Consider the following 56,500-nt stretch of genomic DNA (forward strand, 5'->3'; position numbering starts at 1 on the left):
TTGAAACCCGTGAAAATACCGCTAATTCTAATCAAGTTCACGGGTTTCAAGAGCGGCTGGAGGGATATACCCCACCGACGTATGCAGAGAATTTCTACGCGAAGCGGGTTTCTCGACAAACTCAGGGCTCCCGCCCCTCTTCAATCCAAAATGACCGGTTTGTCCGGATCCCGCAGAAACTCGAACATCGTCCGCAGCTGCGCCTCGGTGTTGCGCTCTACCGATAAGACGGGCAGCTCGTCTTCGCCGAAAAAACCGACGGCCGACGTTTCCACCCCGGTCGTGGCGCTCCCTCCGGTAATGTCGCATCGGATAAACAGCTTATAAATATGATACGGCTCCGGCGGATGCCCGTGAAATTTCTTGTCCAGCACGGCAAGCAGCCGCACAGGCTTTGCGTCGAAGCCCGATTCCTCCTTGATTTCCTTGACCGCAACCTCCGACGGCGACAAGCCGATATCCGCCCATCCCCCCGGGAGCGCCCAGACGCCGTCGTGCTTTTCGCGAACCAGCAGAAGCTTCCCGTCCCGGAACACGACGCCGCGAATGTCCACCTTCGGCGTGGCATAGCCGGTATCGCTGGCGAACGTCAGCTTGATTTTTCCGGGGTCCGTCTCCGTATAATGAGCCAGAATGTCGACGCTCATTTGCCGTAAGTCCTCGAACCGCTCCCGATCGTAGACATCCTTCGTGTACGCCAATCCGGTCTGCGCGATTGCTTGAATCTGCTTGGCCCATTCCAACCATCGGTGATTCATAGGACAGCCTCCTTCGTAGCTGTGAAAGGATCGTTCCCTCTCATTATACCTTCCCGACGCCACTGCCTACAATTATTTCCAGACATTCGCCGACCGCCCGTTTGTCCGCTATCGAATTCGGTTGACAAGATTTCCGATTGCGAAGATACTAAAGATACAGAAAACTTTTTTGGTGCTCAAACTATTTTTTTGAAACTCACCGGGTTTGCACACTGAAGGAAAGAAGTGAGACGGATTGGAATCGGTTAAAGAGGAGATCAGCTTCCTCCTTCCCCTGCTTCGCTGCATTGCTGCGCAGTTCGGGGATAAATGCGAGGTCGTGCTGCACGATTTGACACAGGGGTATGAAAGCACGATCGTCGCCATCGAAAACGGCCACATTACCGGAAGGAAGGTCGGCGACTGCGGCAGCAACCTCGGACTCGAAGTGCTGCGCGGCACGGTTACCGACGGAGACCGGTACAACTATATCACGCAGACGAAGGACGGCAAAATTTTGCGCTCGTCGACTACGTATATCAAGAGCGGCAAGGGCGAGACGATCGGAGCTTTGTGCATCAACTTCGATATTTCGGATTTGCTCGTGGCGGAAAATACGATCCGGTCGCTCACCATGCACAGCCTCGATCAGGAGGTCAAGGAAGTGTTCGTGAACGACGTGAACGATCTTGTCGATTATTTGCTGCAGGAATGCCAGAAGTCGATCGGCAAGCCCGTGTCCCATATGGCCAAAGAGGATAAGATCAAGGCGGTGCAGTTTTTGGACGCCCGGGGCGCGTTTCTCGTGAAAAAAGCCGGCGACAAGGTATGTCAATTCCTAGACATTTCCAAGTTTACGCTCTACAACTACCTCGATGAAATCCGGGTAAATCAGGAGCGCAGCGCGGCCCAAAAGTTTTTGTAAGTCCGTAGTCATGGAAACGTACTGCGCCTGCGGGTGCAGCCCTTAGCGATCGAGCGAAGCTCTTGCGGATGATTGGATCACCGCGGGCTTCGCTTGTTGCCGTTTTCTGAAATGGTTTTCATACGACGAATTTCGACAATTTTGTCGATTTTTCAAACTATATGTCTGATTGTGAGGAATTTTACAAAAAAAACAATTGCCGGACTAGGAAAAATGGTGTATATTTCCTACAAGGCCATAGGCTGAATTTTCCATACGATCCTTTTAACATGAAAAAGGCAAACTATTCGAAAGAATAGGACGCAAAACTAGAGGGGCTAAGGTTGCTATCCTATAGCGGCTATGCCAGCCAGCTACCTGTCATCAAGGATAAGAACAAAGGTGACGACATAGCTCTGTCTCCTTTTTTGCTTTTCCGCTCTCTTTTGACAGGCGAACAAAATCTGCTAGACAACGAAGAGGAGGAAAACGAATGCGAGCAAGCAAGAAGAAAATGGCTATTTTGGGAACCGTCGCGGCATTATGCCTCTCTACGGTTTCGAGCGCCGGAGCTGCAAACCGTCCGACGACCATGGCGCCTAGCGGAATGGTCACGACTCAACATTATCTGGCCTCGGCAGCGGCCTTGAAGGTGCTGGAGGACGGCGGCAACGCCGTAGATGCAGCCATCACCGCAGCGGCTACGCTGGCCGTTATTTATCCGCATTACACGAGCATCGGCGGAGACAGCTTCTGGCTGATCTACAACGCCAAAAAGAAAGAGTTAAAAGCGTTGAATGCCAGCGGTCCTTCGAGCGAGAAAGCGACCATCGATTACTATAAAAGCCAGGGCTACAGCAAAATCCCTTCCAGAGGCTACTTGTCGGCTAACACGGTACCGGGCACGGTTTCCGGCTGGTGGGAAGCGTACAATTACGCCGACGAAGAGATCGGCAACAGCAAGCCTTGGCGTTCTTTGCTCAAACCGGCGATCAAATATGCGGAAGACGGGTTCCCCGTTACGCCGAATCAGGTATATTGGACCAACGTCAATCTGGATACGAAGGATGACGAACTGAAGCATTTGCAGCGTTTCGAAGGCTGGGCCAAAACCTACTTGAAGCCTGACGGACAGGCGTACAAAGCAGGCGAGCTGATGAAGCAGCCGGATTTGGCCAAAACGTTAAAGGTCATTGCCAAAAAAGGCGCGGACGGCTTCTATAAAGGCGATGTCGCCGAGAAAATCGTCAAGGACGTGCAAGCGAACGGCGGGCTGCTGACCTTGAACGACTTTGCGAACTACAAAGCCGAGTGGCAAAAGCCGATTTCGACGGACTACCGCGGGTATAAGGCATACAACGTTCCGCCGAACTCGCAAGGCATTGCTTCCCTTTCGATCCTGAATATTTTGAACAACTTCGATGTGAAAAGCTTGGGCGAAGGGACGCCGGAGTACTACCACCTGATCGTAGAAGCGACGAAGCAAGCGTTCGCGGACCGCAACAAGTGGCTGACCGATCCGAAATTTGCCGACATTCCGGTGGATTACCTGCTCTCCTCTGAGCACGGCAAAGAAATGGCGAAACGTATCGATATGAACAAGGCCGCAGCCGACGTCGTGCCGATGGATCCGAAGGGCGATACGACCTGGATGGGCTTCATCGACAAAGAAGGCAATGCCGTATCGTTGATTCAAAGCCATTACTTCGATTACGGTTCGGGGATCGTGGCGAAGGACACCGGCGTTCTGCTTCAGAACCGGGGCAGCTACTTCTCCTTGGATCCTAAGGAAGTCAACCACCTGGAGCCGAAAAAACGCTCGTTCCATACGATCAACCCGGCGATGCTGTTCAAAAACGACAAGCCGTACATGATTTACGGTACCCAAGGCGGCGAAGGACAGCCGCAGACGCAAGCTGCACTTGTTACCCGCATCGTCGATTTCGGCATGCCCGTTCAAGATGCGATCGAAGCGCCTCGTTGGCTGCACGGACGCAACTGGGGATCTTCTTCCAACGATTTGAAGCTGGAAGGGCGCATTTCGAAAAGCGTTCAGGATGAGCTGATCCGTCGCGGTCATCCTGTCAAAATGATAGACGATTATACTGATGCGGTCGGGCAATCGGGAGTCATTCTGATTGATCCGGAAACGAACGTGAAATTTGGCGGAGCCGACCCGCGCGGTGAAGGGGCGGCACTCGGATACTAACCGTCTTACGGACTGCCGACTCTATGCTCAGCAGTCCGTTTTTTCTTTGCAGCAAGCCTGCGCAAAATTACCGAAGTAAGCGAGGATGAGATGATGGAGGAACATGGTAAGCCGCAGACGCAAGCCGGACAATTCGGCAAGCTGACCGGGTGGTTCAGCAAAAAGCTGAAAAATAAAATGATCGCCTGGTTTTTGATCGTATCGCTTGTGCCGGTCCTGTCGATTTCCTATTATATTTCCAAGACGAGCTCGGCGGAATTGATCAAGAAGCAGTCCGAATCGTACGAAAAGCTGGTGGTCAGCACCGCGACGCTGATCGATCAATACATATCCGAACGTATGTCCGAAGTGAAAATATTGGCTTCCACGACCGATATCCGGTCGAACGATGCGGCGGCGAAGACCAAGTTTATCAAAAACTTTACGGAAAGCACCAAAGTGTTCGACGGCAACACCTTTATTTCTCCTAACGGCATCGTAACGGCCGACACCATCGAAGCCAGCATCGGGGTTAATTTGGGGGAAAGACCGTTTTTCAAAAACGGTTTGCAAGGAAAATCGACGTACACCGAGGTATTGCTGGCCAAAACGACCGGCAAACGCTCCATTATTGTAGCCACACCCGTTAAAGACGCTAACGACGCGGTGATTGGCGTGCTTACCGGACTTGTCAATTTCGAGGGCTTTATGGATAAATACGTGAAGCCGCTAATGATCAATGACGGAGAAGGTTATCCGATTGTCGTGGATTCCAACGGAATTATTCAGCTGCATCCCGTGAAGGAGCTCGTCGGCAAAAGCGTGGCCGATTCCGGCGTCTCGCCGCTGCTGGCGGATATTCTGAAAGTCGGAAACAAGCAAGCGGGCTCGACCACCTACACCGACGGCGGCAAAACCTACATGGTCGCCTATTCCCCAATTGCGCAGACGGGGTACGGCCTGTATCTTCATTTGCCGGTAAAAACGATCACGGCGGAAGCCTCGAAGATCGAGCAGAACGTCCTGATCATCCTGCTGATCGTGGTTGCTCTGGTTGTTGTGGTGGCTTATTTGCTGGGCAGACAAATTTCGAGACCGATTGCGGAGATGGCCGCCGTTACCAAGCGGGTTGCCGACGGGAACTTAAAGGTCGAGCCTTTGCCAATCCGCACGCAGGATGAAGTGGGACAATTGGCCCAGTCGGTCAATACCATGGTGGAGAGTCTGCACACCTTCGTTTCCCAGGTTACGCTGACCGCAGAGGAGGTTGCCGCTTCGGCGGAGCAATTGTCGGTGAATGCCGGGGAAACAAGCAAGGCGACGCAGCTTATTGCTCTGACCATCGAGCAGATGGCCGACGGAACGGACCGGCAGATGCAAGGCGTCGAGGCCAGCGTCAATGCCATCACGGAAGTGGCGAACGGCGTTCAGCAGGTGGCGGCCAATGCCCAGCAGGTGACGGATTCTTCCCAGCACACGCTGCAGGCAGCCACGGAAGGAAATCAGGCCATTCAAACCGTCACCAGGCAGATGCAATCGATCAATACGACGGTCAACGCAATTGCCGCCAATATTTCAAGCTTGGGCGCGAGATCGACCGAAATCGAAAATATCGCCAAGGTCATCTCCGGCATCGCTACGCAGACCAATCTGCTGTCGTTGAACGCCGCTATTGAGGCGGCGCGCGCCGGAGAGCATGGACGAGGCTTCGCCGTAGTGGCGAATGAAATCCGGCAGCTGGCCGAGCAGTCGTCCCAATCCGCAGCACAGATCGGGGAGCTTATCTCTACGATCCAGAACGAGACGCAGAACGCCGTCGCTTCCATGGAGCAGGGAACCAAGGAAGTGAGCCTCGGCATCGAAGTCGTCAACGAAGCCGGGAAATCGTTCGATCTGATCCGGGAGTCCATCAACCAAGTGACCATCCAGATTCAAAACGTTACGGAATATGCACGGCAAATGCAGTCCAGCACCGGAGAAGCTGTTGAATTGGTTAGCGAAATTTCGGAGGTGGCTCGACAGTCTGCGGACGGAACCCAGAATATTTCGGCTTCCACGCAGGAGCAATTGGCTTCCATTGAAGAAGTAACTTCCTCTTCGGAATCCCTGGCCAAAATGGCCGAGGATCTGCAAAGTATTGTGAAAGAATTTAAGCTGTAGAACAAAGGCGGCCCTCGTTTCTCTTATAGAGACGAGGGCCGTCCTATGTTCATTCGTCCGTCATGCGCGGTACGGGTCCTCCTCTCCCTTGCCGGAAGCCGCAGGCTGGCCCGGAGCTTGTCGCTTCGTGCCGAAACGGTTCGCCCCGATCACCCCAGCAATGATCATCACCGAGCCGACGAGATGATAGACCGTTACGGTTTCGCCGAGCACCAGCGCTCCCGCCGCAATCGAGACGACCGTCCCGAGATTGGAGAAAACGCTCATTTTGGACGCTTCCATCTTGGACAACACGTAATTGGACAAGAGCGAGGTCACCAGCGAGGACAGCACGCCCAAATATACAATTGCGACGAGAAAACGGCCGCTGCCGAGCGGCTCGAACAGCTTGCCGAGCGTTCCGTCCATCCCGTGCTTGCCGAGCGAAATCAGCAAGAACGCGCCGAAGCCGAGCCATGTCGTAACGAAGCTCAGCTCCCAGGGGCTGAACCGCTTCGAGAGCGAACGGGCCATAACGCTGTATCCGGCGAAGGCGACGCAGGACAGGAACAGCAGAAGCAAGCCGTTCATGTTGCTCACATCGATCGCTCTGCCGTTCATGACGAAGACGAAGACTACCCCGAATACGGACAGAAAAATCGACAGCTTCTGCTTCGCATTGGTCCGCTCCTTCAAAAAACAAGAGGCCAGCAGCATCGTGATGACCGGCGTGAAGGCGTATAGAATACCGCCTTCGGCGGAACCGGCGTGCACCAGCCCGAACGCTTGAAAGGCGAAGAACGCGACAGGGTAAAATACCGCCAGCAGCAAAACGTCCTTGATCCGTTTGTTGCTGTAGTCGAGCTTGATCCAACCGATGGCCGCCGGAACGGACATGACGACCGCCGACAGCAGAAAGCGGAACATGAGCGTATCCAGCGGATCGGCCGATTCCAGCGCCTGCTTCGTGAACAGAAACGAAAATCCGATAATCACGGCATTCAGCACGGCGCACATGTAAGCAAGCCGCAAGCCTGTGGTTTTCATGGCTTTCTCCTCCTCTTCGTATCAAGCCTTCGGGTGTTCCGCAAGCGGAAGCCGTACCTGGACGACCGTCCCCTCGCCCACCCGGGATGTTACTTCAATCCGGCCTTGATGGGCCGTCGCAATCGCCTTGGCGATGCTCATCCCGAGCCCTGCGCCGTCCGTCTTCTCCTCCGTATTCGTCCCGCGGTAGTATCTGTCGAACAGATTGCGCATCGTCTCTTCGTCCATGCCTGCGCCGTTATCTTCCACTTCGATCCAAGCGTCGGCTCCTTCGCTTCCGGTACGAACGGTAATGAGCGTCCCGGGCGGGTTATGCTTCACCGCGTTGGAGATCAGGTTATCCAGCATACGCTGAAACCACTTCGGGTTCGCACGCACCGTGAATGCCTGTTCCTCCTCGCATTCGAAGGAGAAGGATACGTCCCCGATCGTCACGTCGTTCACATACCGGAGAACGATGCGGCGCACGAACTCGTTCAGCTCGACATCCTCAAGCAGAAAAGGGACCGCTTTGTTTTTCAACTGAAAGGTCAGGGAAAAATCCTGGAGCAGGCCGACCATGTAATCGCCCTTTTCCCGAATCGTCTTGCCCATCTCGCGAAGCTCCGGCTCGCTCCACTCAAACGTCCCGCTTTCCAGCAGATGTCCGTACCCTTGAATCGTAGAGAGCGGCGTCCGCAGATCGTGAGAAATGCCGGTCATCCATTCTTCCCGCGTCTTCTCCAGGCGGCTGCGTTCCCGCTCCGAAGCTTCCAGTCGCGACGCCATCTCGTAGAAGCCTGCAATCACTTCTTTGTACAGCCGGTAGCGCAGACGGATACGGCCGTTCTTGCGGAACACCTTCTTCCGGTCTTTCTCCGTAAGCGCTTCCTGATAGCGCCCCTGTCCCATCCGCTCGAACCAATCGACGAACAGCAGCAGCGGCTGGCCGTACCGGTAGCCGTGCCACACCGAGAAAACGAAGGTCAGCAGCAGCACTACGCCTCCCGTGATGACGAGCGTCAGAATGACTTCATGCAGAATCGGCTGACTGGCAAAAGGCGGCCCTGCCTTGGCCTTATGCAAAATCCACGTATACCCGGAGGAAGAGTCATAATAAAACGACATCTCGGACGGGTAAAGGCCCGGTTCCGCCCGCATCGCGATCAGTTCAAGCGGCCGGTAAGGCTCCTTGCGCGCTGAATCGCCGACCGATTGCACGATGGCGCCGGAAGCGTCGATAATCTGCACATAAGCGTTTTCGGACGCCAGCTGCCGCGTCAGCTCCTGGAGCGCATCCTGCCGGACCCGTCCCGCTTCTCCATAGGCGCGAATCCACGCTTCCAGCTTCGCGGGCCCTAGGTCCTCCGTCCCGAGCATATAGAAGCGGCTTGCTTCCCGCGCCGCTAAACTTCGTTCCGACACGGAACGAATCGAAGCGCCCGTTCTCTTCGATTTGCAGCAGCTCGGCGGTCTCGTACAACGCCGGGAGCCGATTCGGGGCATTGATGGAGCCGATGACCTTTCCTTCCGCGTCTACGACCTGCAGCCAGTAGCCCCGCTCCGTAAGCTGATCGGTCCAGTGTGAAGGAATCGTCACGCTTTCCTCGTTCTCGACCGTTTCCGTAATGATGGTGTCCAGAGCCCCGACGGGAAACGTCTTTTTCAAATCCTGGTTGGTTAAGAATCGGATGACCAGCAGCAGAACGACAATCAGGGTGACCAGCACGAACATCCACAGGAAAAAAAACTGCACGGTAAAGTGCGCGGCGAGCCTTCCCCTCACCTTGCTCATCGGTCCTGCTCCTTGAGCAGCTTGTAGCCGAGCCCGCGAACGGTAACCAGATGCTTGGGGTCGCCCGGGTCGGACTCGATGCGCTCGCGGATTTTACGAATGTGGACTATCACCGTATTGTCGTCGCCCATGCCGTCGATGCCCCACACCGCTTCGTACAGCTGCGCTTTGGAGAACACGATATTCGGATGCTTGCACAGATACAGTAGCAGCTGATAGGCCTGCGCAGGACAGGAAACCGTCTCTCCGTTCACCGTCAGCTCCCCTGCCTGCTCGTCAAGCACGAACCGCCCGAAGTCGTAGCGGCTCCGGGAGTCTTCCGTCCCCCGCAGCGAAGACGCAGCGTTGTTCCGGCGCAGCCTGGCTTTTATCCGGGCCGCAATTTCGAGCGGATTAAACGGCTTGGTCACATAATCGTCTCCGCCGGTCGCGAAGCCGGTCAATACGTCCAGATCCGACGTCCGGGCGGTCAAAAAAATAATATGCGCATCGGACATCTGCCGGATTTTCGGACATAACTCGAACCCGGTCTGATCGGGCAACATGACGTCCAGCACAATAATGTCCGCTCCGTGCCGCTCCAGCAGCCGCAGCCCTTCCTGCGCCGTTCCCGCCGTGTAAATATGGCGGAAGCCTTCTTTTTGCAACACCATCCGGATCAAATGAATGATGGATGTTTCGTCGTCTATAATTAAAATCTTTGGATTCAGCATCGTATCCCTCCATCCTTATTGTACCAGAGGCACCTTAATTCCGGCTAAACTTCCGCGCAGGCGTTAAGCAAACGTTAAGGATAGCTTTCGCCGGACTTTAACCGGCGGTGCTATACTCGATTCGAGGTGATATCGTTGCTAGAAGGGAATAACAGACTGCACGTCATTGACGGGCTGCGGGGGTTCAGCTTGCTTGGTATTTTACTGGCCAATATGCTTATCTTCCAATACGGCATCTGGGGGAAGGACGAACTGCAGTTTTTCGCGTTGTCCCCGGCGGATACCGTCGTGCATAAGCTCGTCAAAATTTTCGTCGAGGGCAGCTTCATGCCGATCTTTACGTTTCTGTTCGGGTTCGGCATGATCAAGATGAAGGAGAGCATGGAAGCGAAGGAACTGAAAGCCGGAAGGCATCTGGTCCGCCGGTTTCTGATGCTGCTCGGCTTCGGCATCCTGCATTCCACCTTTTTGTGGGAAGGCGACATTTTGGCTTTTTATGGAATGATGGGCTTTTTTCTGCTGATCTTTATGAACCGGAAAGCGAAGACGCTGCTGATCTGGGGAACGATTCTGCTGTCCCTGTTCGGTCTTCTTGGGCTTGCGCCCGAGGCTCCCGACGACCCGGCCGCGAAGCAGGACAAGGCGCGCATGGAGCAGTACGTGAAGGACACGAACCATATCTACGGAACCGGCACGTATGAGCAAATCAAGCATCACCGGCAGACGTCGGACCCGTTCGGGATGAACGGCTTCATGATCTTTTTCATGCTGTTGCTCGCCCCGTTGTTGACCGGGCCGATGTTTCTGTTCGGGATGTACGCCGCGAAGAAGCGGTGGTTCGCAGACCCGGCCGGCGAGCGGAGCGCTTATTTGAGGGGGATGCTGATCTTCCTGCCGGCGGGACTGCTGCTGAAATCGCTGAAGCCCCTGTTTCCTCAGTTCGGCTGGGCGGGAATTGGCGAGATGCTTGGCGGCAGCATCTTGGCGCTTGGCTACATTTTCGGCTTTGCCCTGCTCTGCTCGGCTGCGAAGAAGTCGCCTTGGCTGCGGCGGTTCGAAGCGGTCGGCAAGCTCTCGATGACGAACTATTTGATGCAGTCGGCGATCTGCACGTCGATTTTTTACGGATACGGTCTCGGCCTGTTCGGCAAGCTCGGCGTCGCAGTCGGCTGCGGACTGGCGGTCGCCATTTATTTGATGCAGCTCTTCGCCAGCGCCTGGTACGTGAAACGGTTTTCCTTCGGACCGATGGAGCGGCTGCTGCGCATGTGGACGTATTTCTCCTTCGCCGGGAAGCCGAAGCCGCGCATACAGCAGCCGACCGTATCTTCCCAGATCTGAACATGAGAAAAGATGGGTTCCCCCTCCGCATTGGGGCAAGCCCATCTTTTTACTTTCTGGCCACACCGCAGGCGTCTCTTCCACGTTAACCCATGTTACAAGCATCCTCTGGACAAACTAAAAAAAAGGCTTGCTCCGTCCGCCCTCCATCTTCCAGCTCGGCCTGACATCCCGCTCCGGGTTCATTGGCACCGTTCTTGCTTGAATCCGGTTGAACAACTATGCGAAAGAAGGGATTCTCATGATTTATGTGCTGATGGCCGTCGTTCAGATTGCTTATGTCGCACTCAACTCTTTCCGCGTCGTCCTGATGATTAAAGGAAAAAAATATCTGGCTTCCGCCATCAGCACGCTCGAAATTTTCATCTATATTTCCGGGTTGTCGCTGGTGCTGAATTACACGGAGTCTTCGCTCGGGCTGATCGTGTACAGCGTCAGCTTCGGCGCGGGCATTCTGCTCGGGATGTATATCGAGCAAAAAATCGCGCTCGGCTACATCGCGCTGCAGGTCGTGTCGGAATATGGCCGCGATTTGGCGCCGCCGCTGCGGGCCAAGGGCTACGGCGTCACCGTCTGGGCGGGCGAAGGCGCGCAGGGCATGCGCAGCCTGTATCTGATCGTCGCCAAGCGTAAAGAATACGGCGCGCTGCGGCGGACGATCCTTGAGCTTGATCCGAAGGCGTTCCTGTTTTCCTATGAGCCGATGCAATTTTCAGGCGGGTATTGGGCCAAAAAACTCGAATAAAGCGGATAGGGAAAAAATTACGCTAAAACTTTCACCCGCAGGTGCTGTATAATAGATCACACATACGAATTATTTACGAAGCGGGTGATCCGAATGTCATTGCGTCCCTCTCTAACCCAAGTGCAGACGTTGAAGGTTCATTTGACACCGCAGCTTAGACAATCCATTCAACTGTTGCAGCTGTCTGCCACGGAATTATCGGAATATTTGCAGGAGCAAGCGGTGGAAAATCCGGTCCTCGACATCGAGTGGCTCCCCCCGTCGCGAAACCGGTCCTCCGGGTCCGATGCGGCGCGGCAGGACCATGCGCTGAACAACATCGGCGGGCAGGCTCCGACACTGGAGCAAATGCTGCTCGGCGAGCTTCGCCTGATCGGGCTGCCCGAGCCGACACACCGGATCGCATGTTATTTGGCAGGCAATTTGAACGAAAACGGTTATGTCACGATCTCGCCGGAAGAAGCGGGCGAAGTATTCGGCGTCTCCGCCGACGAGGTTTTGGAAGCGCTTTACAGGCTGCAAGAGGCCGCCCCGGCAGGCATCGGCGCGCGAAATTTGCAGGAGTGTCTGCTGCTGCAAATTCGCAGAGACCCCGGCGCGCATCCTTGGGCGGAGCCGCTCGTCAGCCGTCATCTGGCCGATCTCGGCGCCGGACGGCACAAGACCATTGCGGATAAGCTCGGCATTCCGCTGGACGACGTCATGCAAGCGCTCGCTTATATCCGCAGCCTGCATCCCCGTCCGGGCCTGCTGTACGGCAGCACGCACGCCGCCTATGTCGAACCGGACGCTTACATCGAATGCGTGCGGGGGCAGCTTGTGATCCGGATGAGCGAGGCCCATTTGCCGCGTCTCTCGCTGAACATGTCCTATCGGCAGATGCTTGCCGACAGCATATGTAAAGATACAAAAAGCTACTTGCGCCAGCACGAACAGGCCGCGCAGTGGCTGATCCGCAGCGTGGAGCAGCGGAAACGGACGCTCTGCCGCGTCATTGAGTGCATCGTCTCGGAGCAGGCGGCGTTCTTCACGGAAGGTATCGATCGGCTGAAGCCGATGAATCTGAAGGCGGTAGCGGAAAAGCTGGAGCTTCACGAATCAACGGTGAGCCGCGCCGTGCAGCACAAGGTCGTGCAGACGCCTCAGGGATTTTTCGAGCTGAGCTATTTTTTCTCAGCGGGGCTGCAGACGGAGGAAGGCGACGCGGCATCGGCCGCAAGCGTTAAGGCGAAGATCAAGCTGCTGATCGAGCAGGAGGATAAACGGAGCCCCTTGTCCGACCAGAAGATTACTGATCTGCTCGTGCAGGAAGGGATTCGGATTTCGCGGCGGACGGTGATGAAATACCGGGAGGAGATGCACCTCTTGTCCTCCCGGCTGCGGACGCAGGCGTGACCGGATCGCAATTAGTACGGCGGCTCGCCTGAGGAGCCGCCGTACTTGCGGATCAGGCGGGCAGCCTTCGTTTGGCTGATCTGCAAATGCTCGGCCACTCTGCGCGTGCTGCCCAGCTTCTGGTACGCGGCCGTGACGAGCTGCTTTTCGACCTCCGCCAGCGCATCGTCCAGCGCCGCTGGCAGCGAAGCGGACGGCGTTCTGGCCTTCGTATGCTGGAGCATGTGCTCCGGCAGGTCCGACGCTTCAATGACGGAATCGGTCGTGACGACCAGCTTCTCGATCAAATTTTCCAGCTGCCTTAGGTTGCCCGGCCAGGAGTATGCGGAGAAAATGTCCAGCGTCGCTTGCGAAATCAGTTGGTTGACGCCGTACTGCTTGTTGAATTTATGCAGAAAATAATACGTCAGCGGAATAATGTCCTTCGTGCGTTCGCGCAGCGGCGGAATTTTGATATCGATCACGTTGAGCCGATAGTACAGATCTTCCCGGAACTGCCGGTTTTGCACCATATCGTACAGGTTGCGGTTGGTGGCCGCAATGATGCGGATGTCCACCTTTTTCGTCTCACGGCCGCCGACCGGAATGAACTCATGGTCCTGGATCACCTGCAGCAGCTTCGCTTGGATTTTCGGCGAGATTTCCCCGACCTCGTCAAGAAACAGCGTGCCGTTGTCCGCTGATTCGATCAGGCCGACCTTGCCTGTTTTACTCGCGCCGGTGAACGCGCCCTGCGCATAGCCGAACAGCTCCGATTCGAGCAGCTCCTCCGGAATCGCCGCGCAGTTGATCGTGAGCAGCGGACCTTTTTTGCGGCGGCTCATTTTATGAATATATTTTGCAAGGACGCTCTTGCCCGTACCGGATTCACCTTGAATCAGCACGGTCGAATCGACGCTTGCGATCTTTTTGCAAAATTTGATGACGCTCTCCATCTTCTCGCTGTTCGTTATTAAGTTCGCTTCGGGCGCGTCCGGATCGGCGGGCTGTCCCGTCTGAGCGTCCTTGATCTCCAGGCTCTTGTAATTTTGCAGCTCCTTGGAATTGATGACGACCAGCTCGATGTCGCCCGCCTGGTTCAGAATCGGCACTGCCGTCGTGATCAGTTCGCCGCCGAGGTACGTCGTTTGCTTCATCGTGACCGTCTTCTTCCGCTCGAATACGGGAGGAATAATGGAAGGCGTCCAATACCCTTCCTCGAACAGCTCCATCGTATTGCGGCCGATCACCTCGGCCGGCTTGAGTCCGTAATGCCGCTCGCAGGCATGATTGACATAGACGATGCGCTGACTGCCGTCGACGACGAAGATTTCATCCGAAGAGTTGTCCAATATTTTTTGCAGCGTGTCATGGCTGATCTGAATCGGTTCGATGGGCTGCGTCGGGTTTGACATTCGGCGTTCTCCTCCATTCGATAGTATTGAGTCAGAAACAACTCAGTTGAGTCAAAAACGACTCAATATTGCAGCAGCTTAACACATGGGACAGCATGAATCCCTCTGTTTCCCGGGCTTTTTGCGGTTGGCACGGAACTTGCTATAACTATAAACGAAAGCGAAACGCCGGCAGAGGCTTGGACGGAAGCCCGGCGATCGCTGGAGGCGGGTACGGGTATATTATATCACCGCCGTTTTGAAAGCGCTATCTTGTAAGCGTATGCAAGTTCCGCCAAGGCCGGATGCCATGGCACAAAATCACGGACATTCGAAAGGGGTATCTGACATGACACTGCAGAAATCGACGGTTTCCCACACAGGCGCTTTGCCTACGCTGCCTTACTACTTATATACGGACCCTCGCATTTTGGAGTTGGAGAAAGAAAAAATATTTTCGAAGGCATGGAATTACGTCGGACATACGAGTCAGGTGGCAAAGCCCGGAGATTACTTCACCTGTGAGGCCGCGGGCGAGCCGATTATCGTCGTCCGCGACCAGGACGGCACGCTGCGCGCCTTCTATAACGTCTGTCCGCACCGGGCCACGAAGCTGGAGAAGGAAGCGGCCGGTCATAAAAAGATTTTGCAGTGCTCGTACCACGGCTGGACGTTCCAATTGAACGGTCAGCTTCATAAGGCCCCGAATTTCAAAGAGTCGGACAATTTCTGCAGCGGGGCCCACTGCTTGAAGTCCGTGCGGGTGGAGACGCATGCTTCGCTCATCTTCGTCAATCTGGACGAGAACGCAGCGCCGCTGGCCGAAACCTACGCCGACTTTTTCGAAGACATCGGGCAGTTCGGATTTCTCGGCAAGCTGAAGAAGCACGAGGTAAAGCAGCGGATCATCAAATGCAACTGGAAGGCGTTCATCGATAATTTTCTGGAGTGCGACCACTGTCCGATTGCCCATCCCGGCTTCGTGGCGACGCTGGACATGAGCAAATACAACATCATCAACGGTCCGTACTGCAACATTCAAGGCTCGTCTGTCAAGCAAAGCCGCAGCGATTACGACGACGCCGAAGTGAAGGAAGGCCGCTTCTACTGGATATGGCCGAACGTGATGTATACGGTCTATCCGGGGCCGGGCAACCTGTCTGCGATCCAGATGTTCCCGGTCGACCACGAGACGACGCTCGGCGTCTACACCGTATTTCTTGAAGGCGACGAGCCGACGGAGAAGCAAAAGGAGCTGCTCGCCTTCACCGATCAAGTGCGCAAGGAAGACGTGGAGATTGTCGAGCTGGAGCAGATCGGCTTCAAGTCCCGCGCGTTCAGTCAAGGCATCTGCTCCCCGACGGAGCATGGCGTGCATCATTTTGCGCAGCTGGTGCGGGAAGCCTTGGACCTGTAAGAGGAGCGTTCGCCAAAAGAAGCCTATGCTTACGAAGTAGTTTTGCTTCGCAAAACGAAGCTTATGCTTACGACGCAGTTTTGCGAATCTTCGATCCGCAAAACTTTGAGGAGGGAGAGACATCGAATGATTGCTTTCAAAAACGTGTCCAAAACGTACAACGGCCACCAGATCATCAAGCAGCTGGACCTTAAAATACACGGCGGCGAATTGTTCGTCATGATCGGTCCAAGCGGCTGCGGCAAGACGACGACCATGAAGATGATTAACCGGCTCATCGAGCCGTCCTCCGGTACGATCGAAATTAACGGCCAGGACATCTCCAAGCAGGACCCGGTCGAGCTCCGGCGCGGCATCGGCTACGTCATCCAGCAGATCGGCCTGTTCCCGCACATGACGATCGGACAAAACGTGGCGCTCGTCCCGAAGCTGAAAAAGATGGACCCCGCCGCCTACGAGAAGAAGGTCGACGAGCTGCTCGACATGGTCGGGCTCGACCCGAAGGTGTACAAGAACCGCTACCCCGCTCAGCTCAGCGGCGGGCAGCAGCAGCGGGTCGGCGTCATCCGGGCCTTGGCGGCCGATCCGCCGATCATCCTGATGGACGAGCCATTCAGCGCGCTCGATCCGATCAGCCGCGAGCAGCTGCAGGACGAATTCGTCCGGCTGCAGAAAGCGATCCACAAGACGATCGTCTTCGTCACTCACGATATGGACGAGGCGCTGAAGATCGCGGACCGCATCTGTCTGATGCAGGGCGGCGTCGTCGTGCAGCTCGGGGAGCCTGCGGACATTTTGCACCGTCCTGCCAGCGATTTTGTAACCGATTTCATCGGTCCGAAGCGGTTAAAAACGCCGATTCAAAGCACCAGTCTTCCACCGCATACAAGCCACGACGTCATCCAGTTTCAGCCGGGCATTTCCTGACAAAAAAAGGGGGACGGCAAGCATGAACGAGTTTCTCGCCTTTGTCGCCGAGCGATACGCCGATATTTTGGCGGTCATCTGGCAGCACCTGTATATCTCCGCAATAGCGGTAGGCGCCGGCTTTCTCGTGGCCGTACCGCTCGGTATCCTGCTAACCCGCAAGGAGAAAGCAAGCCATTACGTCATCGGCGTCGTGAACGTCATTCAGACCATTCCGAGCCTTGCGCTGCTCGGCTTCATGATTCCGCTCATCGGCATCGGCACGTTTCCCGCCATTATGGCGCTGTTCCTGTATTCGATCCTGCCGATGCTCCAGAACACGTATACGGGTATCCGGGAAGTCAATCCGGCTACCAAAGAAGCCGCAAGAGGCATGGGCATGACCGACCTGCAAATTTTGTTCCAAGTCGAGCTTCCGCTCGCCATCTCCGTCATTATGGGAGGATTTCGGACAGCTGCGATTTACACGATCAGCTGGGCGACGCTTGCTTCACTGATCGGCGGAGGCGGGATCGGGTATCTGGTGTTCACCGGGCTTACGAACTCCAATCAGGACATGCTCGTTGCCGGCGCTGTGTCGGCCGCCATTCTCGCCGTGCTTGCGGATTTTATCACCAAGCGTTTCCAACACCTGTGTACGCCCAAAGGGTTGCGCAAGCCTTAAAACTCATATGGGGGGATTCATCATGAAAAAGACGATGGGGCTTTTGTTGGCGCTGACGTTAACGGCCGGGCTGTTTGCAGGCTGTTCTTCCAAAGAAACGATCAAAATCGGCTCGCAATCGACCTCCGAGCAGATGATCATTGCGAATATGATCAAGCTGATGATGGAGGACCGGAAGCTGCAGGCGGAAATCGTGACGGGGCTCGGCTCCACGCCGGTGATCGTCAATGCGATGAAAAGCAACGAAATCCAGATTTCGGCCGTCCGCTACGTCGGCACGGACCTGACGGGCACGCTCGGCGTGAAGGAAATGCCTGCGGATAGCGCCGCAGCCCTCGCTATGGTGCAGAAAGGCATTCAGGAGAAATTCGATCAAACGTGGTTCCCCTCCTACGGTTTTGAGAACACGTACGTACTTACCGTGAGGCAGGATTTGGCCGATCAATGGAAGCTGAATAAAGTATCCGATGTCGCTTCCCATGCCAAAGAAATGCGTTTGGGCACCGACAACGCCTGGCTGGAGCGGACGCTTGACGGTTACCCGGCCTTCAAGAAGGCGTACGGCCTCGAATTCGGCAAAACGTCCCCGATGGAGATCGGACTCGTCTACAAAGCCGTCAGCAACAAAGACGTGGACATCGTGCTCGCGTACTCGACCGATGCGCGGCTTAAGGAATACAATCTGAAAACGCTGGAGGACGACAAAAAGTTTTTCCCGCCGTACCAGGCATCCCCCGTCGTCCGCAACGATACGTTGAAGAAGCATCCTGAAATCAAGGAAATCATGGACAAGCTCGCGGGACAGATCGATACGAAAACGATGACCGAGCTCAACTATCAGGCCGATGTAAAAAAGGTGGAGCCGGAGCAAGTCGCCAAGGATTTCCTGAAGCAAAAAGGATTACTGAAATCGTAAGGAGCGTGAAGCCTCATGCAAACGTTCACCGGCGTGTTCGAGATGATGGCAAGAGACTGGGATAAGCTCCTGAAGCTGACACTGGAGCATCTGTATATGAGCCTGAGCGGCGTGCTGCTGGCTGCCGCCATCGGCGTCCCGCTTGCCGTCTTCATGACGCGCAACCGCACAATCGCCCAAACGATTCAAGTATTCGTCAACATGGTGCAAACCATACCGTCGATCGCGCTGCTGCTTATCGTCATGATCTTTTTCGGTCTGGGCTATACGACCGCCATCATCGCGCTGATCTGCTATTCGTTTCTGCCGATTATTCAGAATACGTACGAAGGACTGCGCAACGTGGACCCGCACCTGATCGAGGCCGGCAAAGGAATGGGCATGACCGACCTGCAGCTGCTCGTCAAAGTGAAGTTCCCGCTGGCGATGCCGGTCATGATGGCCGGATTCCGGGTCGCCACCGTGATCTCTATCGGGGTGGCAACGATCGCCACCTTCGTCGGCGCGGGCGGTCTCGGCGAGATGATCTACCGCGGCATCGCGACGACCGACGACGTCAAAGTACTGGCCGGTTCCATCCCCGCGGCGCTGCTGGCTGTCAGCATCGATTTCCTGCTGCGGTGGATTGAGAAAAAAACGGGCTGCAACCTGCACAAAGCCAAATCACACTAACGAACGGGGGTTTCGCTATGCAAACGGCAACCGCAAAACAAAAGCTGTACATCGGAGGACAATGGGTGGAAACGGAAAACGTTCATCCCATCTACAATAAATATACGGGCGAGCTGTTCTTGCAGGTCTGCAAAGCCGGTGAGCGCGAGGTATCCTTGGCCGTCGAGTCGGCGGAGCGCGCCTTTCGCAAGGTGCCGTTTACGCCGGAATACCGCTATACCGTGCTCTCCAAAGTATCCGCTCTGCTGCGGGAGCAAGCGGACGAGATTGCCCGGATCATCGCGCAGGAAGGCGGCAAGCCAATTACCGACGCCAAGGTGGAGGTCATCCGCTCGGCCAACACGTTCCTGCTCGCCGCAGAGGAAGCGAAGCATCTGAAGGGCGACATTGTCCCGACGCAGGCGACGCCCGGTGTCGGCAACCGCTTCATCTATACGATCAAGAAGCCGGTCGGCGTCGTCTGCGCGATTACGCCGTTCAACTTCCCGCTCAATCTGGTGTCGCACAAGGTCGCCCCGGCGCTGGCCGCGGGTAATCCGATCGTGATCAAGCCCGCTTCCGATACCGCAGCGGTTGCGCTCAAGTTATGTGAGCTGCTGGAGCAGGCGGGCATACCTGCCGGGTACGTCCAGTGCGTCGTCGGCGACGGCTCAACGGTCGGCGAGCAGCTGCTGCACGATCAGCGGATTACGTACTACACGTTCACCGGCTCCCCCGGCGTCGGCAAACATATCAAGCAGACGATCGGCCTGCGAAAAGCGACGCTGGAGCTTGGCTCCAACTCGGCAACCATCGTCCACGAGGACGGCAATGTAGCGAAGGCCGCCGAGCGGCTGGCCAAGATGGCGTTCGCCCATGCCGGGCAAATCTGCATCTCCGTGCAGCGCATTTTTGTCCATAAGGACGTGGCCCAGCCGTTCATGAAGGCGTTTCTCGGCCATGTGGAGAAGCTCAAGGTCGGCGACCCGCTTGATCCCGCTACGGACGTCGGGCCGATGATCAGCGAGAAGGAAGCGCAGCGCATCGAGGCGTGGGTCAACGAAGCGGTACGGGAAGGCGCCAACGTCTTAACCGGGGGAACGCGCCAAGGCAGTTTGTTCCAGCCGACGGTCATCACGAACGCCTCCAAGGGCATGAAGGTCGTCGACGAAGAAGTGTTCGCTCCCGTCGTCACGGTGACGACATTCGATACGATCGAGGAAGCGATCCGTCTGGTCAACGATTCCAAGTACGGGCTGCAAGCAGGCATTTACACAAGCAACCTCTCCTTGTCTTATCAAATTCCGCATCTGCTCGAAGTGGGCGGCGTCATTATCAACGATACCTGCTGCTTCCGCGCGGACCAAATGCCGTACGGCGGCGTCAAGGAAAGCGGCATCGGACGGGAAGGTCCTGCCTACGCTATCGAGGAAATGCTCGAAACCGTAACCGTCGTCGTTAATCTGGACGAATAGCCGCGTGCGGACAAGGAAGGGATGGGATAACCACATGAAAACATATCGCATTGCGGTCATACCCGGCGACGGGATCGGTCCCGAAGTGATCGCCGAAGGCGTCAAGGTGCTGAACCGGGCGGCGGAGCTCGACGCCTCCTTTCGCTTCGAGTTCGTCACCTTTCCTTGGGGCTGCGAATATTACGCGAAGCACGGCAAAATGATGGACGACGACGGCATGGAGAAGCTTCGTTCGTTCGACGCCATTTATTTGGGTGCGGTCGGCTATCCCGGCGTTCCGGATCATATCTCGCTGTGGGGCCTGCTGCTGCGCATCCGCAAGGAATTCGATCAATATGTCAACATCCGTCCGATTCAGCTGCTGGACGGAGCCCCCTGTCCGCTCAAAGACGCCTCCAAAGCGGACATCGATATGCTCGTCATCCGCGAAAACAGCGAGGGCGAATATGCGGGCGCCGGAGACTGGCTGTTCAAAGGCAAGCCGGAGGAAGTCGTGCTGCAAACCGGTGTGTTCTCGCGCAAAGGGACGGAGCGCATTATCCGGTACGCCTACGAAACCGCCCGCCGGTTGAACAAATCGCTGACCAGCATCAGCAAAGGCAACGCCTTGAACTATTCGATGGTGTTCTGGGACCAGGTATTCGAAGAGGTCGGCCGGGACTACCCCGATGTCCAAACGTACTCGTATCTGGTCGACGCCGCGGCGATGTTCATGATCAAGCAGCCGCAGCGGTTCGAGGTCGTCGTCACGTCGAACCTGTTCGGCGATATTCTGACCGACCTCGGCGCGGCCATCGCCGGCGGGCTCGGTCTCGCCGCAGGCGCGAATGTGAACCCCGAGCGCACGTATCCGTCGATGTTCGAGCCGATCCACGGGTCGGCGCCCGACATCGCCGGACGCGGGATCGCGAATCCGCTTGCGGCCGTCTGGTCGGCCAGCCAGCTGCTCGATTTTCTCGGCCAGGAACGCTGGGGCAAAGCCGTGCTGCAAGCCGTGGAGCAGGTGATGGTCGAGCGTGTGGCGCTGACGCCGGATATGGGAGGCACCGCCTCCACCTCGGAGGTTGGCGACCGGGTCGTTACCGCGCTGGCTGCATCGTCGGTAGCCGCGAAATAATCCGAAGATGGGCAGTCCGACCGGACCGAGGCCCGACAAAATCGGCTTCAGCTTGCCGGTCACTGCATTAGAGAACCGCAGGTGCGCTATTGGATGCGGATTTGCCCATCTGCCCGAAATAGATAACCTGTGGTGCGCTAACGCCCTCATTTTGGGGAATATGAACATTTTTCGACACGGTTAAGTGATTGCAGTTCCGCTATACCCCGCAGCCGCTTCGAATGTTCCACTTAACGCATCGTGCTTCCTCTATTTGCAAAAATAGGCCCCGGAAATCGGGCAACCAGAAATATGATCCGTGCTCACCAATGCAAACTCATAAAAAGCTTGGTGACTCAAGCGAGCTTGTTGATCTGGGCGGTCCAAACGGACCGCTTTTTTATGTCCGCGGAAACCGGTCCCGCAGCTCCCTCTCCCGTTATTTCCTCAAGCCTCAGTCCGTTCCGCAGCCGTCCGCCTCTCCCTCCGATTTGGACCACTTGCCTGCGTGCAGTATAATAGTATATACGAATGAACATGACATCACTCCCCCAACTTTATCGAAGAGGTGAATCCGATGAGTCAACAACCGACCGAGCTGGCCACGTTTGCCGGCGGCTGCTTCTGGTGCATGGTCAAGCCGTTCGACGAGCTGCCGGGCATCGTTAAGATCGTATCCGGGTATACGGGCGGTCATAAGGAAAACCCGACGTATCAGGAAGTATGCTCCGAAACGACCGGACATCTGGAAGCCGTGCAAATTACGTTCGAGCCGGCCGTCTTCCCTTACGAAGATTTGCTTCAGCTGTTCTGGCAGCAGATTGACCCGACCGACGCGGGCGGACAGTTCCACGACCGGGGGGAGTCTTACCAGACGGCCATCTTCTACCATACGGAGGAGCAGAAGCAGAAAGCGGAAGCGTCCAAACGGGAGCTCGACGCCAGCGGCCGCTTCGACCGTCCGATTGTAACGCCGATTCTTCCCGCCTCCGTCTTCTACCCTGCGGAGGATTACCATCAGGATTTCTATAAAACCAATCCGCTGCGCTACAACTCGTACCGCAAGGCGTCGGGACGCGACGATTTCATCAAGCGGCATTGGAATACGCCCGCCGACAAAGCGAAGCTGAAAGACAAGCTGACGCCGATGCAGTGGGAAGTGACGCAAATGAACGGCACCGAGCCTCCGTTCCGCAACGAATTCTGGGATCATAAGGAAGAAGGGCTCTACGTCGATATCGTCTCGGGCGAGCCGCTGTTCAGCTCACTGGACAAATTCGACTCCGGCTGCGGCTGGCCGAGCTTCACGAAGCCCGTCGTACCGCCCCTTGTGCAGGAAAAACCCGACTACAGCCATGGCATGATCCGGACGGAGGTCCGCAGCCGCAAAGCCGACTCGCACCTGGGCCATGTTTTTCCCGACGGCCCCAAAGATCAAGGCGGATTGCGCTACTGCATCAACTCCGCGGCGCTCCGCTTTATTCCGAAGGCCGATCTGGAGAAAGAAGGCTACGGAGCGTTCCTGTCTTTGTTCGAGCAGGAAAAATAGCCCCGCCGAAAGCCGCGGAGAGGAGCTGCAACCGTGTTTAAATACCGCATTGATTCGCAATTGGAACTGAAGCTGCTCGAACCGGGGGATGCCGGAGAGCTATTCCGGCTGACGGACGACAACCGCGCCTATCTGCGGGAATGGATGCCTTGGATCGACATGACGCAGACGGAGGAGGACAGCCGCGGATTCATCGAATCCGCCCGGCACAAGTGGGCCAAGGGCGAAGGAATAACCGCAGGCATTCTTGCAGAGGGAAAGCTGTGCGGAGTGATCGACCATCATTCGCTCAACTGGATGAACCGCAAGACGGCCATCGGCTATTGGCTGGCCGCCTCCGCTCAGGGCCGGGGGATCATGACCCGTGCCTGCCGTGCGATGATCGATTACGCGTTCGGTGAGCTGAAGCTGCACCGGGTCGAGATTATGGCGGGCACCGAGAATACCAAAAGCCGCGCCATTCCCGAGCGGCTCGGCTTTACGCAGGAAGGCGTCGCCCGCGGCGCTCAGAAGCTATATGACCGCTACATCGATTTGGCCGTATACAGCCTGCTTGCGGACGAATGGAACGCACAGAGCCCGAACGACAGCTGATGAATTCATTTGAGAAAACGGAGCGCCTCCACGATTCGAACCATGGAAGCGCTCCGTTTTCTAATCGGCTATGATCGTCCTGTTCTTCCCCGCTTCCTTGGCTTGATACAAAGCATGGTCGGCCCGTTGAAACAATAGTTCGGGGGATTCGGCGTGGGATGGATAGTCAGCGATACCCAATGAGACCGTCAGCGGGATTCCAAGGGGGTTCTCCCGTGTTTCAAAGGCTATACGAACCCGTTCCGCCGTGATCCAGGCATCCGGCGCGGTGGTGAACGGAAGAAGCACGACGAATTCTTCTCCGCCGTAGCGGCAGCATACGTCATTGGAGCGCACGGACGAAGTGAGGATGCGAGCCAAGTGCTTCAATACTTCGTCGCCCGCCTGATGACCGTAGGTATCGTTGATCGACTTGAACCGGTCGATATCCATCACGATAAGGGCGAAAGGCTGCTGCTTTTCCGTCCATTGCGACATGATGGATTCGAACGTTCTTCGGTTCGTTAGCCCCGTTAAAGAATCGGTCATGGCGGCATGTGTCAATTGATCGGTCTGTTTCTGCAAATCGCTTAACGCAAGCGTAATCGTCTGAGTCAATAAGTCGGCTTCCCGGTTCCAGTGATGCTTGATGTCCGGAAGAACGATTTTTTCGCCTCTCCCCAATTTACCTGCCAGGTTAGCCAAAGATACGAACGGACGGGCCAAGCGCCGGGCAAGCCATATGGCGGTGATCATCAATACGACAAATGGAGCCAGAGTATAGACGAGGATCGTTCGGATATAATTGTCCAATGCCTCGTATACGACGCTGATGGGAGATTGTACGATGACGCCCCAACCGTTTTCCGGAACGGGGGAATACCCGGCAAGAAAGGTGATGCCTTGGGAGTTGGTCACCTGGTCATACCCGCTTTCGCCCCGAAGCACCTTCTGAACGACCAGATTTGCGCTGTTATCTTCGCCGATCCGGGATTTGTCCGGATGGTACAATAAATGACCGCTTGAGCTCACGATGTAAAAATACGATCCGTCGCCATCGATGTTATGCTTGCCAAACATCGTATTCAATATATTATTTTCCTGCAAATAAAGACTGCCTCCGATAAAGCCGCGATATACTCCGTCTTTATCGTACAGCGGCTCGCTCATAAAAACGATGCGACGTCCGGTTGACGAGGTGTAAGGCTTGGATATATAGGGCTTTCTTGATGCCAGCGCTTCTTTGGAGGCTTCCGCCGAGATATGCTGTCCCACCGCGCCGACGGAAGACGGAGCTATACTGCGGACGAGACCCGTTTCATCCACGACGGCGATGGAGTTGAAAAAACTGCCGCTGAGGCGCAGCATTTCAAGCTGCTTTTGCAGCTCCTGCTCATTCGATAGATGGTTTACCGAAATATAGGTACCGGTGTATTTCAACCCGGCCCGCATCGATTTGAATAAGGAATCGATGGACTGGCTCATTTTGGCCGCGGCCGAATGGTTCAAGGCGAATCTCGTTTCGAATAACGATTGCTTATTGGAATGATAGGACGCCAGAAGCAGAATCGTCAAAGTAAGCGCGACGGAAAGGGAAACCAGCCCTGTTAAAAGCGTAGCAAGACTGATCTTCTTCTTTTTCGTAACATCAATCCCGCACAACCCGGAAATGGCATTCGCCTCCTCGATTTCCAAGTGACTTTCCCCATAATTCGACATTATTCGTCATAATCCTCTTCGTCTTCCGGTCTAAACCCAAAAGAATCCAAGCCGTCAACCTAGGTGTGAGCTCCCCCTCTTCCCTCCCATTTGCCTCACCGCCATTCCTCCCATCCCTTCATCAAGTCGCCATACTTTCTTCAACAGTTCACCATAATTGTGTGAAAAATATCACATGTATTGGGGTAAGATTGAACCAAGAACCACTTTGTTTAATTGTTTCTTGGGAGAGGTGATGATCCGTTGGAGCCTTACAAAAAGTATGAAAAGCGTCTGATGATCCTTATGTTCATCGTCGGGTTCGTCATGCTGCTTGCTTTTTTCAGGAGATTGTTCGCTTAAATACATCCTGCTCGCCTGAAGGAGATGAACCTCTTATGCAATACGATCCGGTATTTTTCAGCCGAATGCTAACCGAACTGACGCTGTCGTTCCACATCATCTTCGCTACGATCGGCGTCGGCGTTCCGGTTATGATCGCGCTCGCCGAATGGCGCGGCATCCGGACGAATGATCCGCACTACTTGCTGCTGGCCCGCCGCTGGACGCGCGGCTTCGTCATCACGGTCGCCGTAGGTGTCGTCACGGGGACCGCCATCGGTCTCCAGCTCAGTCTGCTGTGGCCGAGCTTTATGAAGATCGCCGGGCAGGCAATTGCGCTGCCGCTGTTTCTGGAGACGTTCGCCTTTTTTATCGAGGCGATATTCCTCGGCATTTACCTGTATACGTGGGACCGGTTCAAGAAGAAGACGACCCACCTGCTGCTGATGATCCCGATCGTGATCGGGTCGTCCGCTTCCGCCTTCTTCATCACGACGCTAAACGCGTTTATGAATACGCCGCGCGGATTTACCCTGGAGAATGGCGTCATCAAGAACCTGCAGCCGCTGGTGGCGATGTTCAACCCGGCGACGCCGACGAAAGTATCTCACGTGCTCGCTTCGTCTTACACGACATGCGCCTTGATTCTGGCTGCTATCGCCGCCTGGCAGCTGCTGCGCGGCAAAGATCACGTCTATCATAAAAAAGCGCTGAAGCTGACGATGACCGCCGCGTTCGTGTTTGCGATCAGTACCGCAGCCATCGGCGACTTGTCCGGCAAGTTTCTGGCCAAGTATCAGCCGGAGAAGCTTGCGGCGGCCGAGTGGCATTTCGAGACCGAGACGCACGCGCCGCTCATTCTTGGCGGAGCCTTGGACGAAAACAACGAAGTCATATACGGCATCTCCATTCCGTATATGCTCAGCGTGCTCGCGCATAACGATCCGGCAGGCGAAGTCATCGGCTTAAACGATTTTCCGAAGGACGAATGGCCGCCGCTCGTGATTCACTACCTGTTCAATTTCAAAATCGCCAGCGGCATGTTTCTGGTGCTCGTCGGCCTTCTTTACTTATTCCGGCGCCGACTTAGCCGAACATTGGAAGCACCGCGCTGGCTGCTGCGCATGATTGTCGTCGCAGGCCCGCTTGCGATGCTGACGATCGAAGTCGGCTGGTTTTTCGCAGAGCTCGGCCGGCAGCCCTGGATCCTGCGCGGCTTCATGAAAGTATCCGATGCGGCCACCACATCGGACCATGTCGATATGATGCTCGTCTTATTCTGTTTCCTGTACCTGCTGCTCGGCTTCACGGTCGTACGCGTGCTCGGCAAGCTGTTCCGCAAGCATGACGTCTTCGAGGAAATGATCACGCTCGGCATCGAGAAAGGAGGCCGCCGTCCATGAGCTACGAGCTGCTCGGCATTACCGTCCTGTGGACGTTTCTGTACGGCTATCTCATCGTCGCCTCCATCGATTTCGGCGCCGGATTTTTCAGCTACTACAGCGTCATCACCGGGCAACAAAATAAAATTCATAAGATCATCCAACGCTACCTGTCCCCGGTGTGGGAAGTCACGAACGTTTTCCTGATCTTCTTCGTCGTCGGAATTGTCGGCTTCTTCCCGCACACCGCCTATTACTACGGGACAGCACTGCTGATCCCGGGCAGCGTGGCGGTCATTCTGCTCGCCCTGCGCGGCTCATACTATGCGTTCAGCACCTACGGCAGTAAAGAAAACCGCGGATACATGCTGCTGTACGGAGCGACAGGACTGTTGATCCCCGCTTCGCTCTCGACGGTGCTGACCATCTCGGAAGGCGGCTTCATCGAAGAGCGCGGCGGCGAAGTGCTGTTTCTGTGGCCCAAGCTGCTTGCAAGTCCCTATTCGTGGAGCGTCGTGCTGCTGGCCATCGTAAGCGTGCTATACATCTCCGCGATGTTCCTGACGTACTACGCAGCCAAAGCCAGGGACGGGAATGCGCTGGAGGTCGTCCGCGGTTACGCCCTGCTCTGGAGCGGCCCGACCATCCTCTCGAGCTTTCTGGTGTTTCTGGGCATCCGAACTCAGAATCCGCGGCATTTTGAAAACATGCTCGACCTGTACTGGATGTTTGCCGCTTCCTTCCTGTGCTTCCTGATCGCCGTCTATTTCATCTGGAAGCGCCGAAATTACGGATGGGCGTTCGCTCTGGTTATGCTGCAATTTGCTTTTGCTTTCTACGGGTACGGAGCGGCGCATCTACCTTATGTGTTATACCCGTACATTAATATCTACGGCGGTTTCACGAACGAAACGATGGCTCTTACGCTCGTCGTCGCTTTTATCGCCGGCTTGCTCGTGCTGATCCCGTCGATGTGGCTGCTGCTGCGGCTGTTCCTGTTCGATGCCGGCTACGTTCAAGGCCAGAAGAAAGGATGAAGATTTCATGGAGCATTTCATGATCATGTATCTCCCGCCTCTTATTGTGGCGGCCTCGCTTGCGTTCATGTTCATCTGGAGCGGCAAAGCGCAAGACAAAGGGTTTAAATAGCCCCGGACCAAGTCAAAAATCCCGTCCTGCAGCGGACAACCGCACAGAACGGGATTTTTCACATGGACCGAGCATCTTCTGCGGGCGTCTTACCAGAAAAAGCCTCCGCCAAACGGGCCAAAGCCACCCCAACCGCCGAAGCCCCCACCCCAACCGCCGTAGGCGTATGGGGCAGTTCCGATGGCGAGCAAATCGAACAGAACGAGCGGAAGAATCGCCGACGTTTTCACCTGCTTGCCATTGCTAGTGGAAATCATCAATTGGTTACCGTTAATACGCACCAACTTGCCTTCTACGACCGTTCCGTCTTTCTTGACCGCATAAATCTGTTTGCCTACCAGTTTGGCGACATCCTGCTTGCGGACTGCTTTTGGCATATGCGTACACCTCCGAATAGTAGCGTCGGGCCGTGGCCCTAATAGATTGGGGATAACGCTATATAGTACGGGATGGACACCGGGGCTGCTTGTATAAATGCCCCGCCGGCCAAGCAAGATGTGCCATCGTCCTGTCCTGCATTTGCAGGTGCCGCCGCTCCGTTTAGCCGCGGCGCAAACGGCCAAGCTCCGTTGTAATCGCTTCGATTTCGCTGATGCTGAATTGATTCTTCCCGGCAACCATCTCATAAATGTCGCGCAGTTCTTCGTATTGCTCGTCATTGAGCTGGGAAGCCTTCAGCGCAGCGCCGGAAGCCATCCGCAGCTTTTTCTTAATTTCTTCAATCATAAATTCCGTGTTTTCAAACGTGTTCGTCGTTAAATTCACCAGGGTCACCCTTTCGTGCGCCTTTCGTTCTCCCTTCCATTGTACCATGTTTTGTAGGGGCATGCCCGGTGTAATATAATGGTGACGAACCTGCATCCCCGAACAAAAACCGAAGGAGGTTTTGTCATGATTCACACGCTCCACCTACATACGAAACAGCGCGACGAAATGATCGAAATTACCCGTCTGATTCACGATCTGCTGAAGCAGGAACAACTGGAAGAGGGACTCGCCGTCATTTATTGTCCCCATACGACGGCCGGCATCACCATTCAAGAAAATGCGGATCCCGATGTCCGCCACGACGTGCTGATGCGGCTCGATGAAGTATACCCTTGGACGCATCCGAAGTACCGTCATGCCGAGGGAAACACCGCCTCGCATCTGAAGGCGATAACGACAGGCTCCTCCCAAACCGTGCTTGTATCCGGCTCGCGATTGGTACTGGGCCGCTGGCAGGGCATTTATTTCTGCGAATTTGACGGGCCCCGCGAGCGCTCTTGCTTTGTAAAATTCATTCGGGGATAAAGAATAAAGCGAGGAAGCGACAACGCATTAGTGCAATGAAGCATAAGGGTGAAAAAAATTTACCGATCCGGTAATGGCTTATCCTTGCAGCCCTTCGCATAAATATTTGACGTGCTGCTCTGCCAGCTTTCGAACATCCTGATACGCTTGGTTGTAATGAATGTTATACGAGATGAAGCCGTGTATGGACATAAACAAGCTCCAGGGCAAGCTGTACATTTTCTTCTCGTTCCCCGGTTGACGGGAGACGACCGCCCGTACGACCGCGGCGAACAGATCGAGGCATTGCGATTGCTCTTCCCGGGAATACCGCAGCAGCTCCGGATCTTTGATCATGAACATAATCTCGTAATGATGCGGATTGTCCAGCCCGAAGCGGATGAACTCCAGCATCAGCTTCTCCAACTGTCCGATATCCCCGAGACGGGACCGGTTCAGCATGTCTTTTTGGCGCTCCAGCAGCATTTTGAAATCTTCATTGACCAGCGCATAGAACAGCTCCGCTTTTTCGCTGAAGTGGTAATACAATGCTCCGTGGCTGTAACCCATCGACTTTGCGATGCTTCGCATGGTTAAAGCGTGATAACCGTGTTCGATAAAAAGCTGCCGCGCTTCTTCCAAAATGCGCGTCCGGCTTAGTTCTTGTGCAACTGCTTTTCTTGCCAAGTGCCTCCCTCATTTCTATGCGTGATTTATACTAAAAGCCGCCGGCTTCCGCTTCACGGAAGCTCGGCATGCTCTACGTAACGTTCTTCTCCGTGGATGATCGTTCCTTGACCCTGGGTCAAATCCGTCATCCATGCGGCAAATGTATCCGCTTCCTCAACTAAAGGCAAGCAGCTCAACGTCACCTTATCGGTGAAAACGGTCTCGCCCATCATCATGCCGCGGTTCCGCAGCTCGTTCTCCAGCTTGCCGAGCCACGTATAATCGACCTCCACCAGCACTTCCCGGTGGAGCACCTTATACACCTGCTCCGCCGCAGCAAGTCCGGCGACCGCCCCGTCGGTATAGGCGCGAATCAAGCCGCCCGCCCCTAGCATAATGCCGCCGAAGTAACGGGTTACGACGACGACGACGTTTTTCAGACCTTGATTTTTGATCACTTCGAGGATCGGCTTCCCCGCCGTCCCGCTCGGCTCCCCGTCGTCGGACGCTTTCTGAATCTCGTCGCGTTCCCCGATCATGTAAGCCGAGCAGTTATGCGTAGCGGACCAATGCTCCTTCTTGATGCTTTCGATGAAAGCAACGGCTTCTTCCTCGGTCTCGACCGGCTTCGCAAACCCGATAAACCGGGACTTCTTAATGACGATCTCCGCCGAGCCGAATCGCTTAACCGTTCTGTACCGCGTTAACATGAACGTTTCCTGGCGCCTCCTTCTCAGGCCGTAGCCTCCGGAACATCCGGCGCCGGGATGCCTGCAAAAAAAGCAGCCATCCCGGGGGATGAACCGCTTTTTCCGCGCGCTGCGAGTTACTTCGACAATCTGGCCTCGAGCGCAGCCTTTTCTTTCTCGTAGCCCGGTTTGCCGAGCAGTGCGAACATGTTTTTCTTATATGCCTCCACGCCCGGTTGGTCGAACGGGTTGACGCCCAGCAGGTAACCGCTGATGCCGCAGGCTTTTTCAAAGAAATAAACCATGTAACCGAATGTATAAGGCGACAGATCGGGCAGCGTGACGATCAGGTTCGGCACTCCGCCGTCCGTATGAGCAAGCATCGTACCCTCGAACGCCTTTTTATTGACGAAATCCATCGTTTGTCCGCTCAGGAAGTTCAAGCCATCCAGATCTTGCGGATCGGTGCCGATCGTGATTTGCTCCGACACCTGCTCGACTTGGATGACGGTCTCGAACAAGTTGCGCGAGCCTTCCTGAATGAATTGACCCATGGAATGTAAATCCGTGGAAAAATCGACCGAAGACGGGTAAATGCCTTTGTTGTCCTTGCCTTCGCTCTCGCCATACAGCTGCTTCCACCATTCGGAGACGTAATGCAGCGACGGCTCGTAGTTCACGAGAATTTCCGTCGTTTTGCCCTTGCGGTACAGCGCATTGCGAACCGCAGCGTATTGGTACGCTTCGTTCTCCGTCAGGTTCGGATTGGAGTACACCTCGCGCGCGTCCGCCGCGCCCTGCATCATCGCTTCGATGTCCACGCCCGCGGTAGCAATCGGCAGAAGGCCGACGGCTGTCAGCACGGAATAGCGGCCGCCCACATCGTCCGGGATGACGAACGTTTCGTAGCGTTCCTCGGTCGCGAGCTTTTTCAGCGCGCCCTTCGCTTGGTCCGTCGTCGCATAGATGCGTTCGCGCGCCCCTTCTTTGCCGTACTTGCGCTCAAGCAGCTCGCGGAAAATCCGGAAAGCGATGGCAGGCTCCGTCGTCGTGCCGGATTTGGAGATGACGTTGACGGAAATGTCCTTGCCTTCGAGCAGCTGCAGCAGGTGCGTCACGTAGGTGGAGCTGATGTTCTGACCGACGAAATAAATTTCCGGCGTCTTGCGCTTATCCTTCGGCAGCAGATTGTAGAAGCTGTGGGACAGCATCTCGATCGCCGCTCTGGCCCCCAGGTAGGAGCCCCCGATGCCGATGACGACAAGCGCGTCGGAATTTGATTGAATGCGCTTGGCCGCCTGCTGGATGCGGGCGAATTCTTCTTTATCGTAATTGACCGGGAGATCGATCCAACCGAGATAATCGTTCCCGGCGCCGGTTTTGTCGTGCAATTGATTGTGCGCGGCGGCTACGGCACCCGCCAAATAATCCACCTCGTGCTGTTGAATGAAACCAAGAGCCTTGCTGTAATCAAAACGAAGTTTAGCTCCCATTCCAAATACATCCTCCCGTCCGAATCGTTTTTTTCTCTGTGACATGCGGGCAAGACTTGTCCTTGCTTCGAATCGAAACCTTGGTCGTACGGTAACACATTAAATCCCTATAGTGTATAGAATACTTTACTTTCTAGCCGAAACGCAAGAGAACAATTCACAGCTCACTGGCAAAATGTTAAAATACAGGCAAGAGGTGATGGATGATCATGAAAACTGTCGGATTTATCGGTCTGGGCACTATGGGCAAACCTATGGCTGCCAATTTGATCCAAAAAGGTTTTCGCGTGAACGTTTACAACCGCACGGCGGACAAAGCCCAGGAGCTTGTCGCCCTCGGCGCCGCACAGGCAGCGAGCCCCGCTGAAGTCGCGAAAGAAGCGGACGTCATCGTCACGATGCTGAGCAACGACCAGGTCGTTCTGGACAGCTTGTTCGGCGAGAGCGGACTGGCTCACAGCCTGCGTCCCGGACAAACCGTGATCGATTGCAGCACGGTCTCCCCTGCGACGAGCCGCAAAATTTACGACGAGCTGGCCTTGCATCTGGTCGATTTTCTGGACGCGCCGGTCACCGGCAGCAAGCCTGCGGCCGAAAACGGCACGCTCGTCTTCATGGTCGGCGGGCAGGAAGAGACGCTGGACGCACAGCGCGACGTCTTCGAAGCGATGGGCAGCAAAATCGTCTACATGGGGCCAAGCGGCTCCGGCTCCTATGCGAAGCTTGCGCATAATACGATGGTCGGCATCAATGCGCTCGGGCTGATGGAGGGCTTGTCCATGGTAACCAAAGCCGGTCTCGACCCGGAAAGCTTCTTGAGCATCGTCCTTGCCGGCGGCGCGAACAGCAGACAAGCCGAGCTGAAAGGCTCCAAGATCGTAAGCCGCGACTTCAGCAACCAGTTCTCGACCAAGCTGATGCTGAAAGATTTGCTGCTCGCCGGCGACGTGGCCGACGGGTTCCAGATGCCTTCGCCGATGCTTCGCACCGCTACGGGTCTGTTCCAGATGGGCCTTGCCAAAGGCCTCGGGGAAGACGATCTGTGCTCGGTCATCCAATGCTATGAGGATTGGATGCACATGCAGGTCAGCAGCCGGGACAAGTCTGCCGAAGTCACGACCGAACGCCGCCGCAACGCGCGCATTCAGCTCGACATCAAGCTGCATTTATCCGTCTACCAATGGGAACAGGAAGGCTCCTTCTCCGGGCAACTGATCGAAGGCTCGCTGGTCGACCTGTCGGAGAGCGGCATCCGCATCGTCTCGTCGTTCCCGCTCGCCCGCGATATGTTCATCGTGCTTCATTTTCCGAAGGCAGCGGACTTGCCGCCGATCACGGCGCGCATCATCCGCATCGATCCGGACAACGGGCTGTTCCGCTACGGCTGCATGCTGTCGGGACTGCCGCCGTACGTGCGGCTCAAGCTCGAGGAATACATCCGCGTCCAATCGGAAGAGCAAGAGAAAGCTTCCAAAGCCTGATTCATTTTGCAAAAACCCCGCATCGGCCTATCTGGTTCGTTATACCGGATCGGGTGTGCGGGGTTTGCTTTTCGTTATTCGCTAATGTAAGAGCAGCAGTAGTCCGTCACCGTGCGGACGTCCAGCTTGAACTTGGCGCCTGCGGGCACCGTAAATTCGCCTGTTCCGTTAATTTCCAGCCACTCGCTGGCGCCGGGCAGCAGCACCTTCAGCTCCCCCGCTTGAATCTCCATAATTTCCTTCGTATCCGTACCGAACTCATACTCGCCGGGCAGCATGATGCCGAGCGTTTTTTTCGTTCCGTCCGCAAAAATCACCGTGCGGCTGGTCACTTTGCCGTCGAAATAGATGTTCGCTTTCTTCACTGCGGTTACGTTCTCAAATTGCGACATGGACCGATTTCCCTCTTTCTCGTCTGAACCAGCCGCGGACGGTGCGTTCATCCGCCACCGCCCGCTGCCGTTCGTCGTCTATTGTTCGACGCCCAATTCTTATTTCAACAAAGCTTTCACGCGGGCTACCACATTGTCCACCGTGAAGCCGTACTCGCGGATCACAACCGGACCCGGAGCAGATGCGCCGAACTTGTTGATGCCGAGCACGTCGCCCTGCTCGCCGACGTAGCGCTCCCAGCCGAACGGATGACCCATTTCGACCGCCAGACGCGCTTTCACCTCCGGCAAAATGACGGAATCCTTGTACTCCTGCGGCTGCTTGTCGAACAGCTCCCAGCTCGGCATGCTGATCACGCGAACCGCGATGCCTTCTTCGGCAAGCTGCTTTTGCGCGCCCATCGCAAGCTGCACTTCCGTCCCCGTTGCGATAATTTGCGCCTGCGGCTTGCCATTAGCTGCATCGGACAAGACGTACGCACCGCGGTCGACAGCGCCGTTCGCCGTACCTTCCAGCGTCGGAGCCGCTTGACGGGAGAAGATCAAGGCGACAGGGCCTTTTTTGTTCTCAACAGCATAGCGCCAAGCGGCTGCCGTTTCCGGACCGTCCGCCGGACGAAGAACCGTCACGCCCGGAATGACGCGCAGCGCGGCAAGCTGCTCGATCGGCTCGTGGGTCGGGCCGTCTTCGCCGACGCCGATGCTGTCGTGCGTGAACACGTAGATCGCCGGCACGTTCATGATCGACGCCAGACGGATCGCCGGACGCAAGTAGTCGGAGAAGACGAAGAACGTTCCGCAGAACACTCTCACGCCGCCGTGCAGCAGCATGCCGTTCGTAGCCGCGCCCATGCCGAACTCGCGAACGCCGAAGTAGATATTGCGACCGCTGTAGTCTTTAGATGTCAGCACGTCGAGATCCTTCATGTGCGTCATGGTCGAAGACTCCAGGTCGGCGGAGCCGCCGACGAGCCACGGCACGTTTTTGGCAATTGCATTCAGCACCGTGCCGGAAGCCGTACGGGTACCCTTGTCCGCCGAAACGTCGGACGGAATGTCCTTGTCCCAGCCTTCCGGCAGATCATCGCTTGAGGCCGCCTCGAACTGCTTCGCCAGCTCCGGATGCGCCTTGGCATAGTCGGCAACCAGTTGCTTCCAAGCCTCGTACGATTGAATTCCCTTGCTTTTCACGTCGGCGAAATGCTGGCGCACTTCGTCCGGCACGTGGAAGTGCTGCGCTTCGTCCCAGCCGTACACTTTCTTGGTGAGCGCGACTTCGTCCACGCCGAGCGGGGAACCGTGCGGACCTGCATGGCCGCCTTTGCCCGCTTTGTTCGGGCTGCCGTAGCCGATGACCGTCTTCACTTCGATCAGCGTCGGACGGTAATCCGCCTGCGCCTCCAGCACTGCTTTGTGGATCGCCCCCAGATCGTTGCCGTCCTCGACGCGCAGCACCTGCCAGCCGTAGCCTTCAAAGCGCTGGGCGACATTCTCGGAGAATGACAGATTCAGCTCGCCGTCCAGCGAAATATCGTTCGAATCGTACAGTACAATCAGTTTGCCGAGCTTCAAATGGCCCGCCAGCGAAGCGGACTCCGACGAGATGCCTTCCATCAGGTCTCCGTCGCCGCAAATGGCATATGTATAGTGATCGATGACTCGGTATTGTTCACGATTGTAAACAGCCGCAAGATGCGCTTCCGCCATCGCCATCCCCACCGCCATGCCAAGACCTTGACCGAGCGGGCCCGTCGTCGCGTCAACGCCCGGCGTGTGGCCTACTTCCGGATGGCCCGGCGTCATGCTGCCCCATTGGCGGAACTGCTTCAGCTCTTCCATCGGCAGGTCGTAGCCGGAGAGGTGAAGCAGGCTGTACAGCAGCATCGAACCGTGTCCCGCAGACAGCACGAAACGGTCGCGGTTAATCCACGTCGGCTGATCCGGGTTATGCTTCATCAGCTTCGCGAAGAGCTCATAGCCCATTGGCGCGGCTCCCATCGGCATCCCGGGGTGTCCGGACTTGGCTTTTTCAATCGCATCGATGGAAAGCGTGCGGATCGTGTCCACGGAAAGTTGTTCGATCGTTTTGTTAGATACCGTCATTGTGATCCTCCTATTATCGATCTTCTTTTGATCAGCAGTATGGTAAAGCACTGGTCCGCCTTCGCGCGAAAGCGCCGGGCTTCACGTGAACCCAGTAAACAAGAGACTTGTTCACGTGTGCATTACTACCTGTTCGCTTGGAGTGCTTGCCTTATTGTACCACTCTCCGTTTCAGTTTGCCATATCCAACCGGTGAACATGCTTTGAAATCGCATTTCGCACAAAAAAATTAGTTCTGCCGAAGGATTTACAAAAGTTACGTCGAAACAGTATGGTATCACACATTTTTTGGTGCGTTTCACTCTTGTTGGATGAATCAAGGTATACGTGGATGTATTATGTGACACGGGAGCAGATGTATGAACCATCTTTTGCTGGAACTGGCCAATACCCGACAAACGTACAGAAAAATGCTCAATCTGTACTGGATCACCATCGTGCTGACAGCCATTCTCGAATACGCCATATTCCTTTTGGAAGCGGATACTTCGACCTCCGCCTTCTTTCAAGCCTTGCTGTTTCAAGTGATCTGTTTAACCGCCGTTACCGGAGCCGTAGAAATCCTCTACCGCTACCGCAAATTACAGAGCGATTGGCTGCTCATCTTAACCGGGATTTTCTACGCAACCTCCATTATTCTGATGAACCCGTCAATCGGCATCGTACCCGCTATTTACATTTTTCCGATCCTAACGTCCGTTCTGTCCTTTAACAAAAACCGCATTGTCGCCGCCTTCGCCCTCGTGCTGCTGTCCTTCGCCGCCCTGTACCTCATCAGCCCCGAGCTTCGGCTCACCATGCAGCCCGTGCATACGATCGGCATCCTGTTCCTGTACACCGGGACGACCGTTATCGCGCTCTCCATCACCAGCAGCGGAATCGAGCTGCTCAACAACCTGAAGCATGCAACCGAAGCCAAGCAAGAGCTGCTGGTCAAAAACATTATTATGGACAAGCTGTCAAAGCTGGATGCGCTTACGAGCCTGTATAACCATAAGACGTTCCACGAATATCTCGAAAAGCTGATCGATCAGCACGAGCGCAACGAGCTGCCGCTGCAGCTGGCGATCGTCGATATCGACAATTTCAAAACAATCAACGATACGTTCGGCCACTGGGTCGGCGATATTATATTGATGCGTGTGGCAAGTGCTATTAAAGAAACGGTATCTCCCAACGATTTTGTAGCCCGCTACGGCGGCGAAGAATTTGCCGTCATCTTTACTGACAAAACGCCGGAGGAAGCCTACGCTTTGGCCGAGCAGATCCGCCACAAGCTGTCGGTCACCCTGCACCCCGAATTGGATTCGCAGGCGGCAACCATCAGCATCGGACTGCAGACCTATACGAAAGGCCACGGCAAGGAAGGGCTGTTCAAAGGCGCAGACGCTTCCCTCTATGCCGCCAAACGGACGGGAAAGAACAAAACGGTCGTGCAGTCAGCAGTCGCCGACCCCGTGGTCGTGTGACGAGACGGAATCGGTGCTCTTTAACGTGCGCCGGTTCAAATAACTCGGCTAAACCCGTCGCGGGCGGATCTACGTTCAAAAACCGGAAATGCGCTATGCATTCCGGTGATCTGTCGAGAGAGTGGTGAATTGAGGTAATAGAGGTGTACGAGAGGGTTAGGTATCTACTTCCGGTCGCTATTGCTTCTCCAGTGGATACCCCACCTCTGTTTGCATCTCTATTTTCGTAAAAGCCCTCTTCTCAACCATCTGACCGGAAATGCCCTATCGGCATTCCGGTTTTTTCGCTCTTCCGCAGTCCGCACAATTATCTTGCCGCCTCAATGCGCAATAAGGCCAGTTTCATTAGAGACTTCGATCAAATTGCCGTCGGGGTCCCGAAAATAGACCGACAGGATCGGCCCTTCGGCGCCGGTTCGAGCGACCGGTCCCTCCGTAACCTCGACACCGCATGCTTGCAGATGGCTCAGCACCTCGGCCATCGGCACCTTCGTCAGAAAACAAAGATCCGCAGAGCCCGGCGTCGGCTTGTCCGCCTTCGGCTCCCACTCCCGGCCGTGGGGGTGAAGATTGATCTTCTGACGGCCGAACCTCAGTGCCCTCCGGCCTTCGCCGAAAGTTACGACCTCCATCCCCAGCACGCGGGAATAAAAAGCGCATGTCGCTTCCACGTCCGCTACTGTCAATACCAAGTGATCCAACCGTTCGACGTTCATCCCCATCGCTCCTCTGCACGGTATTATGCTCCCGTTCTCATCCTACTCCTTTTCGACGTGGAAATCGATCCATGTAAAAAAGCGAAGACCTCCGCCCTCCCTATTTCGGAAGGCGCGGCTCTTCGCTTCGCTTACGGATATGCGATTAACTAAACACAACCGTTTTGTTCTGATGCACGATGACCCGGTCCTCGACGTGCCAGTTGACGGCGCGCGCCAGTACGGTACGCTCGATATGGCGGCCGATCCGCTTCAAATCCTCCACATTGTCGCGGTGGCTTACCCGCTGGACGTCCTGCTCGATAATCGGTCCGCCGTCCAACTCCTCCGTGACGTAATGCGCGGTAGCGCCGATAATTTTCACGCCGCGGTTGTACGCCTGCGCATACGGCTTGCCGCCCACAAAGGCCGGAAGGAACGAGTGATGGATATTGATGATTTTGTTCGGGAAGTGCTCGATAAATTTCGGCGAAATAATCTGCATATAGCGGGCCAAAATAACGACGTCCACTTGACCGCTAACCAGTTCAAGCTGCCGTTTCTCCGCCTCCGCCTTCGTATCGGGCGTGACCGGAATATGATGGTATGGAATGCCGAGCGGCTCCACCAGCCCGCGCATATCGTCGTGGTTGCTGATGACCATCGCGATATCGGCATCCAGGTCGCCCGACTGCCAGTGCCACAGCAGCTCCAGCAGACAGTGGTCCTCCTTCGAGACGAAGATCGCGAGTCTCTTCTTGCGGCTTGCCCGGGTAATGCTCCACTTCATGTTGAATTCCGCGGCAACTACGGCAAAATCGGCCTTCAACTGCTCGCGGCGCGTATCCAGGTTGTCCAAATCGAACTCGATTCGAATGAAGAATAACCCGCCCTCCGGGTCCATCGTATATTGATCGGACTGTACGATGTTGGCGCCGTGCTCGTACAGAAAGCGCGATACCGCAGCCACGATACCGGGCCGGTCCGGGCAGGATACGAGCATCCGCGCGCGATTCGTCAAATTCGTGCTTTTCGATTTGGAAGTAACATTCGAAACCATGCGTTGTTGATCTCCTTCGTTGTCAAAACATAGAATGTCTTTTCTTATACCGTGGCGAACAAATGCTCGCCCGCAAACCACGCGGTCAGGCGGTGGTTAATTTGTTCCTCGCTCAGCTCAGGGAACAGGTTGTCTGCGACGATCAGGTCGTACAAGCGCTCCATCGGCTCGCGGCCGTCCGCCTTTTTCGCCTTGGCGTCCGTCTTGAGCACTTCCCAGGTTTGCAGCACGTACGCTCTCGGATCGATATCCTGCTTCGTGAAGAAATGAGCCAGTCGCTCGACATCCGACAGGAAGCCGTCGCCGAAACGCGTTTTGACCGTGCCGCCGAGCAGCGCGATTTCCGCTTCGTACATCGGCCGCTGCGAGCTGTCTTCCTTGCCGATCCACGGCGTCTCCAGAATGAACGGCAGATGCTTCAGCTTCTCATGGTGAACGACGTTATGCATCGCTTGGAAGCCGATCCAACCGGCACCAACGGGGGCGTGGCGGTCTTTGGACGCGCCCTTCGGGTTTTTGCTGTCGTTCAGATGCACGACGGCAATGCGGTCCAACCCGACCGTGCGGTCGAACTGCTCCAGCACGCCGTCCAGATCGTTTACGATATCGTAGCCCGCATCGCTAACGTGGCACGTATCGAAGCAGACGGTCAGCTTGCCGTTGTCTTCCACCTTCTCGATGATGGTGGCCAGCTCCTCGAAGCTGCGGCCCATCTCCGTGCCTTTGCCTGCCATCGTCTCCAGCGCGATGTTGACGTTCGTATCCTTCACGCCGCTCAGCACTTCGTTCAATCCCTGTGCAATGCGTGCGAGCCCATATTCGGCATCCTTGTCCGTATAAGCCCCGGGATGAAGCACGATCTGCTTCACGCCAAGATAATCCGTACGGCGGATTTCGTCCTGCAGGAAGCGCACCGCCAGCTCGTACGTGTCATCCTTGTAAGAGCCCAGATTGATAATATACGGAGCATGGACGATAATCTCTCCGATGCCATGCTGCTCCATCACGGCTTTGCCTTCTTCGATATATTGATTTTCGATCGGTTTGCGGCGCGTATTCTGCGGCGCCCCCGTATAAATCATAAACGTTCCGGAGCCGTAAGAGACGGCTTCATTGGCCGCATTCAGCAGCCCTTTATCCGAAAACGAAACGTGCGATCCGATTCTGACCATGACCGGGAATCACTCCTTTGTTCATCTCACTTTCATCTATTTTACTAGGATCGGGGCAAGAAATCTAGAATAGGAAATATTCTCTTGTTGGTTCCGTTTTCCTCCAGCGGAAAGTGAGGTATAATGGAAGGGAGGTGAACGTTTCATGTGGTATGCGATGAACGATGCCCCGGCCGAGGGGTTTATGTGGTTTATCATTTTTTGGGTATTCGTGCTGCTGTTCATGATGTCGGTGGGCGGCTACTTTATGTTCCGCAAGTTTTTCAAGGTGCTCCCCCGGGAGGACGGCAAATCGAAGCTGGACTGGCAAAATCATTACGTCGAATCGTCCCGCCACCTGTGGACGGAAGAGTCCAAAGCGTTCCTCGACATGCTTGTCGAGCCCGTGCCTACTCCGTTCCGCGACATCGCGAAGCATTCCATCGCCGCCCGGATCGGTCAAGTGGCGCTGGAGGCGAACGCCGACGCGGTCACGCGGGAGCATTGCATCGAGGGGTATATCCTGGCAACGCCCAAGCGCGATTACCGCAGTCTAACCTCGTATTTGGACAAAAAGCAGATCGACTACAGCCCGTTCAAGCATCTGCTTCAATAAATTGCTTTTTCGAGCAAACATAACAAAGCCCGGACCTTCGTCCGGGCTTCGTTGTCGTACATCAGGATCAGGGTTCGTCGAGAACCTTCTCCTCCTCGTTCTGATATTGGCGCGCAGCTTCGAGCACGTCTAGATCCGTCTCGCTCTGCCCTTGGATGGCGGCCGCCGCATCCGCCTGGTTGGCGAGCTGCTCCTCCGCTTGTCCTATGCCGTGCGCCCCTTGATGTCCTCTGCTGGATGCCATGGGAACCCTCCGGTTTTGTCCGTTTTGTCGGGAAGACACCGTTTAGTATGATCCCTGCGGCGATCCTTTATCCCAGCTGAGGAAGCATCCCGCTTAACCTAAGGCTTCGTCGTAGTCGATTTGGTCTTCTCCTTCTTCTTGCTCGGCTCCACGTCCGATAACTGTACCGACAGCGTCGTCAGATCGTCGGTCCGCTTGTTCTTGTCCGGATTGCGCAGCTGCGTGCGGAGGCCGACCGTCGTCACGCCGCTTACATTAAGCGTTAGCGGAAACTCCTCCTGCTTGACGAAGCCGACGCGTCCGTCAACGATCACGTACATATCGACCTTCTCGTCGGACTTCAACGTAATGGTCAAATACCTGGCGCCTTTTGGCTGCACCGCGGCTTCGATTTCGCCCTTCTGCTGCAGATTTTTCACAATAACGCCCTTGTCGTCAAAATAATCGCTGACTCTGACGATTGATTTATCCGACCAATTGATCGAGCCGTCCTGCGAATAGCCGCCGTTCGGAGGCGTGATCGTATTGCTGTTCGGGTTGTTATTGAAGCTGCTGCTGCCAGAAGATCCGTTCGAACCGCCGGTGCTGCCCGAATCCGTCCCGGTTCCGGCTGGATTGAAAGGAAGCGCTAAATCAACCGTCGTGTAATCCCAGAGCCAGCCGTTCTTTTTCAGATACGTGTACGCGCGGTCCAGAATCGTCACCGCTTCGGCGCGGGTCACGTAGTCTTTCGGACGGAAATAGCCCAGATCGTTCGGCGTCATAATGCCGCTTGCTTTGAGGCTGGCCAGCGCTTTGGCCTGCACGTTGGACAGCTCGTCGCCGCCCAGCTTGCAATCCCCGGTGTTGTTGCCGAGAATGAGCGTGACGAACACATCGTTGCTTTCCACGTCCATCAAGCCGTCCTCGACATACCGTCCGTCCGCTTGGGCGACCTGGTACTCCGCTTCCGTCTTGAACATTTTGACCGGAACGTCTTTCAATTCCGAAACGACCGAGCATACGTCATTGTCGCTAAAACGCTTTTCCATCAAACGATTGTCGAAATACGCATACAACAGCTGGGCAAGCTGCAGGCGCGTCAGCTGCATATCGGGGCGAAAAGCTAAATTTCCTTCCCGGCTCAGCCCGTACCCTCCGATTTTGAACGAGGCGTCGTAAATCTCCGATATGGGCTTATGCGCCCAATGCAGTTCAGGTACGTCGGTAAAATAAGTAATTTTTTTCATCCCGGTGGCCAGTGTGTTCGGACGGTACTTATCGAACAACCGATACACCATAGCCGTCCATTCCGCCTTGCTGATCGTCTTGTTCGGACGGAAGTTGCCGTCGGGATACCCCGTCAGCACCTGCTTGCTCGCCATGAGTCGGATCGACTCGACAGCCCAAGCATACTGCTTCGCATCGACATCCGGAAACACATTAACTTCCGCCGCTGCGGGTCTGGGCCACAACGACAACAGCACGGACAACGACAGCAGAACTGCAAGCTTGCGGTACCATGAAGAATACGTCTTGTTCATTGCGAAACCTCCTATCTCTTTTCTTATTATCGGACGAACGGGCGCAGAATGTTACCTTTTGGCAAAATTGCCCACAAAAAAAGCGCACAAGCCGCTACCGAACTCTTACCGTCCGTCGTGTGCCTATGCGCTTCTTATTCAAATCTTCTTTATGCCTTGCCTTCGTTTAACAGATTTCTGAGACGCCCCGGAAAATCCGTAATGATCCCCGAAACGCCCGCATCGACGACCCGGCGAAGGTCTTGCGGTTCGTTGACCGTCCAAGGATAGACCCTCAGGCCATAGCCTGTCGCTTCGCCCACATCTCCGGCATCGATCGTATGATGCTGCGGATGAATCGAATAGACGTCCAGCCCCTCGGCTGCCGCAGCCATCTGACGGTGCGATACGAAATTGGCCACATAGAGCAGCCCCGCCCGCAGATTGGGGATCGCCTCTTGCAGCTGCTTCAACACCTTATGGTTAAACGACGAGACAACTACGCTGTCCAGCCGATTGTATTGTGCAAGCAGCTCCGCCAGTCGTTCCGCCAGCCGTGGAGTGTAGGAGCATTTGACCTCGACGTTGATCATGATTTCCAAAGGAACGAGCTGGAATACTTCTTCCAGCAAGGGCAGCCGCTCTCCGGCGAATCGCTCGTCGAACCAGCGCCCGGCGTCCAGCCCCTTCAGCTCCGCCACCGTCATCTCCGCGATGGCGCCGGTACCGTCCGTCGTACGCCCGACCGTGTGGTCATGGCAGACGATCACTTCCCCGTCGGCCGACAGGTGCACGTCCAGCTCAATCGCGTCCGCACCATGCCGTAGGGCAAGCTCGAACGAGGCCAGCGTATTTTCCGGCGCCTCGCCTGCAGCGCCGCGGTGGCCGATGACAATAGGTTGTTGTTTGGTCATATCCGTTTCCTCCCCTAGTTCAACCGCTTGGGTCTATTATCCAACGGAAGAAACGGGGAGGCAAGCCCTGCTGGGCAAATCCGATGTAAAGAAACTGTAAAAATCGATACAAAGATCCGCGTCCGTTAGGATTGCACAGATTCCTCCTGAAGCTGATGCATGATCGTCTTCCGCTTGACGAGGTAGAGCAGGACAAGCGCACCGACGCCGTATGCCGCCAAAATCAGCGCATCGTTCGCAATCGTTGCGGCGTCGCCGATCGAAATCAGGTTCCTGAAGCCTTCTACCGCATAAGTCATCGGCAGCGCCGGATGGATGAAATTAAAGAATCTCGCTTCCATCTCGACCGGATACGAGCCGCTGCTGGACGTCAGCTGGAGCATGAGAATGACGATGGCGACGAAACGTCCCACATCGCTGCCGAGGATCGAGATCAGCATGAACAGAATCGCCGCGAACGTCAATCCGAGCAGCAGCGCGAACCCGTATAAGTTAATGGCCGGCAGCACCGTCGGAATCCCAAGTCCCGTATGGAGAATGAAGACCGAGAGCACCGACTGAAACACGCTGACGGAAGCCAGCGCAAGATATTTGTTGATGAGATACGAGATCGGCCGCTTCGGCATCGAGACGACCTTGTTCAGATCGATAACGAAAAAGAGCACCAGCGACCCTACCCACAAGGACAGTGCAATAAAATAAGGCGCAAATCCCGTGCCGTTGTTCGGCACCGGATGCAGGTTGTTCTCCGTCACCTTTACCGGGGAGACGATCGTATTGATCCGCTGCTCCGCCTGCCCGTCCATCGCCGCCATGCCCGCCGCCTCGCCAAGCTTCGCGGCAAGCTCCTGCTGGCCGGCGTTAATGTCCTTCAGGCCGGCGGAGAGCTGCGTACTGCCGTCGTACAGCCTCGTCACACCGTCCTGCAGCTGATGGAATCCGCTGCCGAAGGCATTGAGGCCTTCGACCAGCGCCGTGCTGCCCTGCTGCAGCTGATGGACGCCATTGGCGAGTTGGCCGAGCCGCCCGGACAAATCGTCTACCAGCTGCTTATTTCTGTTCAGTTGATCCAAGGTGTTGCGCACGGTGGTCTGCATCGCCTGCAGCCCGGCCTGCAGCTCGTTCCTATGCGCGGAGAGCTGGTCGCGGGCAACATTGATCTGTTCGATCGACTTGGAGGCAGAACTGCGCATCTGATCAAGCGACGCCTTCGTATCGCGCAAGGCCTGCTCTAATTCAAGCCGCTGCGCATTTGCCGTCTTCAGTTTGTCGACCGCCCCCTTGAACCGCTCGCTGCCGGTAATTTCGCCGAACTGCTCGCCAAGCGCCAGCAGATCTGTGATCGCGCCATCAAGCTGATCCTTTTGCTTCTGCAATCGGCCGCCTATACCTGCGTCCCAAACGCGCTGAAGCTCGTCGATTCGCCGATTCGTGTCCTGCAGCGAAGCGCCGACCACATCCAGTGCGTTAAGCCCGAACTTCAGCGACTGACCGGAAGCGTCAATCACCTTGCTGAGCCGATCCGCTTCAGCCGTCAGCTGATTGATCGGCTCCAGTATTTTCGATAGCTGCGCATTCAGCTTGTCGATGCCTCCTGCGCCTAATCCGACGGCCGTATCCAGCCGAATGATGCCGTTCTCCAACTGGTTCGCGCCGTCCAGCAGCTTCGTCAGCCCGTCCGACAGCGGCTTCATGCCGTCCTGGGCTTGCTTCAGGCCATCCTGCAAGGAAGTCGCGCCATCCTGCGCCTTCTTCGTTCCTTCCGCCAGCTTGGCCGCCCCGTCGGCTGCCTTCTTCAGCCCTTCGCCGCCGTTGAGAATTTGGTCGAAGATGGTGCGCACATATTTCTCCGTCATCTGCTGTTCCAGCTCGTGTGCAACCTTATCCATCACGCTGCGCACCACTTTAACGCCGAGCATGTTGGCCCCTTCGTTGACGGCGTACGAAAGCTGACTCGCTCTGGGCTGCGGCGTGCCCGGGCTATAGGCCGTTTCGGTGAAGTCCGACGGGATCGTCAGCACCATAAAATAACGCAGCTTCTCGATCCCTTCCGCTCCTTGCTCCGGGCTGACTTCCGTCCAGGAAGTCTGCTTGTCGGCAAGCAGCTTGTCCGTAAGCTCCCGGCCCAGATTAACCGGGTTACCGCTCTGCGACATGCCGCGATCCAGGTTAACAACCGCCAGCGGCAAATGGGGCAGAAAGTCGGTCGGATTCCAAAACGCCCATAAATAAATGAAACTATACATAAGCGGCAGGACCATCAAGCCGAGCACCGAGCGGCGCGCCATGTTGGAGCTCCACATTTGCCGGATATCGTGCCATGCCATTTGAAAACCGTTCATCGATCGATCCACCCGCTTTTTGTCCATAGTTTCTCCCGCTTGCATACGATTTCCTTATGCTGTGCTTTTAGTATTCTTCGATCCGCTAAACCTATCCTAATCGGAAACGCAAAAAAACCTGCCCAGGCTTCGGATTTACCGAAAGCGCAGGCAGGTTCATGCATACTTCATTTTTTTGAATAGATAAGGCTAGGGGGAGATCAGATGCGAATATCCAAGTTTTTACCCAGGTTGGGATGCTGTGCCGCCGCAAAATCTTGAAGCAGCGTAGCCGCTTGGGCAGTCTGAGAATCCTTCATCTGACTTAGCAGAGCAATACCGACCGCCTGCTTCAATGCGTTTCCGCCGCTAACGGCGCTCAATGCTGCGTTAATTTGCACAAGCTCGCCTCATTTCTTCGGAAGGTGGAGCAAACGTCATTAAGCCCGTTCGCTAAGGCCAGTATAATCCAAATAGATAAGCCCATCAATACAAATAAAGGAAATTGTCGTTTTCTGCCGAACCCTATTCGTATCAACATAATCCTGTAGTAACGCGAGGTGGTTCCCCCTGGCTATCCAGCCTTACGTCATCGTAATCGCCGGTATCCTGCTTTTGATCTGTGTGGCGGTCGTTCTTCCGAAGTTTTTCAGACGAAACCGATTCGGACGGCCCGGCTCCAAGTCCCAATCTACCGGTAAAAATCAAGCCAAACAAAGCTGCTCCTTGTGCCGACGAAAAGTTCCTTCGAAGGAGTTGGCCTTTTACGCCACAGCCGGCAAAGTCGTCGGCGTGTGCCGGGCCTGCCGGCCGAAAGCGGAGCGTCAAGACTTCATGCGCTTGTGACTGCCCATTCCTTATGGCGATTCAAGTGCCCAGCACTTTTTTCCCTCGCGGCTCCGACCCACGGGAATCGGGCTCCAGCGTAATTCCGATGCCGTCGAAGGAAGTGTCCTCAAGCCCCATGTCCCAGGTCAGCACTCCTGCTCCTTGAGAGTCGACCTGGAACGTTCCGCAGTTGGAACGCTTGCCGTCGCGCAGCAGCCACACTTGATACGCCTGAACTCCGTCCGTTGGCCGCAAACCGTGAAATTGCAGGACCAGCTGCGCTTTATTGCCTTGGCGCGTCAACCATCCTTGCCCGGCTGCCGACGGAAGCGCTTGGTCAAAAGCTTTCAGCCTGTATTGTCCGATCATTTCCACAGGAATGGCCAGCCGGGCTTCCGGCCGCTCGACAGAGGATTTGAACGGGAAGCTAAAGTCCCCGAAGATGGCGGTTCCCGCCCCGCATACGAAGAAGAACAGCGCAGCCGCCGTATACCCGAGCCCTTTCGTCCACCGCTTGCGGCGCCGTGCCGCCCCATCGTTAAGACGCCACTCCACAGTCGGCCGCTTATCTGCCGGACGCTCTTCGAGGAGCGTTTCCCCTCTCGCAGGCTCAGGCTGTCCAAGCACCTTTCCTAGCACCTGCTCTTTTAAGTCTTCAGGCAATTCCACCAGCTCAGCTTCAGCCGGCAGTGCTTGCCACGTTTGCCGAAGCTCCGCAAGCTCTTGAGTACAAGTCCGGCACACGGACAAATGACATTCGAACGCCTGCTTCCGTTCCTCCGAAAGCTCATCTAGAAAATAAGAAAAGCATAGCTCGCAGCCCGATTCTTCTCGAACCATGTCGTTCACTCCTCCCTCCAAGACGTCATGTGCTTGCGTAGCAATTTCAAGCTTTGGTGGAGCCGGCTTTTCACTGTTCCGAGCGGCTCTTCCAACATCTCGGCAATTTCGCTTAAGGTGTAGCCCTCCCAATAAAACAGCCGGATTAGCTTGATCTGTTGCTCTGACATATATCGGTATGCCTCCTCCAGCTGCTGCTTGAACAGCTTCCGGGAGACAGGATCTGCAAAAGGATGGACCTCCGTCGCGCCTAATTCCGCTTCGATCCCATGCTCTAGCGGCACCAAGGCGGATTGCTTTCTTAATTTCCGCAGCTGGTCAATCGTCAAATTACGGGTAACGGTTAGCAGCCAATTGACGAATAGCCCCTTCGCCGGATCGTATCCGCTCTCCGTCGTCCAAATGCGGGTATACACTAACTGCACGACGTCCCGGGCAAATTCGGGGTCCTTCTTCGCTTTCATAGCGAACGAATAGACCAGCTTGGCATACCGGTCGTACAGCGCATGAAGCGCTTCGCTTTGTTTGGCTTTGATTAGTTCCATCAATTGCTCGTCCGAATAATGCTGCACGTATCGGAACACCCCCGTCTCTGACGCGCGCTCCTTGTTCCGGTTGTAAACGAGTAACAGGAAGCGAATTGACTCCATATTCCGACATTTCTTTTCGTTTGGCAACATGCAATTTTTAGCCGCTCCACATCAAACAACCCGAGGCCCTCCTTGCGGCGGGTACCCCGGGTTAACGTTCAGTAACATTTACTTGACGATAATCGTCGCTTTCATCTCTGCTTTATGCGGAGCGCAGTAATACGTATACGTGCCCGGCTTGGTCAGCGTGATCGTTTCGGATTCGCCTTCTCCCAGCAGCTTCGTTTCGAATACCGGCTTGCCGTCGTCGCCGAGCGTGTCCGATACGGCATTATGCTTGACTTTATCTTTATTCGTAAACGTTACTTTCGAGCCCGCTTCGACCGTCAATTCTTTGACGGAGAAAGCGAATCCGGCCATCTGCACCTGATATTCCTTGGAAGCAGCCGGCTGCTTGTCTTCCTGCTTCAAAGCAGCGCCTTCCGGTTTTGCTGCGAACCAAACGTTGTTGACGCCTTGTCCGTTTACTTCCCCAGCCTTCGTGTCTTTCAGGAAATAGTAAAGCGGGCTTCCCTTGTATGTCGTTTGCTTCGTGCCGTCCTCCCGCGTAATAACGCCAAAATCTTCTATTTTCAAGGACGCCGGGAGCTGCAGCGATTCCGCTTTGAATACCGGCCAGTTGACGGCGCATTGATCCTTGCAAGCGCTCTGGAACGGCGTGTCCTTCGTAAACGTGTAAAGCGTTTTGCCGGAACCGTCCGTCAAATAAGTGCCGACCTTATCGTTCGTCGCGAGACGAACCGACGACGCGGCTGCAGCCGCCGCAGCTTCGGCGGTAACCACCTTTTGACCGACGAGAGCATCCAGCAGCGTCTTGTCCCCGGCCTTTAGCTTCGCCCCGAGCGCCTCCACCGTTGCCGTAGCGATATGCCCGTTATTCAGATTGCCCGCTTCGGCGATTTGTTTCAACCCCTTGCCTTCCGCGAAGCGAATCGTTTCTGCAAAAGCAAAATCGGTATCCTGCTTATAGCCGAGCGATTCCAAAATCACTTTGTAATACTGCTGCGCCGTGATCGAACCCATCGGTTCGAACCGTCCCGAGCCGGTCCCCGTCCACCCAAGCTGCGGATTCGCCTTCAAGTAGCCCAATACCGCCTGGTTACTTTCATTGACCGTACCGGCATCGTCGAACTTCGCGCTCCCTTTGAAGCCCAAAGCCTCGCTCTCCAAGCCCTGCAGCCGCAGGAACAAAATCGCCGCCTGCAAACGGGTCGTCGATTGGGACAAGTAGCTTGCCGTTACACCGCTGCCATCTCCCTGCAATACTCCCAGCTCCGCAGCGATTTGCGCATCCGTTTTGACGGCGACCGCAGCAGCCTTGGAATTGTCCGCAGCAGCTGCAGCAGTTACAGCTGTTGAAAGCGTCAGGGCGGTTCCCAGCAGCAGGGCTGCATATTTCCAGCGTTTGTTCATCATCAGATTCCTCCTCGAATTTTGAAGGGTTATTAGGTCGTTCAAATAGAGGAAACGCCGCCAAAGCGAAAACGGTTTGACGCTAAACGAAAAAAAATATTTTTTATTTGTCCGGAAAAAGCAAAAAGCCCTGAAGATTCAGGGCTTTGCACGATCAGTAGGCTACTTGAATATGCGGTTGAGAGGACTCGAACCTCCACGGGCGTACGCCCACTACCCCCTCAAGATAGCGTGTCTGCCATTCCACCACAACCGCGGATGTACTATTCATTGTATAGGTTTCGCAGGAAAAAGTAAAGTGGCATCCTTTAGCAGAGTATTTCCCCCGGAAACGCCGGTAACAGACACAAGAAGCGAATCTGTTCCGAGGGAAACGGAAGCAGCCCACAAGTTTAGACTCTCGCCTTTACATTCCCGCAGACCGCTGAAGCCTTCTCGCAATCTCCATAAACTCGTCGGGGCCGATGCCCGGAGCAAATTCTTCCTGTACCTCGTCCAGCTCCGGAACGGGTCCGCCTTCCGGCGTACCGTCAACCACTTCCAACGGTTGGCCGTCCTCCGGGTGAGAACCTTTCCAGATTTGCCGTATCCCCTCATAAGCGTCGTCGCTGAAACGGTACAGCTTGCGATGAAGACCCTGTTCCTCGTATTTTCGGGTTGTTTCGAACGCCCGGTTGCTCAGGTTGGGCACCGGAACAAGCTTCGTCATATCGACTCCAGTCGCGATTTCCAGCGCCTTGGCATAGGCAACGACATGCACGCCGCCGCGAACGAGCAGATAACCGACCATTTCACGCGCCACAGGATGGTCCGTCATTTCATACACGCGCATTTTATGCGTCCTCGCCCCGCATTCCAAGAAGAAATTGTGCAGCAGGTCCAGCACCAGATTGCCGCTGTTGAACACGTAATCCCCTGACCAACCTTTGCCCATGGAGTCCAACGGCAAAGCCGTTTGCGCCGAGGCGATAAAATGGTGCGAGTTCCGCTTATCAAGCGCGTCCATCATCGGCGCCGCATTCGGATCGGTCGGCTGCGTAGACCCGGTCAAGCACAGGTTGATAGCATTCGTAACCAGCTCGACGTGGCCGAATTCCTCGGCCGTAATACTGCACACCAGATCGTAGAAGGGCTTCAGCTTTGTTTTCCTGCGAAAATTAAACGACTGAAACATATAATTATTCAGCGTCGACATTTCCCCGAATCTCCCACCCAGCAGCTCCTGAACGGCTGCCGCCGCATTCGGGTCGGCGTGTTTCGGCTTCGGAAGCTCGATCGCAAGCTTATGAATACGTTTGAACACTCCCATCCCTCCCTGCTTGTCCCGACGGACCAAGTTATTTTTGCCACACCTGCGGTTCAGCTTCGCCTTTGATATATTCGATTCTTGTCGGTTCCACTTCAAGAACGACATATTCCGGGTCGTGCGGCCCGTCAAACCAGCGGCTGAGCTCGTCGTTCCACAACTTCTCCCGCATGCGGTTATCCGTACATAACTTCGCTGTCGCTTCCATCTGTACGATTTCGGACGTAGGCGTTCCGTCATACCCTGTCAGGACAAATACGTTTGCATTTTCCCGCAGCTCATCCACTTTGTCCGTTCGGCTGTTGGTCGCCAAATACACCGTGAGTCCTTCGTGAAACAACACCATGTACCGAATCTTCGGCCGAGTGCCGTCGACCGTACCGAACGCGCAGACGTCATTCGCATCCAGCACCTTCATGATCTGCTCTTCCAGTTGCTCCGTCTTCAACATGGGAACATCTCCTTTCGGTTATGGAAGTCTGACTTCCTTCCTTGATTACCCGAACGGCGATAAGGCCAAACAATGCTTCGTTTCCCTAAAGAACTTGTTTCAATGAGCGGACAGCCGGGTTAAATGCATAGTACATTTCTTCCAAAGGAGCTGATTCGAATGGATACCAACGTTTTAAAAGGAAAATGGAGGCAGTTGAAGGGCGAAGCGCAAAAGCAATGGGGCAAATTTACCGATGACGACCTCGACGTTATTAACGGGGAAAAGGAAAAGCTCCTCGGGAAGCTTCAGGAGAAGTACGGGCATACCAAAGAAGCCGCGCAGGAGGAATACGACCGCTGGGAAAGCGGCTGGCGCGACCGGTTTTAGCTTTCCGCATGATGAACTGCATGAAAAGTTTGCACCGCTGATAGTTTTATGCTAAAAAAGAGAAAGAGCCCACATCCGTTTGGATGCAAGCTCTTTCTCTTTGTGATGCGGTTGAGAGGACTCGAACCTCCACGAGCGTACGCCCACTACCCCCTCAAGATAGCGTGTCTGCCATTCCACCACAACCGCAGGTTACTGTAGGGGGAAGCCCGGCGGGTTCTCGCCCCTACTATCTATGACCCGTAGGGGATACTCTCCGTTTCACTTCGAGACTGCGAAGCGGTTCCTGCCGAAGCTTATGCTCCGACGAACCCGAGGGTTCTCATCCCTACTATCTATGACCCGTAGGGGATACTCTCCGTTTCACTCCGAGACTGCGAAGCGGTTCCTGCCGAAGCTTATGCTCCGACGAACCCGAGGGTTCTCACCCCTACTATCTATGACCCGTAGGGGATTCGAACCCCTGTTACCTCCGTGAAAGGGAGGTGTCTTAACCCCTTGACCAACGGGCCATGCTGTTTATGATCGCCGCCTTTTTGAGCGACAAGTGTTATTATAGCGGAATGGGATGAGCTTGACAAGCCCCTTTTGCGAAAAAAATTTTTCGCCTTTTTGGAGGTAATCCCCCCATATGTTACAATCAACTGCAAAAGGACCCCATTCCCCTACAGAGGTGTATTCGATGCTGGTATTCAACCATGCTACCGGTCAGGTTACGGAACAGGCAGCCCGAGTTCCGGGCGACAACGAGAACGTCTGGCTCCATATGACAGCTCCCGAAGCAAAGCAGGTGGAACACGTACTTAAACATCAGTTTCATTGCCACCCGCTTGTGGTTGAGGATTGCATCAAGCTGAATCAGCGTCCCAAAATGGACCGGTACAAAGACCATGTCTTCATCACGTTTTTTGCCGTGGTCGACAAGCAGCTTACTACGGCCGAAATCGCTATCGTGGTCGGTAAAAATTTTGTCATTACCATTTGTAGAGAGCCTCTTCCTTTTTTCGACGAGCTCCAAAAGCATTTCTTGCAGGTCGAAGGCAGCATGGAGCATTGCGGACGCATCTTATATTTACTATTAGACCGCTGTGTCGACGACTATACCGACATCATCAATCAGATCGAGGACCGCGTCGACCGCTTGGAGCAAATGATTTACCGTAATCCTTACGTCCACGTATCCCGAGAAATATTTAAATCGAAACGAAAAATGCATCGTCTCCGTCGCATTATCGCCGAAGAGAAAACGATGCTGGGTACGATAACGCATCAGAGCTTCCCGTATATTCGCCAGGAAGCGGATGTCTATTTTATCGACATCTACGATCATATTTCCCGCGTTGTCGATTCCTTGGACGTATTTCGGGAATCGCTCACCGGCCTGCTTGAGCTGCAAATGAGCATTAAATCGGACCGTATGAACGAGATCATGAAGACGCTGACCATTATCAGCTCGATTTTTCTCCCGCTGACCTGTATCGTTGGTTTGTACGGTATGAATTTCAAGAATATCCCCGAGCTCAACTGGAGCTTCGGGTACGCATACGTTTGGATCGTCATGATCGTTGTTACGATCTCCTTGTGGGCCATTTTTAAGTGGAAAAAATGGATTTAGCCCGGTGACTTCGCGGCACATAGCTGCCGCTCCGACGAACCTCCGGTTCTCATCTCTCTCCACGCCATACATAAAAAGGCCACCCTTTTCAGGTAGCCGCAGAGTATTGAGAAAGTGTTCAAATGGGATTATAGAGGTTACGAAGGGGTGGGGTATCCACTTCCGACCGCTGTTGTCATCGGGAAATTTGATTGGAAGCCGCTAAGTAGCGGACATTTCCCGATGACAAAGGCGGCCGTTATCGCTTCTCCAGTGGATACCCCACCTACGTTTCTTCTCTATTTTTGTAAAAGCTCACTTTTCAACAGCCTAAGTTTATCCTTTTCAGGTAGCCGGTCTTTTTATGTATGGCGGAGAGAGAGAGGGATACTCGCGCTCCGCTTGCGAGACTTCGCGGCGCATGGCCGCCTCGGGTTCGAATCCCTCTTCGTCTCTCCGTAGACAATAAAAAACCGCCTTTCGGCGGTTTCGTTTATGATCTACGGAGAGAGAGGGATTCGAACCCTCGCACCACTTACGCAGTCTAACCCCTTAGCAGAGGGTCCCCTTGAGCCACTTGGGTATCTCTCCAAAGAAAGAATGGCTCCCCGAACAGGACTCGAACCTGTGACAACTCGATTAACAGTCGAGTGCTCTACCAACTGAGCTATCGGGGAAAGACAATTTTTAATTTATCATGAATGCGGCTGTAAGTCAAGGGCAAGCAATTTTAACTTGCCTTTGCAGAAACCGCAGACGTATTTCTTCGGATCGGTCTTGCGTTTACGCATATACTCCGCGCTGCAGCTTGTACAAACGAGCTTGTACCGGTAAGGCTCGGTACGCTTCAGCTCCTGCGGGAGCGACCGGCAATAGCGCGTCCCCCCGACCTTGGCCAGCAGCCGCTTGAAATCGTCATCCCGGTGCTGGTACCCTCCGCCCAACAAATGCAGATGGTAATGGCACAATTCATGCTTAATAATCTTCTCCACGTCCGCGGCTCCGAACTGTTCATACTGCAGCCAGCTGATCTCGATATCGTGCGTCCGGGTGAAATAGCGCCCTCCCGTTGACCTTAATCTCCGGTTGAACCTCGCCCGATGCAAAAAAGGACACCCAAACGACGACAGCGATATTTGCTCTACCCACAGCTGCAGCTGTCGGTCATCCATCGTTTTCCCACCCTTACTCTCTGGTTTCTCTTCGTTTCTCTCTTGAATTGTAACCGCAGGTTAGGCTAAACTGTCAAGTAGGAATCTGGAATTGCTTCGGACAAATCGTCCCTTTGACCCATAGAGAGGAGTTTAACCCGATGTTCAAAAAGAAATGCGCTCTGCTTAAGCTGGAGGACCGGATCGAATTCGTGGAAATGCCCGCTACCCATATGTACCAACTGGCCGCGCTTAATCAGCGGCTGCATAAGGAGCTGGACAAGCTGACGACCCCCAATGCTCCCAAACTGCCGGTGTTCATCGCGGAATTCGACGGACTTGAGCTTGTTCATCCGGACTATACGCTCCAGCACGGTCTGGACTACATCAACCGTTTGGAACAGACGTTCAGCGCAATCCAAGAGCAGGAAAAAGAATATCCGCTCATCTCCCTCTTGACCGAGATTCGCGCGCTTCAGGCACAGCTTGAGCAGTGGTACGAAGAGGAACAAGACTTCGCTTAAAAAGGACCTGCACCCGAAACGGCTCCCGCCCATATGCTGTATTGTGTACGGCAGCTAGACGGGAAGGGACTGATGGTGTTGCCACAATGGCTTTGCAACCAGCTGATGCGGGCATTTTACAACAAAAACCGCCGGCAAATCCGTTTGTTGAACGATTGCTGGTTTTTTTACCGCACCCGCAAAAGCGAGACGGACCCCACGACATCCCAGCTTCAATAAAAGATGAGCTCACGCTCAAAAACAAATAGAGCATACGCCAGAGCGAAGGACGCAGCTTCCGCTACATCCTTTTTCTCCGGCTTATGCTCTATTTTATGCTTAAGAAGGCTTTTTCATCGTTAGCCCGACGCGGCCCTTTTTCAGGTCGACGTTGAGCACCCATACCGTCACGACATCCCCTACGGACACGACGTCCATCGGATGCTTCACGTAGGAATTGCTTAACTGCGAAATATGAACGAGCCCGTCGTTTTTGATGCCAATATCGACGAAAGCGCCGAAATCGATCACGTTGCGCACGGTTCCCTGCAGCTCCATGCCCGGCTTCAAATCTTCGATCTGCAGCACGTCCGTGCGGAAAATCGGCGCCGGCAGCTCCTCCCGCGGATCGCGTCCCGGCCGCTGCAGCGAATCGAGAATGTCGCGCAGCGTCGGCACCCCGACGCCAAGCTTCGGAGCGAGCTCCTCCGGCTCCAGGCTTTGCAGCATGGCTTTCAGTTCGGCACTGCCAAGCTGCGACAGTTCCAGCTTCAGCTCGCGGAACAGCTTGTCGACCACCTCGTATGACTCCGGGTGGATCGGCGTATTATCCAGCGGATTGCTGCCTTCAGCGATCCGCAAAAAGCCGACGCACTGCTCGAACGCCTTCGCTCCGAGCCGAGGAACCTTTTGCAGCTGCGCCCGGCTCGTAAATTTCCCGTTGTCGTCGCGGTATTTTACGATATTTTTGGCCAGCGTACTGTTCACGCCCGACACATAGGACAACAGCGACGGCGACGCCGTGTTCACGTCCACGCCCACATGGTTTACCGCCGACTCAACGACGAACTTCAGGCTCTCTTCGAGCCTTTTTTGCGTGACGTCATGCTGGTATTGGCCAACACCGATC

General features: G+C 55.2%; 55 protein-coding genes, 5 tRNA genes, 1 pseudogene and 1 riboswitch (1 of these 62 cut by a window edge). Of the genes and pseudogenes, 26 read left to right on the forward strand and 35 right to left on the reverse strand.

What is annotated here, in order from left to right:
* Window positions 1-140: 140 nt before the first annotated feature.
* Window positions 141-758 carry an NUDIX hydrolase gene (locus tag KQX66_RS28850; protein WP_216796339.1) on the reverse strand — a complete coding sequence of 206 codons (618 nt, stop codon included), beginning with the start codon at window positions 756-758 and terminating at the stop codon, window positions 141-143.
* A 235-nt stretch (window positions 759-993) separates the two neighbouring features.
* Here KQX66_RS28850 and KQX66_RS28855 point away from each other — a divergent pair, with 235 nt between their 5' ends.
* From KQX66_RS28855 to KQX66_RS28865, 3 genes are all read left to right on the forward strand, one after another.
* Window positions 994-1,662, forward strand: coding sequence for a helix-turn-helix transcriptional regulator (locus tag KQX66_RS28855; protein WP_216796341.1), 669 nt, complete (start codon window positions 994-996; stop codon window positions 1,660-1,662).
* Window positions 1,663-1,929: 267 nt separating this feature from the next.
* A riboswitch (cyclic di-GMP riboswitch) is annotated at window positions 1,930-2,023 on the forward strand.
* Between the two features lie 111 nt (window positions 2,024-2,134).
* On the forward strand, window positions 2,135-3,850 hold the full coding sequence (ggt, locus tag KQX66_RS28860; RefSeq protein ID WP_216796342.1) for a gamma-glutamyltransferase: 1,716 nt from the start codon (window positions 2,135-2,137) through the stop codon (window positions 3,848-3,850).
* 93 nt (window positions 3,851-3,943) lie between these two features.
* Entirely contained in the window at window positions 3,944-5,989 is a 2,046-nt protein-coding gene (locus KQX66_RS28865; RefSeq protein WP_216796344.1) for a methyl-accepting chemotaxis protein, read from the forward strand.
* Window positions 5,990-6,049: 60 nt separating this feature from the next.
* Here KQX66_RS28865 and KQX66_RS28870 read toward each other — a convergent pair whose 3' ends face one another.
* Genes KQX66_RS28870 through KQX66_RS28880 form a run of 4 tightly spaced genes read right to left on the reverse strand, consistent with a single transcriptional unit; the run spans window position 6,050 to window position 9,502 of the window.
* Window positions 6,050-7,015, reverse strand: coding sequence for a DMT family transporter (locus KQX66_RS28870; protein ID WP_216796346.1), 966 nt, complete (start codon window positions 7,013-7,015; stop codon window positions 6,050-6,052).
* A 21-nt stretch (window positions 7,016-7,036) separates the two neighbouring features.
* Window positions 7,037-8,155: a sensor histidine kinase gene (locus KQX66_RS38035; RefSeq protein WP_306665898.1), complete on the reverse strand. Its 1,119-nt coding sequence runs from the start codon at window positions 8,153-8,155 to the stop codon at window positions 7,037-7,039.
* A 10-nt stretch (window positions 8,156-8,165) separates the two neighbouring features.
* Entirely contained in the window at window positions 8,166-8,789 is a 624-nt protein-coding gene (locus tag KQX66_RS37570; RefSeq protein ID WP_253957505.1) for a hypothetical protein, read from the reverse strand.
* Window positions 8,786-9,502 carry a response regulator transcription factor gene (locus KQX66_RS28880; protein WP_216796348.1) on the reverse strand — a complete coding sequence of 239 codons (717 nt, stop codon included), beginning with the start codon at window positions 9,500-9,502 and terminating at the stop codon, window positions 8,786-8,788. Before KQX66_RS28880 ends, KQX66_RS37570 begins: the two co-directional genes overlap by 4 nt.
* Before the next feature lie 135 nt (window positions 9,503-9,637).
* Here KQX66_RS28880 and KQX66_RS28885 point away from each other — a divergent pair, with 135 nt between their 5' ends.
* The 3 genes from KQX66_RS28885 (at window position 9,638) to rpoN (ending at window position 12,983) form a co-directional block, all read left to right on the forward strand.
* Window positions 9,638-10,843: a DUF418 domain-containing protein gene (locus tag KQX66_RS28885; RefSeq protein WP_216796350.1), complete on the forward strand. Its 1,206-nt coding sequence runs from the start codon at window positions 9,638-9,640 to the stop codon at window positions 10,841-10,843.
* Between the two features lie 241 nt (window positions 10,844-11,084).
* Window positions 11,085-11,588, forward strand: a complete 504-nt coding sequence (locus tag KQX66_RS28890; protein WP_084159616.1) for a DUF2179 domain-containing protein — start codon at window positions 11,085-11,087, stop codon at window positions 11,586-11,588.
* A gap of 93 nt (window positions 11,589-11,681) precedes the next feature.
* Complete coding sequence (gene rpoN / locus KQX66_RS28895; protein WP_216796357.1) at window positions 11,682-12,983, forward strand: RNA polymerase factor sigma-54; 1,302 nt, start codon at window positions 11,682-11,684, stop codon at window positions 12,981-12,983.
* Window positions 12,984-12,994: 11 nt separating this feature from the next.
* On the opposite strand, the gene KQX66_RS28900 is transcribed toward rpoN, so the two are convergent.
* The gene (locus KQX66_RS28900) at window positions 12,995-14,377 is read right to left on the reverse strand and encodes a sigma-54 interaction domain-containing protein (protein ID WP_127463015.1); all 1,383 of its coding nucleotides are present in this window, start codon (window positions 14,375-14,377) and stop codon (window positions 12,995-12,997) included.
* 328 nt (window positions 14,378-14,705) lie between these two features.
* Here KQX66_RS28900 and KQX66_RS28905 point away from each other — a divergent pair, with 328 nt between their 5' ends.
* The 7 genes and pseudogenes from KQX66_RS28905 to KQX66_RS28935 all read left to right on the forward strand — a co-directional run bounded on the left by KQX66_RS28905 (window position 14,706) and on the right by KQX66_RS28935 (window position 21,523).
* Window positions 14,706-15,773 (forward strand): aromatic ring-hydroxylating oxygenase subunit alpha, encoded by a 1,068-nt coding sequence (locus KQX66_RS28905; RefSeq protein ID WP_216796359.1) that lies wholly within the window; start codon window positions 14,706-14,708, stop codon window positions 15,771-15,773.
* Between the two features lie 126 nt (window positions 15,774-15,899).
* Window positions 15,900-16,676 (forward strand): annotated as a pseudogene (locus tag KQX66_RS28910) (ABC transporter ATP-binding protein); the annotation flags it as partial.
* Window positions 16,677-16,722: 46 nt separating this feature from the next.
* On the forward strand, window positions 16,723-17,364 hold the full coding sequence (locus tag KQX66_RS28915) for an ABC transporter permease (protein WP_216796364.1): 642 nt from the start codon (window positions 16,723-16,725) through the stop codon (window positions 17,362-17,364).
* A 22-nt stretch (window positions 17,365-17,386) separates the two neighbouring features.
* Entirely contained in the window at window positions 17,387-18,280 is an 894-nt protein-coding gene (locus KQX66_RS28920; RefSeq protein ID WP_216796366.1) for an osmoprotectant ABC transporter substrate-binding protein, read from the forward strand.
* A gap of 15 nt (window positions 18,281-18,295) precedes the next feature.
* Complete coding sequence (locus KQX66_RS28925) at window positions 18,296-18,952, forward strand: ABC transporter permease (RefSeq protein WP_216796369.1); 657 nt, start codon at window positions 18,296-18,298, stop codon at window positions 18,950-18,952.
* A gap of 17 nt (window positions 18,953-18,969) precedes the next feature.
* Entirely contained in the window at window positions 18,970-20,406 is a 1,437-nt protein-coding gene (locus KQX66_RS28930; protein WP_216796370.1) for an aldehyde dehydrogenase family protein, read from the forward strand.
* Between the two features lie 34 nt (window positions 20,407-20,440).
* Entirely contained in the window at window positions 20,441-21,523 is a 1,083-nt protein-coding gene (locus tag KQX66_RS28935) for a tartrate dehydrogenase (RefSeq protein ID WP_216796372.1), read from the forward strand.
* Between the two features lie 335 nt (window positions 21,524-21,858).
* Here the strand turns inward: KQX66_RS28935 and KQX66_RS28940 are convergent, their stop codons facing one another.
* On the reverse strand, window positions 21,859-22,041 hold the full coding sequence (locus tag KQX66_RS28940) for a hypothetical protein (RefSeq protein WP_216796374.1): 183 nt from the start codon (window positions 22,039-22,041) through the stop codon (window positions 21,859-21,861).
* Between the two features lie 38 nt (window positions 22,042-22,079).
* Here KQX66_RS28940 and msrA point away from each other — a divergent pair, with 38 nt between their 5' ends.
* Window positions 22,080-23,051, forward strand: coding sequence for a peptide-methionine (S)-S-oxide reductase MsrA (gene msrA, locus KQX66_RS28945; protein WP_216796376.1), 972 nt, complete (start codon window positions 22,080-22,082; stop codon window positions 23,049-23,051).
* Window positions 23,052-23,084: 33 nt separating this feature from the next.
* Window positions 23,085-23,645: a GNAT family N-acetyltransferase gene (locus KQX66_RS28950; protein ID WP_216796378.1), complete on the forward strand. Its 561-nt coding sequence runs from the start codon at window positions 23,085-23,087 to the stop codon at window positions 23,643-23,645.
* A 60-nt stretch (window positions 23,646-23,705) separates the two neighbouring features.
* On the opposite strand, the gene KQX66_RS28955 is transcribed toward KQX66_RS28950, so the two are convergent.
* On the reverse strand, window positions 23,706-25,319 hold the full coding sequence (locus KQX66_RS28955) for a sensor domain-containing diguanylate cyclase (protein WP_216796380.1): 1,614 nt from the start codon (window positions 25,317-25,319) through the stop codon (window positions 23,706-23,708).
* 401 nt (window positions 25,320-25,720) lie between these two features.
* Here KQX66_RS28955 and KQX66_RS28960 point away from each other — a divergent pair, with 401 nt between their 5' ends.
* The 3 genes from KQX66_RS28960 to cydS are packed head-to-tail and all read left to right on the forward strand — an operon-like array spanning window position 25,721 to window position 28,195.
* Entirely contained in the window at window positions 25,721-27,067 is a 1,347-nt protein-coding gene (locus tag KQX66_RS28960) for a cytochrome ubiquinol oxidase subunit I (protein WP_216796382.1), read from the forward strand.
* A complete protein-coding gene (locus KQX66_RS28965) occupies window positions 27,064-28,083 on the forward strand; it encodes a cytochrome d ubiquinol oxidase subunit II (RefSeq protein ID WP_216796390.1) in 1,020 nt (339 codons plus the stop codon). Before KQX66_RS28960 ends, KQX66_RS28965 begins: the two co-directional genes overlap by 4 nt.
* A gap of 7 nt (window positions 28,084-28,090) precedes the next feature.
* On the forward strand, window positions 28,091-28,195 hold the full coding sequence (cydS, locus tag KQX66_RS38750) for a cytochrome bd oxidase small subunit CydS family protein (protein WP_010494598.1): 105 nt from the start codon (window positions 28,091-28,093) through the stop codon (window positions 28,193-28,195).
* Window positions 28,196-28,284: 89 nt separating this feature from the next.
* Here cydS and KQX66_RS28970 read toward each other — a convergent pair whose 3' ends face one another.
* Window positions 28,285-28,572 (reverse strand): hypothetical protein, encoded by a 288-nt coding sequence (locus KQX66_RS28970; RefSeq protein WP_216796392.1) that lies wholly within the window; start codon window positions 28,570-28,572, stop codon window positions 28,285-28,287.
* A 163-nt stretch (window positions 28,573-28,735) separates the two neighbouring features.
* Window positions 28,736-28,960: a DUF1128 domain-containing protein gene (locus KQX66_RS28975; protein ID WP_025849503.1), complete on the reverse strand. Its 225-nt coding sequence runs from the start codon at window positions 28,958-28,960 to the stop codon at window positions 28,736-28,738.
* Window positions 28,961-29,086: 126 nt separating this feature from the next.
* Here KQX66_RS28975 and KQX66_RS28980 point away from each other — a divergent pair, with 126 nt between their 5' ends.
* Window positions 29,087-29,488 carry a secondary thiamine-phosphate synthase enzyme YjbQ gene (locus KQX66_RS28980; protein WP_216796400.1) on the forward strand — a complete coding sequence of 134 codons (402 nt, stop codon included), beginning with the start codon at window positions 29,087-29,089 and terminating at the stop codon, window positions 29,486-29,488.
* A gap of 78 nt (window positions 29,489-29,566) precedes the next feature.
* Here KQX66_RS28980 and KQX66_RS28985 read toward each other — a convergent pair whose 3' ends face one another.
* The 3 genes from KQX66_RS28985 to KQX66_RS28995 all read right to left on the reverse strand — a co-directional run bounded on the left by KQX66_RS28985 (window position 29,567) and on the right by KQX66_RS28995 (window position 32,318).
* On the reverse strand, window positions 29,567-30,154 hold the full coding sequence (locus KQX66_RS28985; protein ID WP_216796401.1) for a TetR/AcrR family transcriptional regulator: 588 nt from the start codon (window positions 30,152-30,154) through the stop codon (window positions 29,567-29,569).
* Window positions 30,155-30,207: 53 nt separating this feature from the next.
* Window positions 30,208-30,846 carry a YigZ family protein gene (locus tag KQX66_RS28990; RefSeq protein WP_054974136.1) on the reverse strand — a complete coding sequence of 213 codons (639 nt, stop codon included), beginning with the start codon at window positions 30,844-30,846 and terminating at the stop codon, window positions 30,208-30,210.
* 116 nt (window positions 30,847-30,962) lie between these two features.
* A complete protein-coding gene (locus tag KQX66_RS28995; protein ID WP_216796403.1) occupies window positions 30,963-32,318 on the reverse strand; it encodes a glucose-6-phosphate isomerase in 1,356 nt (451 codons plus the stop codon).
* A 203-nt stretch (window positions 32,319-32,521) separates the two neighbouring features.
* Between KQX66_RS28995 and KQX66_RS29000 the strand changes: the two genes are divergently transcribed.
* Entirely contained in the window at window positions 32,522-33,799 is a 1,278-nt protein-coding gene (locus tag KQX66_RS29000) for an NAD(P)-binding domain-containing protein (RefSeq protein ID WP_253957506.1), read from the forward strand.
* A gap of 74 nt (window positions 33,800-33,873) precedes the next feature.
* Here KQX66_RS29000 and ppnP read toward each other — a convergent pair whose 3' ends face one another.
* Together ppnP and tkt are read right to left on the reverse strand one after the other, a co-directional pair.
* Entirely contained in the window at window positions 33,874-34,191 is a 318-nt protein-coding gene (ppnP, locus tag KQX66_RS29005; protein ID WP_025849509.1) for a pyrimidine/purine nucleoside phosphorylase, read from the reverse strand.
* 99 nt (window positions 34,192-34,290) lie between these two features.
* The gene (tkt, locus tag KQX66_RS29010) at window positions 34,291-36,294 is read right to left on the reverse strand and encodes a transketolase (RefSeq protein ID WP_216796405.1); all 2,004 of its coding nucleotides are present in this window, start codon (window positions 36,292-36,294) and stop codon (window positions 34,291-34,293) included.
* Window positions 36,295-36,653: 359 nt separating this feature from the next.
* Here tkt and KQX66_RS29015 point away from each other — a divergent pair, with 359 nt between their 5' ends.
* Window positions 36,654-37,763, forward strand: a complete 1,110-nt coding sequence (locus tag KQX66_RS29015) for a GGDEF domain-containing protein (protein WP_216796406.1) — start codon at window positions 36,654-36,656, stop codon at window positions 37,761-37,763.
* A 320-nt stretch (window positions 37,764-38,083) separates the two neighbouring features.
* On the opposite strand, the gene KQX66_RS29020 is transcribed toward KQX66_RS29015, so the two are convergent.
* From KQX66_RS29020 to KQX66_RS29030, 3 genes are all read right to left on the reverse strand, one after another.
* Entirely contained in the window at window positions 38,084-38,479 is a 396-nt protein-coding gene (locus KQX66_RS29020; protein WP_216796407.1) for a VOC family protein, read from the reverse strand.
* A 145-nt stretch (window positions 38,480-38,624) separates the two neighbouring features.
* Window positions 38,625-39,518: a formyltetrahydrofolate deformylase gene (gene purU / locus KQX66_RS29025; RefSeq protein WP_216796416.1), complete on the reverse strand. Its 894-nt coding sequence runs from the start codon at window positions 39,516-39,518 to the stop codon at window positions 38,625-38,627.
* A 44-nt stretch (window positions 39,519-39,562) separates the two neighbouring features.
* On the reverse strand, window positions 39,563-40,690 hold the full coding sequence (locus KQX66_RS29030) for a deoxyribonuclease IV (RefSeq protein WP_216796424.1): 1,128 nt from the start codon (window positions 40,688-40,690) through the stop codon (window positions 39,563-39,565).
* 145 nt (window positions 40,691-40,835) lie between these two features.
* Here KQX66_RS29030 and KQX66_RS29035 point away from each other — a divergent pair, with 145 nt between their 5' ends.
* Window positions 40,836-41,285, forward strand: a complete 450-nt coding sequence (locus KQX66_RS29035; RefSeq protein ID WP_253957507.1) for a DUF2621 domain-containing protein — start codon at window positions 40,836-40,838, stop codon at window positions 41,283-41,285.
* 67 nt (window positions 41,286-41,352) lie between these two features.
* On the opposite strand, the gene KQX66_RS29040 is transcribed toward KQX66_RS29035, so the two are convergent.
* The 11 genes from KQX66_RS29040 to KQX66_RS29090 form a co-directional block, all read right to left on the reverse strand.
* Window positions 41,353-41,529: a hypothetical protein gene (locus KQX66_RS29040; RefSeq protein ID WP_193394438.1), complete on the reverse strand. Its 177-nt coding sequence runs from the start codon at window positions 41,527-41,529 to the stop codon at window positions 41,353-41,355.
* Window positions 41,530-41,627: 98 nt separating this feature from the next.
* The gene (locus KQX66_RS29045; protein ID WP_216796427.1) at window positions 41,628-43,052 is read right to left on the reverse strand and encodes an S-layer homology domain-containing protein; all 1,425 of its coding nucleotides are present in this window, start codon (window positions 43,050-43,052) and stop codon (window positions 41,628-41,630) included.
* 149 nt (window positions 43,053-43,201) lie between these two features.
* Window positions 43,202-43,945: a glycerophosphodiester phosphodiesterase gene (locus KQX66_RS29050; protein WP_216796429.1), complete on the reverse strand. Its 744-nt coding sequence runs from the start codon at window positions 43,943-43,945 to the stop codon at window positions 43,202-43,204.
* Window positions 43,946-44,070: 125 nt separating this feature from the next.
* Complete coding sequence (locus KQX66_RS29055) at window positions 44,071-46,287, reverse strand: YhgE/Pip domain-containing protein (protein ID WP_216796431.1); 2,217 nt, start codon at window positions 46,285-46,287, stop codon at window positions 44,071-44,073.
* A 200-nt stretch (window positions 46,288-46,487) separates the two neighbouring features.
* Window positions 46,488-46,667: a YjfB family protein gene (locus KQX66_RS29060; protein ID WP_216796433.1), complete on the reverse strand. Its 180-nt coding sequence runs from the start codon at window positions 46,665-46,667 to the stop codon at window positions 46,488-46,490.
* A gap of 466 nt (window positions 46,668-47,133) precedes the next feature.
* Window positions 47,134-47,934, reverse strand: coding sequence for an anti-sigma factor (locus tag KQX66_RS29065; RefSeq protein ID WP_216796435.1), 801 nt, complete (start codon window positions 47,932-47,934; stop codon window positions 47,134-47,136).
* Between the two features lie 5 nt (window positions 47,935-47,939).
* Entirely contained in the window at window positions 47,940-48,506 is a 567-nt protein-coding gene (locus KQX66_RS29070) for a sigma-70 family RNA polymerase sigma factor (RefSeq protein ID WP_308647295.1), read from the reverse strand.
* Between the two features lie 186 nt (window positions 48,507-48,692).
* On the reverse strand, window positions 48,693-50,000 hold the full coding sequence (locus KQX66_RS29075; protein WP_216796440.1) for a plastocyanin/azurin family copper-binding protein: 1,308 nt from the start codon (window positions 49,998-50,000) through the stop codon (window positions 48,693-48,695).
* A 170-nt stretch (window positions 50,001-50,170) separates the two neighbouring features.
* A tRNA-Leu gene (locus KQX66_RS29080) sits at window positions 50,171-50,253 on the reverse strand.
* Between the two features lie 150 nt (window positions 50,254-50,403).
* Window positions 50,404-51,300 carry a manganese catalase family protein gene (locus tag KQX66_RS29085; protein WP_308647296.1) on the reverse strand — a complete coding sequence of 299 codons (897 nt, stop codon included), beginning with the start codon at window positions 51,298-51,300 and terminating at the stop codon, window positions 50,404-50,406.
* A 34-nt stretch (window positions 51,301-51,334) separates the two neighbouring features.
* Window positions 51,335-51,754, reverse strand: a complete 420-nt coding sequence (locus KQX66_RS29090) for a pyridoxamine 5'-phosphate oxidase family protein (protein ID WP_216796444.1) — start codon at window positions 51,752-51,754, stop codon at window positions 51,335-51,337.
* Window positions 51,755-51,913: 159 nt separating this feature from the next.
* On the opposite strand from KQX66_RS29090, the gene KQX66_RS29095 reads away from it, so the two are divergent.
* Window positions 51,914-52,123, forward strand: coding sequence for a CsbD family protein (locus tag KQX66_RS29095; protein WP_216796447.1), 210 nt, complete (start codon window positions 51,914-51,916; stop codon window positions 52,121-52,123).
* Window positions 52,124-52,229: 106 nt separating this feature from the next.
* Here the strand turns inward: KQX66_RS29095 and KQX66_RS29100 are convergent.
* Both KQX66_RS29100 and KQX66_RS29105 read right to left on the reverse strand, forming a co-directional pair.
* Window positions 52,230-52,312 (reverse strand) — tRNA-Leu (locus KQX66_RS29100).
* 251 nt (window positions 52,313-52,563) lie between these two features.
* A tRNA-Glu gene (locus KQX66_RS29105) sits at window positions 52,564-52,635 on the reverse strand.
* Window positions 52,636-52,805: 170 nt separating this feature from the next.
* On the opposite strand from KQX66_RS29105, the gene corA reads away from it, so the two are divergent.
* The gene (gene corA / locus KQX66_RS29110; RefSeq protein WP_216796449.1) at window positions 52,806-53,738 is read left to right on the forward strand and encodes a magnesium/cobalt transporter CorA; all 933 of its coding nucleotides are present in this window, start codon (window positions 52,806-52,808) and stop codon (window positions 53,736-53,738) included.
* Window positions 53,739-54,220: 482 nt separating this feature from the next.
* On the opposite strand, the gene KQX66_RS29115 is transcribed toward corA, so the two are convergent.
* The 3 genes from KQX66_RS29115 to KQX66_RS29125 all read right to left on the reverse strand — a co-directional run bounded on the left by KQX66_RS29115 (window position 54,221) and on the right by KQX66_RS29125 (window position 54,889).
* Window positions 54,221-54,308: transfer RNA gene (locus KQX66_RS29115), tRNA-Ser, on the reverse strand.
* 10 nt (window positions 54,309-54,318) lie between these two features.
* Window positions 54,319-54,394 (reverse strand) — tRNA-Asn (locus tag KQX66_RS29120).
* 18 nt (window positions 54,395-54,412) lie between these two features.
* Window positions 54,413-54,889, reverse strand: coding sequence for a SprT family protein (locus tag KQX66_RS29125; RefSeq protein ID WP_216796457.1), 477 nt, complete (start codon window positions 54,887-54,889; stop codon window positions 54,413-54,415).
* A gap of 140 nt (window positions 54,890-55,029) precedes the next feature.
* Here KQX66_RS29125 and KQX66_RS29130 point away from each other — a divergent pair, with 140 nt between their 5' ends.
* A complete protein-coding gene (locus tag KQX66_RS29130; protein WP_216796459.1) occupies window positions 55,030-55,392 on the forward strand; it encodes a hydrolase/acyltransferase in 363 nt (120 codons plus the stop codon).
* 72 nt (window positions 55,393-55,464) lie between these two features.
* Window positions 55,465-55,611 (forward strand): cortex morphogenetic protein CmpA, encoded by a 147-nt coding sequence (gene cmpA / locus KQX66_RS29135; RefSeq protein ID WP_010494556.1) that lies wholly within the window; start codon window positions 55,465-55,467, stop codon window positions 55,609-55,611.
* Window positions 55,612-55,710: 99 nt separating this feature from the next.
* On the opposite strand, the gene KQX66_RS29140 is transcribed toward cmpA, so the two are convergent.
* On the reverse strand, window positions 55,711-56,500 hold the final stretch of the coding sequence (locus KQX66_RS29140) for a Tex family protein (RefSeq protein ID WP_284439857.1). Its footprint extends 1,436 nt past the window's final position; only the last 790 of its 2,226 coding nucleotides appear in the window; its start codon lies beyond the right edge, outside the window — the gene reads right to left on this strand; its stop codon occupies window positions 55,711-55,713.

This window comes from Paenibacillus oleatilyticus (genome assembly GCF_018998565.1).
Taxonomy (GTDB): Bacteria; Bacillota; Bacilli; order Paenibacillales; family NBRC-103111; genus Paenibacillus_G; species Paenibacillus_G oleatilyticus.

Bases quoted from the DNA above. Each gene is read 5' to 3' on its own strand.
- KQX66_RS28850 (WP_216796339.1), bottom strand. From the start codon at position 758: ATGAATCACCGATGGTTGGAATGGGCCAAGCAGATTCAAGCAATCGCG.
- ggt (WP_216796342.1), top strand. From the start codon at position 2,135: ATGCGAGCAAGCAAGAAGAAAATGGCTATTTTGGGAACCGTCGCGGCA.
- KQX66_RS28865 (WP_216796344.1), top strand. From the start codon at position 3,944: ATGGAGGAACATGGTAAGCCGCAGACGCAAGCCGGACAATTCGGCAAG.
- KQX66_RS28870 (WP_216796346.1), bottom strand. From the start codon at position 7,015: ATGAAAACCACAGGCTTGCGGCTTGCTTACATGTGCGCCGTGCTGAAT.
- KQX66_RS38035 (WP_306665898.1), bottom strand. From the start codon at position 8,155: ATGCGGGCGGAACCGGGCCTTTACCCGTCCGAGATGTCGTTTTATTAT.
- KQX66_RS37570 (WP_253957505.1), bottom strand. From the start codon at position 8,789: ATGAGCAAGGTGAGGGGAAGGCTCGCCGCGCACTTTACCGTGCAGTTT.
- KQX66_RS28880 (WP_216796348.1), bottom strand. From the start codon at position 9,502: ATGCTGAATCCAAAGATTTTAATTATAGACGACGAAACATCCATCATT.
- KQX66_RS28890 (WP_084159616.1), top strand. From the start codon at position 11,085: ATGATTTATGTGCTGATGGCCGTCGTTCAGATTGCTTATGTCGCACTC.
- rpoN (WP_216796357.1), top strand. From the start codon at position 11,682: ATGTCATTGCGTCCCTCTCTAACCCAAGTGCAGACGTTGAAGGTTCAT.
- KQX66_RS28900 (WP_127463015.1), bottom strand. From the start codon at position 14,377: ATGTCAAACCCGACGCAGCCCATCGAACCGATTCAGATCAGCCATGAC.
- KQX66_RS28905 (WP_216796359.1), top strand. From the start codon at position 14,706: ATGACACTGCAGAAATCGACGGTTTCCCACACAGGCGCTTTGCCTACG.
- KQX66_RS28915 (WP_216796364.1), top strand. From the start codon at position 16,723: ATGAACGAGTTTCTCGCCTTTGTCGCCGAGCGATACGCCGATATTTTG.
- KQX66_RS28920 (WP_216796366.1), top strand. From the start codon at position 17,387: ATGAAAAAGACGATGGGGCTTTTGTTGGCGCTGACGTTAACGGCCGGG.
- KQX66_RS28925 (WP_216796369.1), top strand. From the start codon at position 18,296: ATGCAAACGTTCACCGGCGTGTTCGAGATGATGGCAAGAGACTGGGAT.
- KQX66_RS28930 (WP_216796370.1), top strand. From the start codon at position 18,970: ATGCAAACGGCAACCGCAAAACAAAAGCTGTACATCGGAGGACAATGG.
- KQX66_RS28935 (WP_216796372.1), top strand. From the start codon at position 20,441: ATGAAAACATATCGCATTGCGGTCATACCCGGCGACGGGATCGGTCCC.
- KQX66_RS28940 (WP_216796374.1), bottom strand. From the start codon at position 22,041: ATGTTCATTCGTATATACTATTATACTGCACGCAGGCAAGTGGTCCAA.
- msrA (WP_216796376.1), top strand. From the start codon at position 22,080: ATGAGTCAACAACCGACCGAGCTGGCCACGTTTGCCGGCGGCTGCTTC.
- KQX66_RS28960 (WP_216796382.1), top strand. From the start codon at position 25,721: ATGCAATACGATCCGGTATTTTTCAGCCGAATGCTAACCGAACTGACG.
- KQX66_RS28965 (WP_216796390.1), top strand. From the start codon at position 27,064: ATGAGCTACGAGCTGCTCGGCATTACCGTCCTGTGGACGTTTCTGTAC.
- cydS (WP_010494598.1), top strand. From the start codon at position 28,091: ATGGAGCATTTCATGATCATGTATCTCCCGCCTCTTATTGTGGCGGCC.
- KQX66_RS28970 (WP_216796392.1), bottom strand. From the start codon at position 28,572: ATGCCAAAAGCAGTCCGCAAGCAGGATGTCGCCAAACTGGTAGGCAAA.
- KQX66_RS28980 (WP_216796400.1), top strand. From the start codon at position 29,087: ATGATTCACACGCTCCACCTACATACGAAACAGCGCGACGAAATGATC.
- KQX66_RS28990 (WP_054974136.1), bottom strand. From the start codon at position 30,846: ATGTTAACGCGGTACAGAACGGTTAAGCGATTCGGCTCGGCGGAGATC.
- KQX66_RS28995 (WP_216796403.1), bottom strand. From the start codon at position 32,318: ATGGGAGCTAAACTTCGTTTTGATTACAGCAAGGCTCTTGGTTTCATT.
- KQX66_RS29000 (WP_253957506.1), top strand. From the start codon at position 32,522: ATGATCATGAAAACTGTCGGATTTATCGGTCTGGGCACTATGGGCAAA.
- ppnP (WP_025849509.1), bottom strand. From the start codon at position 34,191: ATGTCGCAATTTGAGAACGTAACCGCAGTGAAGAAAGCGAACATCTAT.
- tkt (WP_216796405.1), bottom strand. From the start codon at position 36,294: ATGACGGTATCTAACAAAACGATCGAACAACTTTCCGTGGACACGATC.
- KQX66_RS29015 (WP_216796406.1), top strand. From the start codon at position 36,654: ATGAACCATCTTTTGCTGGAACTGGCCAATACCCGACAAACGTACAGA.
- KQX66_RS29020 (WP_216796407.1), bottom strand. From the start codon at position 38,479: ATGAACGTCGAACGGTTGGATCACTTGGTATTGACAGTAGCGGACGTG.
- purU (WP_216796416.1), bottom strand. From the start codon at position 39,518: ATGGTTTCGAATGTTACTTCCAAATCGAAAAGCACGAATTTGACGAAT.
- KQX66_RS29030 (WP_216796424.1), bottom strand. From the start codon at position 40,690: ATGGTCAGAATCGGATCGCACGTTTCGTTTTCGGATAAAGGGCTGCTG.
- KQX66_RS29035 (WP_253957507.1), top strand. From the start codon at position 40,836: ATGTGGTATGCGATGAACGATGCCCCGGCCGAGGGGTTTATGTGGTTT.
- KQX66_RS29040 (WP_193394438.1), bottom strand. From the start codon at position 41,529: ATGGCATCCAGCAGAGGACATCAAGGGGCGCACGGCATAGGACAAGCG.
- KQX66_RS29045 (WP_216796427.1), bottom strand. From the start codon at position 43,052: ATGAACAAGACGTATTCTTCATGGTACCGCAAGCTTGCAGTTCTGCTG.
- KQX66_RS29050 (WP_216796429.1), bottom strand. From the start codon at position 43,945: ATGACCAAACAACAACCTATTGTCATCGGCCACCGCGGCGCTGCAGGC.
- KQX66_RS29055 (WP_216796431.1), bottom strand. From the start codon at position 46,287: ATGAACGGTTTTCAAATGGCATGGCACGATATCCGGCAAATGTGGAGC.
- KQX66_RS29065 (WP_216796435.1), bottom strand. From the start codon at position 47,934: ATGGTTCGAGAAGAATCGGGCTGCGAGCTATGCTTTTCTTATTTTCTA.
- KQX66_RS29075 (WP_216796440.1), bottom strand. From the start codon at position 50,000: ATGATGAACAAACGCTGGAAATATGCAGCCCTGCTGCTGGGAACCGCC.
- KQX66_RS29090 (WP_216796444.1), bottom strand. From the start codon at position 51,754: ATGTTGAAGACGGAGCAACTGGAAGAGCAGATCATGAAGGTGCTGGAT.
- KQX66_RS29095 (WP_216796447.1), top strand. From the start codon at position 51,914: ATGGATACCAACGTTTTAAAAGGAAAATGGAGGCAGTTGAAGGGCGAA.
- corA (WP_216796449.1), top strand. From the start codon at position 52,806: ATGCTGGTATTCAACCATGCTACCGGTCAGGTTACGGAACAGGCAGCC.
- KQX66_RS29125 (WP_216796457.1), bottom strand. From the start codon at position 54,889: ATGGATGACCGACAGCTGCAGCTGTGGGTAGAGCAAATATCGCTGTCG.
- KQX66_RS29130 (WP_216796459.1), top strand. From the start codon at position 55,030: ATGTTCAAAAAGAAATGCGCTCTGCTTAAGCTGGAGGACCGGATCGAA.
- cmpA (WP_010494556.1), top strand. From the start codon at position 55,465: ATGGTGTTGCCACAATGGCTTTGCAACCAGCTGATGCGGGCATTTTAC.